We start from the raw sequence: 57,671 nt of genomic DNA on the forward strand, positions 1-57,671 counted from the left end.
ACCGTTAACCAGCTCTGTGTGATCGAACGCTTCTTGATCTCACGCTTTCGTTCATCATCATTTTTACCGAATGGATAGTCATGTTTGCCAGTTAGAAATCCCGCTAAGAAAATCCAGATAACAACCACTACTCCTTGAATCAATAACTGCATCTCATTCACTCCTTTTGTAGTTAAATAACTCCTCTAACGGGGTTTCAAGAACAGAAGCCAATTCAAACGCAAGATGGAGCGTCGGATCATACTTATTGTTCTCGATCGCATTGATCGTTTGACGTGAAACGGCACAAGCAGTTGCGAGATCTTTCTGTGATAGCTTCCGTTTCTGGCGGAGCACTTTAATATTGTTTTCCACATTCATCACCCCACACATATGTCAAATACTCTTTACACTTTTACTGTAATATACTCCCAACATAATGTCAAAACCTTTTGACATAAAAAATTCGACAGGTACCTGGTACCTGTCGAATTAACATTCATAAAGAATCGACCCCACAAAAAAAGGAACTCCTTCTAAAATCAAGAAGTTCCTTTTATATATAAGATCATACATTTTTAAAAGAGTAATAGACTCACACCTGTTGCAAGAATCACAACGCCTGCAATCGAAAAGAACAAGCCTGAACGGTTTTCTCCTTTAATCCGATTCGATAAGCCAGCTAGCATATTCAGCGCACCGAAAATAATCAAGCTTCCAAGCAGCAGACTCTCCTGTTCAGGGTACATTAGGTACATCACCGGTAGGAAGAGAATGGAGGTAGCAAGAACCACCTGTACAATACTTAATGAAACTAATAGTTTGGACTGTGCTTCAGTACTCATATCATTCCCTCTTTCCTCGCTGTTTTTCTATTGTAAGTATAGCAGGAGTCTCGGGAAATAAGTTTGACAGTGTTGTGACGTTTGATTCTGTTTCACCCAAACAGTAAAATAATGTATACTAGCATGTGACTAGTTACACATTGGAGGGATCGCTCTGTTTACCGCAAAAATCTATTGTGACGTTTGTAAAAAGAAGATTGAGTACTTAGAAGACTACTTTTTCCAAGGTAACTTACAAGATGGGCTTGGGATGACGCACCTTAAGAAATACTTCAAAGAAAGCGGCAAGATTTACTGCCGTAGTTGTTTGAAAGAGTCACTTACGAACTAAACCGAGCGTCCTAAGCGGACTTTCGGTTTTTTTAATGCGCTCCGGAAAGGATGAGGAGGGCGCTCGGGGGCGGATATCGGCGAAATTATGATTATATCAGCGATTCTCCCCCTTTTATCAGCGAAAAATCAATTTTATCAGCGATACTCAAAATATATCGGCGAAACCGGACAACCCCACCCCCCCACTTCCCATCATTCATCCGCAACACAAAAAAGAACCATGAGCACTCCCCATGATTCCTACTTCCCTATCGATACACCGTTCCATGTCCATGATGATAACCATAGCCCGGATAGTAGCCGCTATGACCGTGATGATAGCCGTATCCAGGAGCATATCCACCTTGACCATGATGGTAGCCGTAACCCGGTGCATACGTGCCTTGCCCATGGTGATAACCATAGCCAGGTACATACGTGCCGTGTCCGTGATGGTATCCAACCCCTGGAATATAGCCACTATGACCGGTATGATACACAGGTCTTCCATACGCGTTATACAACAAAAGCCCCCCTCTGTTATTCCTACACAATAGTCTATGTGTCGGGAGGGTGGGGCGTTTGGGCGTATGACTAGACTCTAGATGCGACAGTTGCTCGCAGGTTTTGTAACGTTGATGTATAAGGAGCCGTCATGACGCCTTTTTCCGTGATGATGCCTGCGATCAGCTCATTCGGCGTGATATCGAATGATGGATAAAGCGCGTTCGTTCCTTCTGGCGCGATCGGTCGATTTTGAAATGAAGTGACTTCAGATGGATCGCGAAACTCGACTTCAATCTCACGACCAGCTTCTACATCATGATCGATCGTATGACTCGACGTCGCTGTATAAAAAGGGACACCGTTCGCTTTTGCAGCGAGCGCGTGCATATACGTTCCAACTTTGTTCGCTAAGTCACCGTTCCCTGCGACCCGGTCTGACCCAACGACGACCTTCTGCACCTTTCCTCGACTCATCAAGTAGCCAGACATATTGTCTGTGATGAGGGTGTGGGGGATGCCGAATTTCTTCAGCTCATATGCGGTGATTCTCGCTCCTTGTAAATAAGGGCGCGTTTCACATGTATACACATGAATACTCTTCCCTTGTTCATGAGCTTTTCGAATGACGGACAATGCTCGTCCACCATAGCCTGAGCCTGCTAGTGCACCTGAATGACAGTGCGTCAGAATCGCGTCGCCATCCTCGATCATCTCAGCACCATTGCGGCCGAGCTCATGTTCAAAAGCCAGCTGTCTTTCAAGAATCTCAACGGTTTTCTGTTCAATTCGTTCGATGAGCTCTTCCCCGCTCCCGGTTGCGACAGAAAGCATTTCATCAACCGTTTTCATCAAGTTGACAGCTGTCGGACGCGTTTGCTTTAACAGTCTTCCTGCCTTCAGCACATACGCAAGGTCGCCTTTTGACTGTAACGCCGCAAGATAGATTCCCCACGCCCCGCACGTTCCGATCGCACCAGAACCACGAATGGTCATATTCTTGATCGCTAAAGCGAGATCGTTCACGTCCGTTGTCGAGTGGATATATGATTCGAACGGAAGCTTCTTCTGATCGATAAAGTGAAGCTTTTCATCCTCGAACCAAATGGGTAGCAGAAGTTCTTGTTCCTGAAATGATCGCACTAATTCTTCTATACGTTTCAAAACGCTCACCCTTTACTAGGAATTTGTGACGGCTGTAGGCATACTGGCTTTCAACTGTTCAACAATGAACGATTGCTTCGCGGTATCTTCAACAAGCGTTGCGATGTTATACGCTTTTTCGAGTGAATCTCCAACGGCACAGATTCCGTGCTCCTCCATCAAACATGCTTTGATCGTGGGATATGTTTGGAAAACTCGCGTGACGTTCTCAGCGAGATCCAATGAACCGGATGGAGCCGTCCCTGCTACAGGTACATGTTCGAGAATTTTCCTTGCCGTTACTGTAGGCAATGGAAGCTCTCTTCCCAAGCAGGCGTAACCGATCGAGTAGTTCGGATGACAGTGAACGACAGCATTGACATCGGGTCGCGCTTGATAGATACCGAGGTGAAACCGAAACTCTTTCGAAGGCGTGCCGAATCCTTCGATCACCTCGCCGTCCATCGAAAGCAATAGCGCATCTTCTGCAGTAACTTCTCCAAGACTAACACCAGACCGCTTGATCAAGATGGCATCTCGCTCTGGTACGCGTACACTGATATTTCCACCTGTAGCCTGCGTTAATCCTCTTCCATAGACTTTATGAGAAATATAAGCAAGTTCCTTTTTCAACAGCATTTCATTCATGTGGTAGCCCCTCTCACTGGAAATTGTAGTTGGATATAACCTGCTCGAAATAGGGTCTCAATCGACCTGCCCGCTCTAACGGTTCACGACACCGATTCATCATTGCGTCGCGTCGTTCACTTACGACTCTCAGAACATTCTCTTCATCGATCGTTAGAAGCGTTCCTTCTTTCACTGTCCACTTTCCATTGACCATGACCGACTTAACGGATCGACCGTTTTCCTGATGAACAAGCTGTGACACCGGATCGTTAAGTGGGGACAGCATACTTGTCTTTCCATCTAGTAACACGAGATCGGCTAGATCGTTTTCTACGATTCTCCCAAGCTCGTTTTCTTTTCCTAAAACGGTAGCACCTGACGTCGTCCCCATCCGAAACACATCTTCCGCATCGAGCCAGGAGCGATAGTCCTGACCCACCCGCTGAATCAACGTGGTCAACCGCATCGCTTCGAATAGATTCTGATTCGTCCCGCAGTTCGAACCATCCGTTCCAATCGCGACGTGACCTCCCTGTTTACTAAACGAAGGAATCGGTGCAACGCCACTTCCAAGCAAGAGATTACTAGCTGGATTATGAACAATGGCTACACCACGACTTCGTAAAAGCGCAATTTCTGAAGAATTCAACCACACCGCGTGGGCGACAGATAGGTTTTCGTCGATCAGCCCGGCACGATCGAGATGCCCAACCACCCCACCTTCAAACGCGAGATCTCCCTGCAATCGCTGCACCTTCGTTTCTAACAGATGCGTATGAACGCGAAGTCCCTCCATCTCACTGAGTTCTTTACACACATCGAGCATCTCAGATGAACAACGCTGCGGTGCATTTGGACCAAGCTGAATTTCGATTCTCCCATCGCGCTTATGATAAGGTGATAGAAGTGAGCGATAAAAGCTCTTCATCTCGGCTGGAGAGGCACCTTTTGACTTGCTCCTGAGTGAATCTGGCAAATACAATTCAAAGAATTCCTCATCCGGAACATCATGCATCATCGGCGCGAACGCGACCCTCATCCCTGATTCTTCATATGCTGAGAGAGCCGCTTCCGATTTCCCGATATGAGGAAAATGGTCAACACAGCTCGTGACACCAGCCTTCATCATTTCGATACACCCTACTAATGCAGAAAGGTACACATCTTCCTCTTCAAGCGCGTGTCCGTACGCTACTGTATAGAGTGTCCACAGCTCAAGTGGGAGATTGTTCACCGTTCCTTTTAATACATTTGTGTAGGAGTGGTAATGACTATTCACCATTCCTGGAATGAGGATATCGCTTTCAGCATCGATGACCTCATCAGCTAGATGTGTCAATTCTTCTAGCAAACGCGTTTCATGCTCTGTGATCACATGCGTGATCCGATCTCCTTCGATGAACACGGACCCTTTTTGGTTTCCGAACGAAGGATGGTTCGAGACGATGAACGGCTGTTTGATAAGTGTTTTATGAGGCATCGATTACGAATTCGCGACCGTAGCACGCTCGTACGCTTCAGGACATGAACAGCTTTCTCTTTCACCTGCAGCTTTGATCGCTTCTAGCATCAATTCTTTCACTTTCTCACGCTTGCTTTCACTAACCGCTTTGTGCGCTTTTAACGATGGTTTTGTCTCGGTGACGCCTGGTGCCATGTTTGTCGCGAGTGTCACGACCGCATAACAGATGCCTAGCTCTCGTGCGAGCGATGCTTCTGTCGCATTCGTCATCCCAACAACGTCCATGCCCCATGCCCCGTAGAGCTGAACTTCTGCTTTCGTCTCATACCTTGGACCATCCACACAGATGAGCTTCGTGTCTTCGCGAAGGGGCTCATCGATCGCAACGGCTGATTTCCGGTACGCACTCTGTAGCTCTGGACAGAACGGCTCTGTAATATCGACGGAGAACTTGCCGTATGTTTTCGGACGCGTTGTGAAATCAACAAACTGATTGAGAAGCGATAAGCTTCCGACGCCAATATCAGGATTGATCGCACCGACTGCTGAGAATGCAAGAACGCGCTCGATTCCTAACTCTTTTAATGCCAGCATATTCGCACGGTAGTTCACGAACGGCGCAAGCGTATCATGATGCTTCCCATGTCTCGGTAGAAAGGTCACTTCTTTTCCTTCATACACCGATTGGAAAACCGTCACATCGCCATACTCCGTACTTACCGTTTTCTCTTGCATGCCATCGAGTAGATTATAAAATCCAGTTCCACCAATAATCCCGATCTTCATCTACGAAAAACCTCCTTATAATTAATGCGCCGCTAACCGTGCGTTTTGATATGGCACGGTACAAGCACAATCCTGATTTCGTTCAAGGTCACTTATCGTTTGCAACACAAGATCCTTCATCTTCCCTTTGTTCTCTTCTGCCACTTTTCGGTGCGCTTCAAGATTCGGAGGCTTCTCAGCAAATCCAGTCGCCATATCAGTCGAAAGGGTAATAACAGAAAAGCAAAGGCCGAGCTCACGTGCGAGCGCCGCTTCGGTCGTATTCGTCATGCCGACAACATCCATGCCCCACGAACGGAAAAGCTGCAGTTCATGACGCGTTTCATAGATCGGTCCATCTACTCCGACAAGCGTAACGTCTTCATGCAAGGTTAACCCGAGCATTCTCGCAGCACCCTGGACTGAAGCCTTCATCTCATGACAGAATGGCTCCGTCATATCGGCTGAAAATTCGCCGTACGTTTGCTGCCTTCTTTTCGTCATATCGACAAATTGATCGAGCAGAGAAACCGCTCCAACCTGAATGTCAGGGTTAACCGACCCGACAGCTGAAACAGCCAGAACCCGCTCGACACCCACCATTTTCAATGCGATCATATTCGCTCGATAGTTCACGTCAGGTGCTAATACACCGTGCGTTGTCCCATGTCGTGGAAGAAAATAAACTTCTTTATCACCATGCTCCCCTTTGAACAGGGTCACATCTCCATAAGGAGTTGCCATCACGATGTCTTCTAGCGTACCGAACAAGTCATAAAAACCTGTTCCTCCGATTAATCCAACCTTCACTCGATCTTCCCCCTTAATTCGTCAATTTTTCCATCAAAAAGGTTAATCCGTAAGCACCAAGCCATACCCCAAAGATCGCGACCACACCTGCGAGAACAGGTGGGGCAGGGATCGGAAGACGAATCACTTTGAAAATGATCCCAATCAACACGCCGGCTAAAAGAGCTAGTAGAATTTCCTTCATCTAGAGCTCGCTCCTGACACGGATTCCTTTTTCTCCTCTTGCGCCTTAATGTCCTGAACAGGAAGCATGAAATCAAAGTCGCATCCTTCATCAGCTTGCAGCACGCTACGACGATATAGAAGCGGATAGCCACGGTTGTAATTTTCAAACACAGGTGGCGTCCAGCGACTCTTTCTTTCCGCAAGCTCTTCTTCCGAAACGAGCAACTCTAGCTTTCTTGTATCAACATCAAGTTCGATCCAATCGCCATCCTGGATTAAACCGATCGGTCCTCCAACAGCAGCTTCAGGCGCAACGTGCAAGAGAACGGTACCGAACGCCGTGCCACTCATCCGACAATCCGATAAGCGCACCATATCTCGAACGCCCTGCTTCAGGAGTTTGTCCGGAATCGGAATCATACCCGCTTCTGGCATTCCTGGAGCTCCGACAGGTCCTGCGTTTTGGAGCACGAGTACGCTTTCAGGCGTCACATCAAGATCTGGGTCGTTGATGCGCTCAGCCATATCGTCAAGCGACGTGAAGACAACCGCTTTTCCTTTATGCTTCAGAAGTTCCTCCGTTGCAGCTTTCGGCTTGATGATCGCACCATTCGGCGCTAGATTCCCCTTCAATACCGCAATGCCACCTTCTTTATGTAGTGGATCATCGAGCGGGCGGATAATGTCACGGTACACCTCGTCGATCTCAACATCCGCTAAGTTCTCACCAAGCGTCTTTCCAGTACCCGTTAGCTCATCGAGATGAAGGATCGGCGCAAGCTCTTTCAACACGGCAGAAATGCCGCCTGCGTAGTAAAGGTCCTGCATCTGATACTTTCCAGCCGGTCTCATGTTCGCAAGGAACGGCGTCGTTCTGCTGTGCGCTTCGAAATCAGCAAGCGTTATTGTGATGCCAAGACGTCTTGCGATCGCAATCAAGTGGATGACCGCGTTCGTTGACCCGCCAACAGCCATCAGCGTTTTGATCGCATTATGGAACGACTCCTTCGTCATGATGTCAGATGGTTTGATTCCCGCTTTCACAAGACGAACGATCGCACGACCTGTTTCCTGGGCGAGACGCATCCGCTCGTTTTCAGTTGCTGGTGTTGCAGCTCCTCCAGGAAGCATCATACCCATCGCTTCCGCACACGCTGCGATCGTACTCGCAGAGCCCATCACCATACAGTGACCTGCTGTTGGTGCAAGACGCTCATTGATCTCGCCGATTTCTTCTTCATCGACCGTGCCTGCTTTGTATTCCTGCCAGAAGAAACGGCAATCAGAGCATGCTCCGAGCGTTCTTCCTTTGTAGTGACCGTTGTTCATCGGTCCACCCGTAAAGAGAAGCGCAGGTTTGTCAGCACTCGCAGCTCCCATCAGCTGAGCTGGAGCCATCTTGTCACAACCACCGATCATAACGGTTCCGTCGATCGGTTGCGCTGTGATCATCTCCTCTGTATCCATCGCAACGAGATTACGGTACAGCATCGTCGTCGGACTCGTGAACATCTCACCGACTGAGATTGTCGGAAACTCGAGCGGCGTACCACCTTCCATGATGACACCACGTTTGATCGCTTCCACCATCGGCTTCACATGACTATGACAGCGGTTGATCTCACTGAACGTATTACAAATCCCGATCACCGGCTTGTTATAATCTTCCTTGTCATGTCCAAGATGACGACTGAACGCCATTCTGATAAATTCACTAAATCCTGCATCTCCGTAAGAAGTTTGTGACTTCGTCAATTGTCTCCACCTGCGCTTTCTTTGAAATAGTTCAACTCTCCGTCCTTTGTAAAAGGGATCGGTTCTGGGTCTGATACAATATCTATTTGCTCTCCTGCTTCCTCAATCACATTCTGTGAAAGGTACAGCGTTTCAAGATCGAGCGTGTTTTCAATGATGGCAACACGTAACGATGATGGATCGTCAACTGCCAAACTATCGATCGCGGTCTTCACAAGCTCTTGATCCGTATCGAGCACCATCGGAATCATCGCTCGCTGAACGTACGTACTCGTCAAACAGTTCAAATACGTTTTCTGCCGATCGACCTTTTGAAACAATCGCTCTGTTGTCAGATCTGCTAGTCCAATTCCTGTCGCATTTCCGTGTGAGGATTCATCGAGATCAAGAACACCGATCCGTTTAAACGAAGGCGTCTCTGGCTCGGGTACCCCAAAAATCTTAGTTCTCCCGAGAACGTTTGTATCCATCCCGGTTCCGCTGAAGTTCTTCCCCATCGTTTTCACAACCAACACATCTAAGTGATCGACCGGAATCATCGGGAAGTACTCTCTCGAACGAAGCAATAACTCCCGCTCACGCTCAAGCATCGATTCTGGCCGGATTACTTCAAGATGCGCGGTTTCATCGTAGCTGTTCTCGACGATGGCGATTCCAGCTAGGATCTTACCGGTATCAAGCATGCCGCTTCCGACTTCTTGAACTGTCTTCGACATGTTCGGTGGTCCCTGCCGGTGCAGCTGATTCGCACCCTTTGCTTTTCCAAGACCAACCGTGATCATTTTCAATAACCCGCTCTCATTCGGACCGCGGAATGCGGTATGTAACTTCACTCTGTTCATCACGATGATGCCATCAGATTCCCATGCTGACTCATCACAATAAAGGGTGAATCCACTTTCTGTCGTTCCTACCTCGACAACTGTTGAAGAAGTGCGGACGGGACACCCGATCGCCTCCTCTGTAAATCCGAGGCTTTCGAGCACATCCATCTGCCCTTCAGGCGTCCCACCGCCATGACTACCCATCGCACCGATGATAAAAGGTTCTGCGTTCTGACCTTTCAAATAATCGACGACCGTTTTGACAATGCTGACGCGATTGGAAATCCCACGACTCCCTACAGTAATCGCGATTCGATCCCCGCTCTGAACAGCTGGGAGCTGACTCTTAAGCTCCTCTGTCAGATGTTGCGCGATGTTTTCGATTTTCTCTGAAGGAAAACGCTGTTTCACCTTCACCATCTGTGGATATCTCATCATGAATTCTCCTTTTTACAGCTTGTCTGAAAGGGCGACTGACACGTACTTCATCTCAAGATATTCTTTGATTCCTTCATGGCCACCCTCTTTGCCAAGTCCGGACTCCTTAATTCCGCCAAACGGTGCTTCTGCTGTACCTGGGAACACATCGTTGATCCCGATGATGCCGTAATCGAGCTTCTCCATCACCTTGATCGCTCTATTCAAGCTGTTTGTGAAAAGGAATGAAGCGAGACCATAGTCGGTATCATTCGCTGCTGCTACCGCATCTTCATCGCGATCGAATGTCTGGATCGGAACGACTGGTCCGAACGTTTCTTCTGACATGATCTTCATGTCGTTCGTTACGTTCGATAGAATGGTAGGTTCAAAGAAATACCCGCCTGGACCTTCCCACTGCTTTCCACCAGTCAGAAGCATCGCACCTTTCGATAACGCGTCTTCCACTTGGTCTTTCACTTTATCGAGGCCACTGTTATCGATGAGTGGTCCTACATCGACCGATTCATCGGCACCGTTTCCTACATGAAGCTCGCGTACTTTCTTCTCGAGCTTCTCTACGAACACATCGCGTACGCTCGAATGCACGTAGAGTCTGTTCGTACAGATACACGTTTGACCGCAGTTTCGATATTTACTCGCGATCGCTTGATCGACAGCGAGATCGAGATCAGCATCTTCGAACACGATGAGCGGTGCGTGACCACCGAGCTCAAGCGCAAGCTTTTTCACCGTTTGAGCGCTATTTTCCATCAGAAGCTTTCCAACTTCAGTCGATCCCGTGAACGTGACGAGTCTTACTGCTGAACTATCCATGATCTCTTTTCCGATCTCAGCTGCATCACCAACAACGATGTTTAATACACCCTTCGGCAAGCCAACTTCTTCAAAGATCTTCACGATTTCGATCGCAGTTAGAGGCGTTTGTTCAGCCGGTTTGAGAACGACCGTACACCCAGCAGCTAGCGCTGGACCGACCTTTCTTGTGATCATACCCGCTGGGAAGTTCCAAGGTGTGATCGCTGCTACAACACCGATCGCTTTTGGGACGACCCAGAGACGTTTGTTTTTCTTTGAAGATGGGATCATCTCACCATACACACGGTTCGCTTCTTCTGCGTACCAGAGGAGGAAGCTTGCCGCGAATTCGATCTCTCCGCGTGCTTCCTTCAGTGGTTTCCCCTGCTCTTCAGTAAGAATAGCCGCTAGCTTTTCTTTTCGTTCGAGCATAAGGTGGTACGCTTTATAAAGGTAAGTCGATCGTTCCCTGGCCGTTAACTCGGCCCAGGGTTCGAACGCTTCTTGTGCGGACGCGATTGCAAGCTTTGCTTCCTTCGTTCCGCCTGATGGAATCTCTGTAATCTTCTCTCTTGTCGCAGGGTTGAACACTTCGAGCTTTGAATCTGATGTCACCCATTCACCGTTGATGAACATTCCTTTTGCTGTATCGACTTCGATCATAATGTGAGTCCTCCTTAACCTTTTACTGTTGTACCTTCTGTCATTGATGGGAACCAGTAGTTCTTTTTGCGATCCTTCTTCAATTGATCCCATTCAGCTAAAATTTGAACAGCTAGATTCGCAACGCGGATACTCTTCTCAACACCACCGTACGAGAATTCATCACGAATTCGATTCGCAACTACCGTACAAACCGATCCAGCGCGTAAGCCGTATAGTCCAGCAAGCGTGAAGATCGTCGCTGCTTCCATTTCAAAGTTCATAACACCAGCTTTGTTCAGATCCTGTAGTTTATCTTTGAAGAACGATTGCTCATACCCGTTCAAACCAGTTCGTCCTTGTCCGCAATACCAAGATGCCGTTGAACACGAAACACCTACGTGGTATGTATAACCAAGTCGTTCAGCAGCTTCTACTAGCGCTGACGTCGCTTCATAATGAGCGCTTGCAGGGTAGCGATCGTCCACATAGAACTGGCTCGTTCCATCGTGTCGAACTGCTCCTGAAGAAATGATGATATCGCCTGGATCGATGTGTTCCTGTATCGCTGCTGTTGTACCAACTCGTAAGAACGTATCGCCACCTAATGCTGCTAGTTCTTCGAATGCACTTGCCGTCGATCCACCACCAGCTCCTGTTGAACAAGCTGTGATGCCGACTTCGCCGACTTTTCCACTGAACGTACGGTGCTCACGATAGTTTGCGATCTTACGAGATTCTGTCCACTCATCACCGATCATGTCCACACGATCAGGGTCACCTGGTAGCAACACGTACTTCTCAACGTCGCCTTCTTTACAACGGATGTGATATTGTAGGCCTTCGTCCATTACCGGTTTCGATGCGTTTGATTTCCAATTCGTCATTTGTAAACCACCTCATTCATATTTTTTACTACGATAGAACTGTTTTCAGAGAACTCAAGGACAGGGGCTAAATCTGAAAGGTTTTCAACTGAACATAGTTTGATATCTTCTTTGCATCCGATTCGTCTCATCGTTTCACCACTACCAGAATCCTCGAATGCTTCGACTGTGCCTGGGTACCTTTCTAAAAGATGACTACTAATCTTTCCGGAATCCTTCACAAGTGGGACGCGATTCAACGTTTCAGCTGCTCGCTTTCCATACTCTAGTAAGATCCCCGCTGTGTAAGCATCATCGAGTGCTGCGATCTGGCCGTTCTCACGACCAGCACAGACGATGATGACTCCCACTCCAAGCTCGTCAGCCATCTGGACCGCTTTATCCATCACCGCTTTTGCATTTCGCAGTGAACCGACGAGCACATGCTGGTTGCCAGAATTCCAAAGCGTGAATCCGGCAAGCGTGCCATTCGTTGTTTTTAGAATGACGCGCTTATCCTTCAAGTCCATCGAATTGATCGAGATAAGCGATGGACTGAACTGTGCATGCTCGGACACATTGCCGTATAAATCTTCTGCACAGACAAGCGTGTTCTGATCGACGCCAACTTCATTTACTGTTCGCTTTTCATCATCGGTCAACATGATCTCTGAACATCCCTGGTCAAGCATGGTTACCATCGCCGTCGTTGCTCTTAGCACATCGACGAGAACACACACTTGAGGAACATCTTCCTTCACTTCTTTCGGCATATAAGCAACTTCAAACTTCATTTCTTCCATCCATAGCTTCCCCCCTTCATAGTAGTTTCATGGATAGTAAGGTAACAGTGAGTGCACACCAGGCAACGCCGAATGTGATTCCTTGTGCGTTGTATTTGATCGTCCGGATATACGTCCGATCCTGGTAAGCGCCGTACCCTTTCGCTTCCATCGTGTTTGCAGTCGTCCGAACTCGTCGAATCGCTCCCATCAGAAGGGGTAGCGTAAATCGCTTCAAGTTCTCCGCTTTGTTCTTCAATCCTTTTTGCTTTCCTACGCCTCGAATCGTTTGTGCTGCTTCGATGACTTTCGCTTCTTGTTCAAGCGTTGGAACGAATCGTAGTGCAACGAAGATCGAATAGGCATAGCGATAAGGGACCTTCATCTTTTGTGTTAACGAGATGACGATATCCCTCGGATCGCTCGTTGCCACGAAAACGAGTGATGTTGTGAAAATGGTTAGAATTCGAATCGTGATCGCTAGTGCGAAATCAAGCGACTCGGAATAAATCGCGATGGGCCCCAGGTTATAAAGCAGTGTTTCACCTGGAACGAGGATCACCTGTAAGACGAAGAATCCAATACTGAACAACAGCATGATCCATATCCCTCGAAACACAAATCCAAGACTTAATTTCGCAAAGAATAATGCGACTGTGAGAATCGCTGCGAACAGCAGAAGCTGTGGAATGGCAGTTTCATAGATGAATACGAGAATCGAGATACATACCATCCACACAAGTTTTGTCACAGGATCAAGAGAGTGCATGAACGACTTCTTCTCATAGAATTGGAATGCTAAGCTCATAGGACTTGTTTCACCCTCTCTTCTGTTAATAGGAAGTCTTCGATCGTGATCACCGCTTCATCTCTCAAAGATGGAACTAAGCGCTTAGCGAGAAGCGAAATCGGTGGTTCGATCAACGACGCCTTCGTCAACACATCTTCATTCATGAAGAGTCGTTTCACATCTCCGTCATAGATCAGTTCACCCTGGTGCATAACGAGCGCTGAATCAGCCCACTTACAAACGAGGCGAATGTCATGCGTAATCATGATGACCGTCTTGCCTTGCTTCTGGAGATCTTTACAAAGTTCTAATAGCTTTGTCGCACTCGCATAATCTTGTCCAGTAGTCGGTTCATCAAGAATGACGATATCCTGACCTAGAATAAGGGACGCGATAACACTAAGTCGTCTCTTTTCACCGCCACTCAGCATGAACGGGTGTTTATCTTTCTGATCCAAAAGGTTAACGTCCATGAGCGCTCGTACACCTTGCTCTTTAATATCATCAGGCAGTTCATCATCGCTCTCAATGCCGTGTTTTACCTTCAAGCTATAGATCGCTTCCTCAAACACGTTGTCAGCCACGAATTGATGTTCAGGATTCTGGAACACGTAGCCGATATCATCCGTCATCGACAGAAGGTCACGCTTGAACGTATCGTTTCCTTTCAAGAAAACCTTGCCTTTCGGCGGGCGGATGATGCCCATCAAATGCTTCACAAGCGTTGTCTTACCGGAACCATTCGTCCCGAGTATCGTTACAAAGTCTCCTTTTTTGATGGAGAAGTTTACATCCTTTAAAGCTTGGGTACCGTTAGGGTAATGGTAATTGAGCCCTTTCACCTTGAGAGCTTCGGGCTGCAATTGCGGAACATCATTTGAAGGGACGATTGGAGCTTCAGACCTCCATCTTCCTTCAAGTTCTTGAGCAGCATCATCAACAGAAATCGGGAAGCGATCGAACGTCATTCCTCTCTCTTTCAGTTGAATCGCGAGCTCTGAAATCTCTGGTACCCATACGCCCATGTCCGTCAGCAAATCGATCGACGTTTCCAACACTTCTTGCGGCGTACCGGATTGAATGATTGTCCCATCTTCCATCACGACAACACGATCAACGAGGTGCATGATGTCATCGATTTTGTTTTCTACAACGATGATTGTATGACCGAACTCCTTATGCAGGACTTGAAGAAGGTCGAAGATATCTTTTGTCGCCTGCGGATCAAGGTTTGCCGTCGCATTATCAAGCACTAAGATCTGTGGCTCCATCGCAAGCACGGAAGCGATACCGACCTTTTGCTTTTGCCCACCCGATAATTCAAAGACCTTTCGATTCTCAAAGCCAGTCATCCCAACCTTATCGAGGCAATCTTGAATTCGCCCTCGGATCTCAACAGGATCGACTTTCAAGTTCTCAGGAGCAAATGCGACTTCATCTTCTACGTAAATATTACAAAGCTGAGCGTCGGGATCCTGGAACACAAGACCCATACTTGTTGATAAATCTTTCAGATCAAGTTCGAGAACATTCTTCTGATCCACATTGATCTCGCCACCGATTCGCCCTTCCATCACGTTCGGGATGATCCCGTTGAACGTCTGACAGAGGGTACTCTTTCCGCAACCACTCGGTCCTACGATCAAGACGAACTCACCTTCATTAATTTCAAGAGAACAATCCTTTAAGACCGGCTCCGTCTCATCTTCATAAATGTAAGTAACGTCTTTAAGCTGAATGATGGGTTTCATTCACATCCACTCCCTTCTTCTTCTGCTGTTTATGAATACCGAATCCTTTCAAGATGTCTGTACGCACTAGCAGGTCACCGATCATCTTACTCAACCACCCAGAGAGAAGCAGTCCACTGAAGCAACGTACGACGAAAGCGATAATCAAGATCGACATTCCCCACTTGTAATAACCGAACCAGAAGGCTGCGATGATGAACCAAAGCGGTACAGCGAGCAGGCCAGCAACACCAGTACTAATCCAGTCCCAACGCTTGTAACGGAAAAGCATGAACCCTAGCTCGACACCGAGGCCATCCGTCATTGCTGCTGTCATGGAAATCAGTCCGTTTGGATTTCCGGAGATGATTTGAACCACTCCAGCAAGCGTTAATGTGAAGAACGCTGCCCCGGGCTTCCGAATGATATAAGCTGCAAGAACTCCAGAGATACTATAAAGGCCTAACGTGACAGATGTAAGAATCGGTCCACCAAGTGCAGTAAGAAGCTGATTTAACATTGCGAGATACGTCATGGCTACACCATTCACGATTGCGAGGATCGCCATCAATACGATATCGACCGTTGTAAGCCCTTTCATTTTCCGGCTATTTGAAACAGCTTGTACGACTTTACTCATTTCATTTTCCTCCTTTTTAGTAAACGTGACTTGCTGACCTGACATCGACGGACTATGTAACCCTCCTTTATCCTCTTTTTCGAATGGCGTTGAATTCGAAGTTGTCGCTTAAATAGTAACTGTCGGAATATAAGACAGGTTGTCCAATATTGGAATAGTGCGTTTGCTTCAGAAGGAGAAGTGCACTTTGTTCTTTCAACTCAAGCTTGGATGCGATTTTCTCGTCACTGATAACGGCTTTGATGGAACACACTGAGAAGGAGACGCTCAGGTCATAATTCTCTAAGAAGTCGAGAAGAGATTCGTAATAACTCTCCTGGTATTCATTCTCCATCCCGATTCGGTATGGCACATAATCTTCTACATAGACAACAGGATCATTGTTCGCCGTTCGTACACGTTCGATGTAGAAGATGTTCTCTTCCTCATCATGTAGCGAAAGCGTCTTCTTCATGTCTTGTGATACGCGTTGAACGGAAGATAGGACGTTGACCGTTCCAGGATTGTATCCGTGCGCTTTGATGATGTTCGTCGAGCTCTCAAGCGTCGAAATGTTTGTTTTCAAGCTGTTCTTCGATCCGATCACGAAGGTTCCGACCCCTTGTCTTGAGAATAAGAATCCTTCTTGCTCTAACGTTCGTATCGCTTCACGAATTGTATTTCGACTAACTCCCAACTCTTTGGATAACTTTTGCTCGGAAGGGATCTTGTCCATCGGTTCTAAATTGTCATTGATCAAATCAAAAATCATGTCTCTGGCCTGAAGATACAATGACCGGGTTGCCAATTTCATCAAAATCACCACTTTTTGTAAATTGGAACAACCTCCTACGTCGGTCGTCCTACAAGTATTATACTCACAATTTTCTCACTATTACAACACGAACTTTCAAATTTGTCTGATTTTTTTAAATATAATAATAATTAATTCCAGTTACCTGACAGATGTTGATAAAATATGGAAATAGAAACTCCTGCAATCCTTGTCACGACTAGGTTTAGCAACTCACGCCATCTTTCGCAGCTTATAAAAAAAAAGAATGACGCCCAAAACGAGCGTCATTCTTCAATATATGGAATCGTTAACGGTCCCAGCGGCAGCACCGCGACCGTCAAATCGTCTCCCTTTGTCTTCTTTAATTCCTCTAACGTCCCTTCGATGCTCGTCATCGGTTTCAGCATCGCGCCAGCAACTTCTTCATCACGAAGCATGGAATACACATGAACGTCCGCCCACGTCTGGATGACCGCTTGCTTCTGTACCTGCCACTGATCGAACATCTTGAATTCCGGATTATTGATCATCTCAAGTAATTCCTCAGGACTATTGGCCATCTCAAAAATTTTCGCAAAATTCCCGTGACCTGGAAGACCATCCGAACATTCTGAAGCGACGAGAATCGCGCCACCCTTTTTCACGATCTTGTGCGCCGCACTCATCCCTTTTACCGCCTGATACAAGTTTTGATCGAGTGGATAGCCTGAATTCGATGTGATCACAACATCAAACCGTTCATCACATTTCACCATCGCATGCTCCTTCGCATACGCACAGCCCCGGTCGTGCGCTTCGTATAGTTCACCAGCGAACACTTCCGTGATTTCTTTCTCTTTGTTCAAGGTCACGTTCAACATGAAATCTGCTTTACACATCGAGTTGATTTCTCTTGTCATATCTTGCACAGGATTATTCACCATGTTTCCCCACGTCGCAAGCGGATCACCGATCATCCTTGCGTTATGAAACGTCATGATCGTTTCGATGCCAGCGATCCCAGGCATAATTCCCTTTGGACCTCCTGAGAATCCTGCGAAGAAATGCGGTTCGATAAAGCCTGTTACAATCTTGAAGTCAGCCTCTACATACTCTTTGTTCAAATACACATCGCAGCCAAACTGACTTTCACCAAGGTTCACGAGCGTCTCCTTGTCGTGACACTGGTTGTTCACGATGCGGATGTTATCGACCACCCACTCACCAAGCATCCTTACAAATTCTTCACGCGTCTGGTCGCGGTGCGTCCCTGTTCCATTGATGATCACGAAGTTTTCGTGTGGGACATGACTGAGCTCTTCGATCAAGAGTGGTACAAGAAGATGATTCGGCGTTGGTCTCGTGATATCACTGATCACGATCGCAACCGTATCGGACGCCTTCACCATCTCTTTCAGAGGCGGTGTGCCGATCGGGTTGTCGAGCGCTTCTTTGATACCACGCTTTTCGTCCTCCAATGGCTGGAGGTTTTTCGGTTCGATTACGAATGCATCGTCGGGTAGTTCAATGGACAGGTTTTCTTTTCCGTATAGTAAGGTTGTTTCCATCATATCTCCCTCGCTTTTTGATTGTTACTTAAGAGACCGCTACCACACGCTATACATATAATACACACCGAACAGCACGCTGATTAAGCCAGTGAAGCGCGTAAGGTTGTAGTGGATGCTTTTACGATTGCTCAAAAGAAACGGAATCGCAATGACCGTTGTGAAAAACAGCATCCCAACGACCGTTCCTAATCCAAACACCGCAATATATAGTGCGCCTTCTAAGATCCCATCGACCGCTGACATTGTGAGGAGAACCAATGCGCCACTCCCCGCTAATCCGTGGATGCTACCGATCACGGCTGACTTGAGAAACGGACGCTTCTCACGCTCGCCATTCTTCTCACGTCTAGAAGTAAGGATACTCATACACCCTAAATAAATAAGCATCACCCCGACGATCAGCTCCATCCAGAGCGACCAGCCTTCAGGGATCGTGCCTTTCAATGCGATGACCATCATCCCGACAACAAAAAGCGTTGCGGTATGGCCAATTCCCCAGTAAACCCCTGCTAACGAAGAACGCCACCATTTCTTCGTATCACTCGCGACGGTCGATACCGCGATCACATGATCAGGCTCGATCGAGTGCTTGATACCGAGTATGAGTCCAACGAGTAACACCGATGTTAAGCTACTGACCATTTTTTTCTTCCTCTCTAATTTTCTCCCACACTAGTCGATACACTTCCTTGATTGGGAGGTGATATTCCTCCGCAATCGCTCTGCACTCTTCATATTCTGGGGCATTCTCTACAACGACTCCTTGATGAATACCCTGTTTCACCGTGACAGAGCCAAGAGCTGTTTCAACTTGATAAAACGCCCTCTCTAGACGATGAACCGAAATCGGATAATACCTAAGACCGAGCGTCGTCGTTTCCTGAAAAAGAAGCGACTTTACCTCGTCTAATTTCGCACTCTCACATAGTAGTTGAAGCATCACCCCAGGGCGATTTTTCTTCATGTAGATCGGTGTATAGAAAACATCGTTCGCACCAAGATCGAATAACGCTTCCATCACGTAACCAAGCCACTCCCCAGGCATATCATCCAGGTTTACTTCTACCTTGATCATGCTACTGTCGATATGTTCTTCATGATGTGGAAAACGCTGTGACATCACCTCGCCCCCTTCCTCTTATGAGCCACCTATTACCGCACGTAGCACATTCGGATGATCTGGGAAATCCTTCGTCCCCGCTCCATAGCCAACAGCCATGATTGTCATAGACGGCATCAGCCCAAACTCGTACACGAGCGCAGCTAGAATGCCAGCACCTGTAGGCGTCGTGATCTCCCCTTTGATGTCGGTCTTCTCAATGGGTATCCCTTTTAAGACTTCTAGCGTTGCAGGTGCTGGAACTGGATAAACACCATGCGCGATTCGAATGCGCCCATTCCCAACCGGAACAGGGGATGCCACCACGCGTGAGATATCGAGCGAATCGAGCAGAATGCTTGTCCCGACAATATCCACGATCGAATCGACTGCACCGACTTCGTGAAAATGCACCTTCTCAAACGGCATATTATGAATCTTCGCTTCCGCTTTCCCGATCATTTCAAAAATCGAAAGCGCCATCGCCGTCACATTTTCATTAAACTCAGCTTTCTTGATCAATTCAACGATGTCAGAGTAATGCCGATGATGATGGCCCTCCTGCTCAGTTAAAATCACATCAAACTTCGTTGCAGAAACACCCTTTTTCACAACTTTATTGCATTCAAGCTTGTATTCAGAATCGATCGCTAGTTTCTTAATCTCACGTTCAAGCAGACGAGGATCTGCGCCAAGATCCACGAGCGCACCAATCGACATATCGCCACTAATGCCTGAAAAACAATCTAAATATAACGTTCTCATCCTCTTTCACCCTCTATCTTCGTATCCCGATGGTTTTTATGTATTAACGTCGCATAATAGCCTGCACCAAATCCATTGTCGATGTTCATCACACTGATACCAGGTGAGCAAGCGTTCAGCATTGAAAGGAGCGAAGAAAGACCTTGGAAGTTTGCTCCGTATCCCACGCTCGTCGGAACCGCAACGATCGGATTGCTGATCAGTCCACCAACAACGCTTGTAAGCGCACCTTCCATCCCTGCAACCGTAATCGCTACTGTTGCTTGTTCGATTTCCTCAAGATGATGAAACAACCGATGAATTCCAGCTACGCCCACATCGTACATCCGCTTCACAGAAGCACCGAACGCTTCAGCCGTCACAGCCGCTTCCTCTGCAACAGGAAGATCTGACGTTCCTGCACACAATACAGCGATATAGCCTTTATAAAGAAGAACCGGTTCGTCTGGATGTCTCCAAAATAACGTGCGCGCCGCTTCATTGTATTCAAGATCAGGTACTTCCTGCATGATCGCAGCCGCTTTTTCTTCTGTCACCCTTGTCGCCAATACGCGATTCGTGTTCTTTTTGAGTGATCGAATAATATCGATCATATGTGGGACCGTTTTCCCCTCCCCAAATACCACTTCAGGAAACCCCGTTCGATCCTCTCTCTGATGATCCACCTTCGCAAAACCGATATCTTCAAACGACGACAAGAGCATCTTTGCTTCATCGACTTCCAAACTTCCATCTTTCACTCTCTTCAACACATCATCAAGGCTTCTTTCACTCATGCTGTACCCCTCGCTTCCTTATTCGGTCGAACTACCTGCTAACACTTTGTTCATACTGCCACTCTTGTAGCCTTCAAGGTCGATCGTCACGTATTGATAGCCGAACGCCTGTAAGTTCTTAGAAATACTACGGTGATTGTCCAACACGAGCTGCATATCGTTTGGCTCCACTTCGATCCTTGCCATATCGCCATGAGTCCGAACCCGAACCTGTCGAACACCTAGACTCTTCAAATAAAACTCTGATCGATCAACCTTCGTTAACTTCTCCTGCGTAATTTCTTCTCCGTACGCAATGCGAGAAGACAAACACGCGAACGATGGCTTCTCCCACGTCGGAAGGTTCAGCTCCTTCGAAAGCGTACGAATCTCATCTTTGTATAAGTTCGCTTCCTGAAGAGGTCCCCGAACATCATTCTCCTTCGCAGCTCGCACGCCTGGACGATGCTCACTCATGTCATCTGCGATCAGTCCATAAACAACATTCTCAAACCCCTTCTCCCTCATAATTGGAAGAACTTCTTCGAAAAGGCCATTCTTACAGAAGTAGCACCGATTCTCATCATTCTGCGTATACCCAGGAATCGCAAGCTCCGATGTCTCGATCACCTGATGATGAGCCCCGATCAACAAAGCTAGCTCCTTTGCCTCTTCTAACTCGCTACTCGGATACGTCTCAGAATCAGCCGTCACCGCAAGAACATTCTCTTTTCCTAGCACATCAACAGCTACTTTCAATAGAAACGTACTATCAACACCACCAGAGAACGCAATCACAACGCTCCCCATCTCTTTAAGGATTTCTCTCAATCTCTCATACTTCTCATTTAGCACCATTTCTCACCTCACGTCCTCTATCGTTACCTTATAACCCAAAACTGAAATCGTTTACAAATGTGAAGCGAAGAATGATGAACAATAGATTCATCCTACACATTTTCGTTGAAAGATTTTGAATTTTGTAATAGGTTAATTGTAAAACACTTCTTCCATAAAGTAAAAGGCGGGGTTAGAAAGAATTCTGTAAGAGGTTCGCTGACATTCACTAAACGTCAGATTGATCTAACAAAGTCGATTGAGAGATTTATCATTATTCTGTAGGATTCTTCCATAACCAAACTTCATGTTAAAATAAACCTAGAATAGCGGTTTTTCTGATGCCTATTAAGAACATAAAATGATGAAAAAGGAGCTGTTAACGATGAGTGAAAAAGGCTGTATCAAATGCGGAAGCACAGACGCTGGGAAGAAAGAATTGGCGATGACCGGAGCAGGACTGGCCAAATTTCTTGATGTACAAAACAATAAGTTTCTAGTCGTTTTCTGCAAAAACTGTGGTTACTCTGAATTCTATTCAAAAGACGCCTCGAAAGCTGGAAACATTTTAGACTTTTTCTTTGGTGGTTAATCAATCACCTAAATTTTGATTACTAGCGTGCCTCACCTAAAGCTCTCTATCAACGAACATAACGACTTGTGAGGTGATCTCTCTGATCAATTTCTTTAAACGCTACATCAGTGAAAACAATGTCGGAAGATTACATATCATCTATGAAGTCACACTTGCTTCCCTAGTGGTCTATTCCATCATCGTCGATACGAACTACAGCTTAGACTGGTTCGTCTGGGGAATCTTCGTGATCGACTACTTTACACGGCTTTTCGTAAGCGACAATAAAGGAGCCTTCATCAAAAGCAATGTACTCGAATTAATCGCGATCATCCCACTCGGCGAGATCTTCCAGTCCGCACGTTTGATCAGGCTCTTTCGTGTTCTCCGCTTACTAGCGATCATCAAGAAACGAAAGTCGTCCTTAAATGAAGTATTCAGTCGATTAAACGTAGACAGATACATCATCCTTCTCATCGCATCGATGTTCATCGCCTCCTTGCCGATGGTCTGGTTAGAACCAGAATTCGAGCACTACGGCGACGCCCTATGGTGGGTCATCGTGACGACTACGACTGTAGGGTATGGTGACCTCTACCCTATCACTGGAATCGGTCGAATCATCGCGATCTTCTACATGCTTGTCGGGATCTCATTGATCGGTATCGTAACAGGGACCGTCGCTTCGATGATTACGAAGCGTAAGAAAGTGCTGCCAGCGGAACTTGAGTATGTACAGCATAAGATTGATGAGTATCCTAAGCTTACCGATGAAGATTATGAAGAGATCGTGAGACACATTAGGAAAATGAAGAAAGGATAGCGCAGCGAGCGCTATCTTTTTTTAGGTGCCTGGTACCTGTCGAATTTTCTTTCCGCAATGTGCATAAGAATATGTGTTTAATAAAGGTTCGAATAGGTTTATGTATAAAATAAGCCACATCTTTAACCGTAAAGGATCAGATTGTGGCGTTTTTATTAAGACATTATTCCTTTCTATGTCAACGTTTTGTTTAGTTGATACAAGTAAGGTTCTCTATCATTTTTAAATATTATGTAACTCTATTTTATCTAACTCTTTTTTTCTTTTCGATTTAACTGATTCTCTACCGTTTATCCAAATACTAAACAAAAAGACTAAACCTACAACCACAGCTAACACTTCTGAAAAGGAATTTACTTTTTCGGAAGTATTGATAAAGGTCCATCCAAAGTAGATTACATAAGCAATAGGAATAATAATTCCCCAATAGGCATTTGCTCTTCTGGATAAATAGAATTGACCCAAGATAATCAAAATTGCAATCGTCCATCCTAATATCATAAATTCCCATTCCTCTCGTTTTTATATTTATCAATTATAATTTTTGCTACATCTAAACTGATTTGTTCGTCAATTACTAAGTTTTTAATCATATTAATGAACTCTACATCTTCCTTAGTGCTATTAAGCTCAATCTTCTTTATTAGCTTGTCTAGCTTTGATCTAACTGTAGGATAAGATACTCCATAAACCTTAGCAACTTCTTTCAAGGAACCAGAGTTCAAGGTGAACTTCCTAATAAATTCAACTGATTCTTTATCTAAAGCAAGAATCCACTCAGGTACTTCTTCTCTTTTCAAAACCATCCCCCCTTCATCAATAATGTTAAAACATTTATTAATAATGTTCAACTATTATTTAAATAAATTAACAAATATCTTCAATAGTAAAAAAACAAGGCACTCATAAATCAACTATACCTCTGAAACACTATCATTCAATTATCACTTAAATCTTGTCGAAGCGAATCCTAATAGGTGATGCTTTTACATCATAGAAAACTTCCTACCTTTTTAGGTACACAAAATCACCAATAGTGTTATACTATAAATTAATTAGTACATCACATTAAGCGAACATTAATGATTAGTGTGTTATATTGTTGAATTTTAAGCTATTTTGTCGCTACATAGCGCTTAATTTTAGTAGAGAAGGAGTTTGATTGTGACGAATAAAGAGACGGTCTATGTCGTATCAGATTCAGTCGGAGAAACAGCTGAAATCCTAGTAAAAGCTGTGGCAACACAGTTTTTCGGGCAGGAAGTCGATATTAAGCACTTTTCTTACGTTGAGGACAAACAGGATATTAACAATGTTGTTACTGTTGCGAAGTACAATCATTCCATCATTGCGTACACCATCGTTTTGGAAGACTTAAAACACTATCTAGACGAAAGCGCTCAAGCGGAAGATGTGATTGCGGTCGATTTAATGCAGCCTCTCTTAGACGCATTCACTCAGAAGTTTAATATGCAGCCTCAGCGTCAACCAGGGCAAATGCGGAAGCTCGATGAGAACTATTTTAAACGGGTGGAAGCGATTGAGTTTGCGGTGAAATACGATGATGGGCAGGAAGTCTGGGGATTAAAGAATGCAGACATCGTTCTCGTTGGGGTATCGAGAACATCCAAAACCCCTCTCTCGATGTATTTGGCCAACAAGCAGTATAAGGTCGCGAACATCCCGCTCATCCCAGAAGTCCCACCTCCAGAAGAACTGTTTAACGTACCGAGGAAAAAATGCATCGGGCTCATGATTTCACCTGAGAAACTATACGAAATTCGAAAAGAACGATTGAAGAGTCTTGGGCTAACGAACTCAGCTAATTATGCGTCACTCGAACGAATTTTTGATGAAATGACCAGTGCTGAAAACATTATGAAACGAATCGGATGTCCTGTGATCGATGTTTCAAATAAAGCGATTGAAGAGACAGCTGATATTATTTTATCCATCATTCAAAAAAGGGAGAGCTTAATCTAATGGACAACAAATTTGTATTCCTATTTGATCATTCGAAAAACGGCGGCAAGGAACTACTTGGTGGTAAAGGAGCGAATCTAGCAGAAATGACGCGCATCGGGTTGCCCGTGCCGTACGGTTTCACGATTTCGACCGATGCCTGTAAAGACTATTACGATGCTGGAAAAGCCCTTTCGCCTGAAGTCAAAGCTCAAGTATTAGAAGCCCTAACGAAACTTGAAAACAAAACGGACAAACAATTTGGAAATCCAAATAACCCGCTTCTTGTATCAGTACGATCAGGAGCTGTTCATTCCATGCCAGGCATGATGGACACTGTTCTTAACCTTGGAATGAACGATGATACTGTAAAAGGGATGGCTGAACTAACGAACAACCCTCGTTTCGCCTATGATTCCTACCGTAGATTTATTCAAATGTTCAGCAGTGTTGTGTTAGATGTCGCTCACTACCACTTTGAACACCATTTAGAAGACTACAGGGAAAGTAAAGGCTACACATCTGATACAGAGCTATCAGCCGACGATTGGAAAGTCGTCATCGAAGAATACAAATCCATCGTGCGTAAAGAAGCGAAACAACCCTTCCCACAGGATCCAAAGGAACAGCTTTTCTTTACGATCGATGCCGTATTTGATTCATGGAACAATCAGCGTGCCATTCTGTATCGCCGCCTGAACGATATACCGGGTCATCTTGGAACGGCTGTGAATATTCAAAGCATGGTATTCGGTAATATGGGAGAAGATTCGGGTACAGGAGTCGCCTTCACACGCAACCCATCAACTGGTGAGTCGAAGCTTTACGGAGAATACTTAATCAACGCACAAGGCGAGGACGTTGTTGCAGGAATCCGTACGCCTCAACCAATTTCCACGCTAAAAGATGAGATGCCTGATGTGTTTCAACAATTTGTCGAGACGTGTAATCTATTAGAAAACCATTACAAAGATATGCAGGATATCGAGTTCACGGTGGAAAATGGGAAACTGTTTATCCTCCAAACACGCACAGGGAAACGAACGGCTCAGGCAGCGATTCGAATCGCGGTTGAGATGGTAAAAGAAAAGATTATGGATGAGCGAACGGCCCTCCTCCGTGTCGATCCTGATCAGCTTAGTCAACTTCTGCATCACAGACTCGACCCTGACCATAAGAGCAGCGTGTTAACGTCTGGTTTGCCTGCTTCCCCAGGCGCAGCAACAGGAACCGTCGTCTTTGATGCGGATGAAGCCGAGGTACGCGCAAAGAATAGAGAAAAAGTCATCCTCGTTCGTCCTGAAACAACACCTGATGACATTCACGGCATCGTGGCTTCCGAGGCAACCGTTACGAGCCGAGGTGGCATGACGAGCCACGCAGCCGTTGTCGCCAGAGGCATGGGAAAAGCCTGTATTTGTGGGTGTGATTCATTGAAGATTAACCTAGAGGCAAAACAATTCATGGTAGGAGCAACAACGGTTCATGAAGGTGATACCATTACGATCGATGGTTCAACTGGTCACATCTTCCTCGGTGACATTCCGATGATCGAACCTGAGCTATCCGATGATTTCCTTATGCTGCTTCGCTGGGCAGATGAAGAAGCAACGATGCACGTAAGAGCCAATGCAGATAATCCAGTCGATGCAAAGAAAGCACTGGACTTCGGTGCAAAAGGAATCGGCCTTTGCCGTACAGAGCACATGTTTATGGATGCGTCGCGCATTCCTACAGTAAGAAATATGATTCTTTCAGAAACGATTGAAGAACGTAAGGATGCGCTTGAGAAACTTCTTCCTATGCAGCAAGAGGATTTCGAGGGAATCTTTGAAACGATGCAGGGTCATCCCATCACAGTACGGTTACTAGATCCACCACTACACGAGTTTTTACCAGACAAAGATGAGCTTCTCGTTGCGGTGACAAAGCTTCAACTAACCGATCCAGACTCAACCGAGCTACAAGAGAAACAAAATCTGCTAAGAAAAGTAAAAGTATTAGAAGAATCAAATCCGATGCTCGGACACCGTGGCTGTCGTTTAGGAATGATTCATCCTGAAATCTATGAAATGCAAATCATCGCGATATTCAATGCGATGTCGAACGTAATGAAAAAAGGAATCAGCGTGAAGCCTGAAATCATGATTCCACTCGTCAGTCATGTAAACGAACTAAAAGAGATGCGTCAACTCGTGCTCAACATTGGAAATAAGCTGCAGGAGGAAACAGGTCAAGAATTCGACTACCTTGTTGGAACGATGATCGAAACCCCTCGTGCTGCCCTAACAGCTGACCAAGTTGCAGAAGAAGCAGACTTCTTCTCTTTTGGAACGAACGATCTCACGCAAACAACGTATGGTTTCAGTCGCGATGACGCCGAAGGCAAGTTCCTCCAACACTATGTGGACAACGACATCCTACCGAAGAATCCATTCGTCTCATTGGATCAAGAAGGTGTTGGTAAACTAGTCGAAAGTGGCGTGAAGCTCGGCAGACAAACAAAACCAACCTTGAAAACAGGGATCTGTGGAGAGCATGGCGGCGAGAAAGAATCGATCGCTTTCTGCTTCAAGCTTGGACTGGATTATGTAAGCTGCTCACCTTTCCGCGTCCCATCTGCGAGACTTGCAGCTGCACAGGCTACCATCCGTCATGAGGAAAGTAATCGAAAAGAACATCAGTATAATTAAAAAAACAAAGATTAACTTAGAACATACGAAGGGAGCTCTAGAATTTAGAGCTCCCTTCTTTTTGATTCATACTATCGTTCTTGACGTAGAAACAAGGTGTGAATCTACAGAACCGGAATTGAAAAGATTAAGAAGGATAGCCCTGTGGACTATCCTTCTTTGGCTTGGTACCTGGCACTTATCTAATTTCAAGGACGCTCTAACACTGAAACGAGCATGCGGTGAATGACTTTATGATCACGCACATCGTGCAGGCGATACTCGTTACCAGGGAGCGAATACCACTCTTCTGCACCTACATATGTAATGGCAAGGGTAACATGTCCTTCTCCATCACACGACGTGCGCAGCTCAAGTTCTCCGCTAATCACACCGACTTCTTCAGTCATCACACCATGCGTTGCAGTGAAGATTGACGACTTCTGATCCATAAGCGAAACTCCCTTCTGAACATCGTAGGTACTTAACTATAAGATGATCAACTAATCTACTTAGTAGCTACACGTATTAACCATGCTTTGAAGAGCAGACTTCTCTGACGACTGAAGAGTTAAATCATACACATACTTCGTATTGATCCACCATTTTGCATACCCGCAATGTGCAGCGTAGCGCGTTGGCTTCCATGTAGACGGATCTTGGTCACCCTTTGAGCGGTTGCTGCTTGCTGTCACTTCAATAAGGTGAGGACCACTAAGGTCGTTTGCAAAATCTTCACGCTTCTGTGTACTCCAACTGCTTGCCCCTGAACGCCACGCCTCTGCCATCGGAACCATGTGATCGATATCGAGGTCAGACGGATCATACACCGTCACACCTTCAAAGTAGCTATACCACTTACCGGACGTAACAGGACAATCTCCGCTGTAGTAATCTGCATCACGTTGTAACACCAGCTGCCGAGTATCACACCCGTTCCCTTGCCCAATCCAGTGTGGAAATTTATCGCGCGAATAGCCTGACATCGAGCCTTCGGACTGCACAGTGAGTGAATTCAACTGAGACTGAGCTTCAGACTTAGACGGTGTACCTGGAGGAAATGCATGAGCTGACGGCAGACCAAATTGAAACCCAGCAAACAACAGAACCAATGTAACAACAATCATAAACGACTTCTTAAGCATGGTAGAGCCTCCTGTTTTTTGATTTTTATGTACTACTATCCCAGTTCACTTTTCAGGTGAAGGAGATCGTAATCGTTTCGTATCATGCAAAAAATGAGACAGAATATGACGAGTAACCTTTTAAATATTTTCCTCTATGTATAGTTGGTTCTTCTTTCCATTGTTGATGCGCGACTTAAATCTAGCACACCTTTCTATCATTGTTCTATACTCCCACGACAAAAAATAAAAGTTGGTTCATATGTGCTAGTCGCCGTCCCTTTATTTTCAAGTAGAATTTCCCTACAAATTTTACAAGTTTAATAAAAAGAGTGACCTTTGTATGACATCAAAACAGCGAAGGAAAAGATTCGCGGCTTTGTGGTTGCGGTTCTTTTTGCTTTGTACGACAGGTGCCTGGCACTTGGTCAATAACGAAAAAAGGAGCTCTTACTAGAAACTAGTAAAAGCCCTTTTATCTACGGAGCTTCGACTTGTTCATCCGCTCCCCCACCTCTTCATCTAACTCTTCATACGTTAATCCCGTTACGTCTATGAAACTACTCTCAAAATCACCCGATTCACCCGTCGCTTCAATGATCTCGTTTATCACGCCTTCACCCTTCTCTTCTATCAAATGCGAAACGGCGTAGTAGCTCTGCCTGTATACGTCTGTCATTTTGCGGAGTCTCGCATCCCGCCACTGTTCGTGAGTCCGGAGCTCATCAAATGCAACAAGACTGAAGTTCCAGGGCTCTACATTTGTCCCTTCGTTTGCTATATACTCTGCTAGCCCTTCTTGAAACCATAAGGGATAGGAATTAAGCCCATATCCAGTCACTTCTACTTTTCTGTCTAATGCATAATGCGAGTATTCGTGAAGAACTGACCTTTCAAAGAAATAAAGGGGTCCTTCCTTCTCCTTTAAGATTTCCTCTTTATTATCGACTCGTACTCCTATAAGTAATGCGAAAGTATGATAAAACCCACTCACATTTTCTAGATCGCTCATTTTATCAAATTCTTCTTTGTCACTAAACAGTATGAGGTCGACATTTCTTTCCTTAATTTCACCTAATAGCTGCTCATTTAAAGATTTCGCTTTATCAAGCGTTTCCTTCATTACTGGGAACAAATCTAGATCTTTTTCATCCACATAAACCGTCACATTACCATACGTCATGCTTTCTTTCGTGCTCTTTGCTTCCTTCTCTGACTCTCCCTCGAAGTTAAACGTTAAGACCGTTTGTACAGCCTGAGAATAAGAAACAGGCTCATCTGCTTTATATTCTAGAAAATGATCTAAAAGGATAACCGCTGCGAAGACCAGCAACAGAAAGAGTGATAGGATGCTTGAGACAGCGATGGCCGTTAGTTTGATTGTTCTCCTCATGTGACCCTCCTTCTCTTTATCTATTATTCTTCTATATTACCATTAATTGCAAAAGGGTAAGAGTCGTGTTCCTAAATAGGAACTCTTTCTCCCTCAAAATAAAAAAGCTTCCTGTTGCGGTGGAAGTCCACAACAGGAAGCTTTTCTTTTATAAGGCGAACGCGATTAGACCGCTAGCCCTTACTTCGCATACGTTTCTTTAATCGTCGGTACAGACAATGCTCCGATCACAAGCAATACACCTGAGATCAAAATCATGAACGGCATCGATGATCCGATCAATGGGAATAGAACGAAGCTTAACAGTGACGCGATGATCTGCGGCAAGCAGATGCTTCCGTTAAATAGTCCAAGATATGTCCCCATATTGTTTCCCTTCAACGCGTTCGTTAAGATCGTGAACGGGAACGTCATCATCGCTGCCCACGCAATTCCGATCAACGTGAATGAAAGAACTAACGCCCACTGGCTGTGAATGAAGAAAACAGATCCGAATCCAATACCACCTAGCAACAAGCTAAGCGCATATAATGGCTTCCTCTTGTCGTTTGGCATACGTGACAGTACGAGTGACCAAATCACAGCACCGATCGATTGAACCGCTGTCATAATTCCAAACCAGTTTCCTGCATCTTGATAAGCGACGCTAGACGGATCACTCGTGTTCCATACGTTCAGCGCAATCGCTCCTGTTCCATATGTCCACAAATACTGAAAGCCCATCCAGCAGAACAGTTGAACGAGCGTTACCGTCCAGAACACTTTTGGGGCGCTTCCAAGTAATTTAAATAGATTCACCTTTTCCTTCGTCGACTCTTTCGTAATCCCATGATACAACGCAAACTCATCTGGATTGTACTCTCTCACTTTAATGACTGTGATCAGACTACAAACGATTAATACGACAGCACCTGCATAAAACGAAATCACAACTGATTGTGGCACAACGCCTTTTGGTGCACTATTCGAGACACCGAGAAGGGTCAAAGCAAATGGAAAAATACTTGCTAACACTGCCCCACTGTTCGATAGGAAACTTTGAATCGAATACGCAAAGCCTTTTTGTTCCTTGTTGACCATGTCACCAACCATCATCTTAAACGGCTGCATCGCCATGTTGGACGAGAGGTCCATAAACAGAATCGCAATCGCACCAAACGTCATCGCCGTTACGGCGCTGAACCCGAAACTACCAGAGTTCGGCAACAGACACATGACGATTACCGCAACAACCGCTCCAACTAGTAAATAAGGAATGCGACGACCGAGCCTTGGCATCCAGGTTCGATCTGAGAAGTATCCGACTAACGGTTGGACGATTAACCCTGCCAAAGGTGGTAAGATAAAGAAGATTCCTAAATTATGAGGATCTGCCCCGATCGTCTGGAAGATCCGTCCCATGTTGGCACTTTGCAGTGAAAATGCCATCTGTACTCCTAGAAACCCGAAACTGATCAACCAGATCGTCGTGATCGGGAGGAATGGTAATTCCTTTTGATAGCGTTGCTCATTGGTTTGTTCTACTGTTTCTTCTAGCATGATTCCCTCCTGTACGTGCACGAACAGCTGCGAAAACAAAATGTGTTTATCTAATAACTTGTGCAATCGCTTGCATTACAATCAAAAAAATAAGCCTTGTTCCACATGATTCGACCGACTGTGTGCAATTACTCTATCATTTACCTTCACTGGAAAATTATACTTTCACAGTATATACCAAAGCACAGCAGTTAAGCAACCGTTTGCACAAAATTGAATGGTAGGATTACTCTAAAGAAGGATAGCCCGATGGACGATCTTAGAGTAAACTAGAAAACTGCTTCTCATAGCTCTACTTCTTCATCATCCCCCATTACCTGCTATATACGAACTAATATGAAATACAAAACCTACTTCTTCTTCTTCACAAAACTCCTAAACGCCAGAAAGAGAACAAAGCCAACCGCAATCCAAGAAGCAGTATCCAAAGTACCCCACCTTTAATTCGTTGATTTACCTTGTATACGATTGAAACGATAATTCGTTTCACATCTTCCACCATCGGCTTTAAGATTCCTTCGCTTTTCTACTAATAATGAAATAGAACTTCCTTAAACACACACCTGATCCACACCAAAGAAAACGAATGTGAGCACGAGACTTCTATAAATCTTTTAGGTAGAATAGAGAATAACAACCTAAGTCACATACATGTATTCATAAAAGAAACGCTACTGAAATGGGGGATTATCATTGCAATATGAGGTTGATACACCAGAAGAATATTTTGAAGCGCTGGAAGATGATTGGAGAAAAGACAAGCTGCTGAAGATTAGACAGTTCATACTACAGAACGGCCCTGAACTTAACGAAGGTATCCAATACAAAATGCTTTGTTACGGAGATGAGTCATTCAACTTATTTCACTTAAACGCACAAAAATCTTATGTCAGTGTGTACGTAGGCAATGTAGAAAAAATCGAAAATGCCAAACATCTCCTTAACGGGTTGGACTATGGCAAGGGATGTGTACGCATCAAAAAATCTGTGAAATTAGAGGACAGTGGTATTGAAGATTTTTTGAAGAAAACAATTGAAACATGGAAAGCTGGCAAAGACACATCTTGTTAATATGGTGAACATTAAAAAGGTTCCTACTCACAAAATCCGATGAGCCCTGAATGGCACGATGCCTAAAGGCTCATCTTTTTGGTTATCTTTCAAACACCATCTAGCTCCTACTCATTCTCCATCACAACCTCATCCAACACCATTCCATCTACCCACTCCGAAATCGTAAGCGGCAGCTTCTTTTTGTACTCTGGATCGTTTGAATGATAACGAGTCACATGGTCGTCCGTCACAGCAGCATAGACATAATGCTCGTTGATCATAATGATTCCACCATTTGAAGCGGCGATTCCTCTCACAAAGCCTGTTAATACTTTTGTATCAAGCCCATCGTTATCCTCCACTTCCGAATAAATATTGAAATTACTTAAGTAAAGCTCATAGTCATTCCCTACAACTTCTCTAAAAAGATGATCTTCTGTTTCAGAGAGAACGCCTTGCTCGATGAGATCTGTCTCGATCTTTACATCCCCTCGCTCATACTCCCCGTTGAAGAAGGTTCCTACCCCACCCCAACTCATACAGTCATCATTTTGTTCAATCGTGATGATATCCTCTGAAAAATGAAACGTAAGCTCACAATCACTTTCAGACGGTTTGAATGTAGCACTGTCACCTGAGATCGTCGCCTCCCCCTCCATATCCCCAACATTCGCTCCTGCGATGACATTCAACGAGAATCGAAAACGCTCTTCTGTCACTTCTATTATCTTGAGATGCCCTGTGTAATGGAGAATATTTCGAGTCCATTTACCTGTTAAGTCACTTGGCTTCTCTTCAGCAGCTGGTTCTAATGTTTCCTCCGCTTCCTTTTCCACTCGCTCATTTTCCTCGACCTCAGACACAACAGGTACTGATTCACCATATAAAAACTGATCAACCGCAAATCCTCCCACTCCAACTAGTACAACAATAAGCAAAACAACGAGCGTTTTTTTCAACGACCACTTCCTCCTTCCACCATAGCTCTATTAAAGCTATGTACCTCACCAACGAAAATGCAGGTCTCATGGATTCCAAGGATAAAATAGTTCTTTATACCTTTCACCTCCATTACCTGTTTTACAAGTACCAGCAGGTTTTGTAAGATGAAAGCTACTTCAATCGCAAAAAAAGATGGTCCGGCATAATGCCAGACCACCTAGTTCCTATTCCCTAATGTATGAATTACTTTCTCCCTAAACGCACGATCTTCCACCATCGCCTTCAAAAAATCATGAAAGACATTCCGAATCCACAACAACTCGTACCGCTTCTCATCTTGAACGAACACCGAAAGCGCGACTGAGTCTTCAGCATCACGTTGGTACATGGCTGACGTAAGCGTAAACGCCGTGGATCCTCCCTTAAACCACCGTCGCTTCCCGCTCTCGATTTCTCCTCCTAGGATGCGGTCAATTAATTCCTTGTCATCGATCGATAAATCATTCGATTCCCCTACTCGCATCATGAAGGTTGCGTATTGCTCTGTTGTAGAAGAAGGCAGTTTATCCATCAGAACGCGTTGAATGGTCAAATCGCTGATGGTCGATAATTCATTAAGATAAGGTGCTGCCTTTTCGTTCAACACGTTATGTAACATCGTATTGGCTAAGTTTTCAAATTCATGCTGCTCCATCTCTTTCATTGCCTGGGCAATCTGCCCTTTCTTCCATCCATGCTCAACCTTTAAATATGCAGGAATCAACATCGCCGAACTGATCGCATAGATCGGTGAATGAGGATTGAGATCGTACTTCGTAAGCGTGTGATTGATACGCTCCGCACCTAATTTATGAAAAAGAAAGTCAGTACACGCATTCGAGCTGAACTGCATCATCCCCTGTGCGATTTGGAAGAGGGTAACCTCATCTCCAATTCTATGCTCTTTCTTCCATTTTGGATGAGCTCCTCCATCCGTATTCTCCAAATAGAGGACGTCAAGGTCCTCTACCTTAACCTTCTCATCAAGCATCACTTTCTTTTCTCTTACCGCTTCAACGAAGGTGATTAGGTAGATCAACTTAACGGTGCTCGCTAGCGGCATTTCTTTCTTCTCATTGAAGGTGAGGAGCTTATTCTTGTTTTCTAGTAACGTTACTGAGCAATAATCTCTGTACTCCTCGATATAGGTGAGGAAGTCTTCTTTCGTTTTGGATGCGTTTTTCTTTTTTACGAAAAGTAGCATAATGATAGGGGTAATGATCAAGAGGATCAGCACCCCTACAATAAGTGTGAATAGTAGTTTCATAATAAACTCCTTTTTATCTTTGAACACAAATCAGAATGATATTAGCTTAACGGTGGATTAGAAACGACTCCACTCCCTTAAAGGCTCCGTGCGTTTCACGTAGAGTGGATGTCTCGGTGCTCCGCTTTTAGTTGTTCCGAGGCACCATAACCGAGCATCTACTTGATGTGCTAACCGAATAAAGTGGTCTACTCGTTTCTTCCTTGCATTCACTCCCCAAGCACAAATGATTTTTTTGTGTTCTAGTAATAGGTTCAATAAGTACTGATCATTTTCAATCCCAATCGGATCATCGTGAGCCCATAACTCTTTTGGCTTTGTCGCTCGCAGTGCATATAAATTAGCAACTTTTATTCCAGCATACCCCCAATCTCTACCAAACCTTCTACACCGTCTAATAGTTGGGTCATCTTTTTCTGCATCTGCGGTTGAAGGATTTAACATAATGAATAGCGCTGGTCCGAATTGAGGCTGTTCTACTTCAGAAGGTCGTTCAAGAACATATCGATAACTTCCACACGAACTTATAATTGCTCCCACTTTTAAGCCCTCCCTATTAGAATGTACGCAACCTCTTCCATTCAATGCACCTTTCCTATTCCCCTCTTTTTCTCTTTGAGTGGCACCCCCTCTCTCAGTACTTGAATTTACGTTTCACTATGGATCCTTTTCTCAGCCACACTGTTTGGTACCCAACCCAACACCCACCATTTTACAACCACTATAAATATAGTAATTTACCATTTATATGAAAACCCCTTTGCTCTTCTATGAAAAGTCACGGGAAACAGTGATAAATAAAAAAGCCTAGTATGGAAATCTTCCATACTAGGCTTCAATTCAGAATCCATTAGCAGGATGCTAATGTGACCCTTAAAGTAGTTTTTTAAATTGAGCAACAACTTTTTCAACTGTGAACCCATATTCTTCGATAATTCTGTCTCCCGGTGCGGATGCGCCAAATTGATCAATCGCTAGCACGGACCCGTTGTCACCAACATAGTGACTCCACCCTAATGAAGCCCCCATCTCAATACCAAGACGTGCCTGCACATGCTTTGGAATAACGCTTTCTTTATATTCTTTTGATTGCGTTTCAAAACGGTCCCAGGACGGCATACTCACAACGGAAACATGAATGGACTCTTGTGCCAACACTTTTTGAGCCTCAACCGCTAATGCAACTTCAGATCCAGACGCTAGTAAAAGACCAGCGATTTCACCTTTCCCTTCAGAAATCACATATGCACCTCTTTTCACGCCTTCATAAGCCTTTTCCTTAGCAGCAAGCGTAGGTAAGCCCTGTCTCGTAAGAATGAGCGCTGTTGGCTGATGCTTACTTTCTACAGCTAGCTTCCATGCTGCGGTAGTTTCATTTCCATCCGCTGGTCTAATTGTACAAAGTCCCGGCAATGCACGTAATGACGCTAACTGTTCGATAGGTTCATGAGTCGGCCCATCTTCACCGACTGCAATGCTATCATGCGTAAATACATACGTAACAGGCAGCTTCATTAAAGCTGATAGACGGATCGCTGGACGGAGATAGTCTGAGAATACAAAAAATGTAGCTCCGAATACTTTTACTCCTCCGTGTAAAGCCATCCCATTGAGCGCTGCCCCCATACCGAATTCACGAACGCCAAACCAGATGTTTCGTCCACGATAATTCGCATGAGTAAAATCAGGTTCTTCTTTAATAAGTGTCTTATTAGATGAAGCTAAGTCTGCCGAACCCCCAAAAAGCTGAGGAGTCTGTTTCGCAATCGCATTCAATGCTTCACCACTCGATGCGCGCGTAGCCACCGTATCTTCACCGACTTTATAGGAAGGAACAGCAGCATCCCACCCCTCTGGAAGCTCACCATTCATAGCGGTCCTTAATTCGTTTGCAAGCTCTGGATAAGCTTTTTCATAGTTAGAAAAGACTTCATTCCAAGACTTTTCCTTTGCTTCCTGGGATTTTTTCAACTCTGCAAAAAATGAGCGCACTTCTTCCGGGATATAAAACTCTTCCTCATACGTCCATTTGTAATGTTCTTTTACTAATTGAACTTCATCTTTCCCAAGTGGCGCACCATGTGATGATGAACTTCCGCTTTTGTTGGGAGAACCATATCCGATTACTGTTTTCACTTCAATTAACGTCGGTTGTTTCGTATTCGCTTCTGTAATCGCATTCTCGATCGCTTCTAAATCATTTCCATCTTCCACTCGGATGACCTGCCAATTATAAGCCTTGAAGCGTTCTTCTACACTTTCACTAAATGACCGATCAAGGTCGCCATCAAGGGAAATGTCGTTTGAGTCGTACATTACAATCAGTTTGCCTAACTTAAGATGACCTGCCAATGAAGCTGCTTCAGCTGAAACACCTTCCATCAAATCACCGTCTCCGCAAATGCTGTAGGTATAGTGATCGATCAAATTAAACGCTTCACGATTATATGTTGCTGAGAGGTGTTCTTCTGCCATCGCCATTCCGACTGCCATCGCAATCCCTTGTCCTAATGGTCCTGTTGTTGCATCAACACCCGGTGTGTGACCATATTCAGGGTGTCCAGGCGTCTTGCTGCCCCACTGGCGGAATTCTTTCAAGTCATTCATTGAAACGTCATAGCCAGTTAAATGCAGCAAGCTATAGAGAAGCATAGAACCATGGCCAGCAGACAATACAAAGCGATCACGATTAAACCAATTCGGGTTACTAGGATTATAATTCATAAACTTTGTCCAGAGGGTATACGCCATTGGTGCGGCACCCATCGGCATTCCAGGGTGTCCTGATCCTGCATGTTCAATTGCATCGATCGACAGAGTTCTAATCGTATGAATGGATAGCTGGTCAATCGTTACGGGTGATTCGATCATCTTCATTCCTCCTAATAGTCTTTGTTTTATGTGATTATCTAGTAAACTGCTAAAGTCTTTTAACTAGTGATCGGTATCACTACAACAAACTTACATTTCGCTTGTAATAAATTGCATGTTCATCTCATTCTTGAAGGATGAAACGAGTGAATGTGTCTCCAATTTTCCATTCTCTTTTTTCTCTACACCTTTTAACAAATGACCATTTGTGATACCTGTTCCAACAAAAAAGCAATTATCCGTTTTGACGAGATCATCCAGTCTTAGTGCTTTTTCTGGATTTGTAATCCCCATTTTTATACAACGATCCAGCTCTCCTTGATTTTGAGGAACGAGCCTCGCTTGAAAATCTCCGCCAAGGCATTTTAACGCAACCGCTGCTATAACCCCTTCAGGTGCTCCACCAGTCCCAACTAAAAGGTCGACGTTCTGCTGGTCGATTGCTGTTGAGATAGCACCAGTTATATCTACGTCGGAGAATAACTTTACTCGGGCTCCTGACTCGAATACTTGTTTCATTAAGTATTCATGGCGAGGTCGATCCTGGATCATGACTGTTAGATCTCTCATATCTTTTCCTAATGCCCTTGCGACTGCTACCATATTTTCTGTTAATGGAGCATTGAGATCGATACAGCCTTTTGCTTTCGGACCTACCGCAATTTTTTCCATATACATATCAGGAGCATGAAGTAAGCTGTCTTTTTCTGCTGCAGCAATAACAACTAATGAATGATCCTGACCGGTTGCCATCAATGTTGTCCCTTCAACGGGATCGACTGCTATATCAATTCCAGGACCATATCCCGTACCTACGTCTTCCCCGATATACAACATCGGTGCTTCATCCATTTCCCCTTCACCAATTACAATTTTGGCGTTCATCGGAATCGTTTTTAATTGATTCCGCATTGCTTCCGTTGCGGCTCTGTCGGATTCGATTTTATTTCCTCTCCCGATCCACGGATAGCAAGCTACGGCAGCTTTCTGTGTCACGAGAAGAAATTCATCTGTTAAGAGCTGAATCGCATTCACCTTTTGGTTATTCATAATAGCCATCAAAATCCCTCCAGATTTTCAGATTAGATGTCACTCTATTTCAATGAATCAAAACACCCACACTGTTCATTTCGGTTAAAAACTTGATGAGAGGCTGTAGTGGAAATCTAACTTTCGATTACTTTCATTTTATTATATTTCATATAATAAATCTACGCTTTCCTTTTATTTATTTTCATTTATTTTTATTTATTCACATTCGTTCGTTGAAAAAAATAAAAAAAGCTCTCAGTTGGAATCGTACCAACATGAAAGCTTTTTATCTCTATCGTTTTCTAATTAGAATAAAGTTACATATATTTAATATTGAACTCTTTCAATTTCTCAACATCCTCATTAGGAATATCATCATCTGTAATAATCATGTGTATGTCATGGAGAGCTGCGAATGAGGCAATAGACTTCTTGTTAAACTTCGTATGATCAAGGAGCGCAACAACACGATTTGACGCATTCACCATCATTTTCTTCAACTCGACTTCATACATGTTAAAATCCGTAAGGCCATTTTCGAAGTCAAAGCCGCTAGCACTAGTAAACATCGTATCGATATTAATCTTGTTTAACAGATCTCCGGAGATTGTACTTTCTAACGCACTGGAACCCGCTCTTAGGACGCCTCCGATTACAATGACGATAAAGTCTGGATTATCACGAAGTTCTAATGCCGTATATATGCCATTCGTTACGATTGTTAAGCGCTTTGGCAAATGTTTAATTTTTCTCGCCAGCTCAAGTCCAGTCGAACTCGCATCAATTAAGATGCACTGATTTTCCTCAATTAATTGCTCTGCCTTCGTACTGATGTAATGCTTTTCAGCTTTGTTAACTTTCTCTCTGACTGAGAAGTTAACCTTGTTATCCTCTAGATCACTTAATACAGCCCCACCGTGAGTCCGCTTTAAGAAACCGCCTTTTTCCATATCCTTTAAATCGTTTCTTAGAGTAGCCTCAGATACCTCTAATTCTTTCGACAATTCCTTAACCGTTATTCTTTGCTGGTTTCCTAGCAGCTTAAGAATCTTATTCCGTCTTTCTTCCATAAACATCTTCACCGTAGTACCACCTTCTTAACATTATCATTACTTCATAGTACCACAATGTAATCTGTTTATGAAAGTAAATAAAAACAAACGAAAGCAGTTCCGAAAACCCTTCACTTAGTTCCTTAAGAATCGATCATGCACTCTCCTTAATGAACGACGTTTAAAAGCACCGTTATAGTAAAGACACTTACTACAGTAGATACCAGGGTGATACTTGAAACCAAATTTGGTTCTGTCTTATATTGCAATGCGAATAATACCATTGTTGCAGCGGAAGGCATTGCACTGGCAACAATTAGGACCTTTCTCAACAAAGGGTCTACGTCCATGATAAATACGGTGATCACATAAGCAACAATTGGTGAAAGAATCATGCGCGTTGTAATTCCATATGAAATTTCAGACCATTGAAACTCCTTAAGCTTAAGGTTAGCTAGCTGCATACCTAACACGACCATAACAAGTGGGATTGCAGCATCCCCTACTAGCGCAATAACAGAGAGTAAGTTTTCACCTATCGTGATATTGCTTAGGTTTAATACTAAAGCAGCGAATAAAGCATATGTCGGTGGCATTTCAAATACTGATTTAATCGCCGCCAAGATTCCCTCTTTTCCTTTCGCAGCATAGTAAACTCCAAAAAAGTTCATAATGATTTGTTGGAGAACCATAAAGATAACCGCTAAGGCAAACGCTTCTTCTCCAAATGCAAAAAGGATGATCGGAGTACCATAATTTCCAGCGTTCATAAAAGCTGTTGATAAAATCAACCCATTCTCCATGGAGGCTGTGTGATTTTTGATACGAGAATAAACTTTATTAATAAGCACGAGTGTTGCTAATAAAATGAATGAAAAAATAACCATCTGAACATACGTTTTATCCAAGTTTGCTTTATAAATCGTATTAAAAACCAAACAGGGAATTAAAACATATAAGGCAACCGTGGAGATGGAGGTGATATCTAACCTTTTCCATTTTTGAATGCCATATCCGAACCCAAATATAAGTAAAACCGGCAGCATAACACTAATAAAGATCTGCATATCCTACTCCTTTTCGCAAAAAAGCTTTAAAAAAGCAATGTACAGCAGAAAACGAAGCTGTACATTGCTCGAAATAATTAATGGCCATTATGCCTGTTGTGTTTGGAGCATCTTCTTTAACACGTTATCTAACTCTTCCTTCTCAAATACATCTTTCCAATCCGATCTGAAAATCTTTTCCTTACCATAATCAATCGCAATTTGACATGCATCTGAGAATGGGTTTGTTCCTCGGAAGGCTACTGCTAAGCCAATTTGGATATGTCCTAAGAGGAATGATCTTGCGGCGGGCTCTGGGATCCCCATTTTCACTACTTCATCTAGCGTTTCTTTTAAGATAACAGCTGTTGTACATGCTACTACTTCTGCAGCTGTCGGCTCTAGAATCGCCATTTGTTCAACTGTAATACGATGACATGTTTCAACAGGCGCATACATATCGATTGCAACCTGCTCACCAATACTGTACTTCTCTTCTTCTCCATGGAATAATGCAGCCACGATATCTTGTTTTGCTGCAATGCCACCGAATGCATCTTCATGCTCTTCCCTAGTGAATTTTTCTACAAATACAGAAGGGTGGCATGGGTGTGCAACTACATAAGTGATCTCGTTCTTCAATTCTAATTCATTTGCGTACGCAGCAGCAGGATCTAGTGTTAGAAGAACTGCACCGTTTTTCATCATCGGAACAACGTCTCGAGAGATTCTTCCTAACAACACATCAGGAACTGCAAGAATAACGACATCACTTTGCTTCACTGCTTCTGCTGTATCTGTGACCTCAAATCCTCGTTCCTGAATTGACTGAATTCCATTGTCGGATTTTTCACAGAACAACAAGTTGTATTCTTTATGTTTTGTAAGGTTATTTGTGACTCTTGTTCCCATCTTTCCGCCTGCACCAATTACTGAAACTGTTAAACTCACTATCTATTCCTCCTCACATAGTCCATGCTTGTTTCAATCCACTCTTTTTCGACTTGAATCGTCTTTTCAATTGTTTCCTCGAAATTAACCCATAGTTCAATAATCGTATTAAATTCTTTCTTGCTCTTATTTAAAACAGTACGATACATATAGTTGAAATCTAATAAACCCTTTCCCAACGGCGCACCGCTATAATAGAAACCAACCCATCCCTGATTACGTGTAAAAGCAAAATCCTTCACGTGAAGGTTAACTACATATGAAGCGGTTTTATCAATGACGTCTTTTGGAAGTTCTAACGAAGCGACGGTGTTTGCTGGATCTAAACATATTCCTACGTATGGTTGATCAATTCGTTTAATCAAATCAACCAATTGATCTGTTTTGATTTGTTCATACGTTTCAAGCCCAAGTGTCACCCCTGCTTGTTGAAAGTCTTCTAACACTTCTTCAATCCACTGAACAGCTTGATCAAGATTAGCAGGTGTGAAATCCTTACTGAAATACATTGACCGCAGCATTGGAACATTTAATTTTTTGGCAAGAGCAAGGTACCTTTTCAATATTGCCGGATGAATGCCTCGCGTCCCAAGCTCGAGCTCGAGGCCGAGCGACCTTGCATAGGAAGCAATGTCAGCTAACTCTTCATCATTCATTTCTTCGATCGCTGGATAATCACAGATTTGAAAAACATCGCCGCCATACTTCTTTGTTTCGTTCATCATTTCTTTTAAAGACAACTTCTTATTAGCTAACTCTGACCATTGCCAGAAAAAAGCATAAGTACTTAATCCGATTTTCATGAAACTCTCCTCTTCTATTCACAGGCTCGCAACGTCATTTCTTATAGAAACAGCATGGTTAGCTGAGGAATAAAGCTGATCAATAATAAGTCAATAATCAGAACCACAAAGAACCAAATTAATGCTTTCGCGAGCTTTTCCAACTTAACATTTGCAATTTGAGCTGCGATAAATAAGTTAACCCCTACTGGCGGTGTACACATACCTAGCGCAAGGTTCACGACCATGATAATTCCAAAGTGGACTGGGTCAATTCCCATGCTAATCGCAACTGGTGTTAGGATTGGAGCTAAGATAATAATAGAAGCGCTCGTTTCCATAAACATTCCAACGATAATCAACAACAGGTTAATTAATAGAAGGAATACGATTGGATTACTACTGAGTTCTACGAAGAAATCGGTGACTTGCGCTGGAATTCCTTCTCGACTAAGAATCAATCCAAACAAACCTGCAAACGCAATAATGCTCATCACGATTGATGTTGTAATAGCCGCTTCACTTAATGCCTTCATCAGCACTTTAGGCGTAATTTTTCGATAAACAAAAACGCCGATAATAAAAGCGTAAACAACAGCCACCGCAGCAGCTTCCGTTGGAGTAAAGATGCCTCCATAAATTCCGCCAAGTATGATCACAGGCATCAACAGGGCTAGCACAGCACTCTTGAACCCGTCCCATCTTTCTTTAAATGTTGCTTTCTCGTCACTAGGATAACCTCTGCGTACGGCAATAAAGTAAACGAGTATTAGTAAACTAACAGCTATTAAGACCCCCGGTAATATACCGGCTATAAATAAATCGCCAATTGATGTTCCAGTCGCAACACCAAAAACGATTAAAGGAACACTTGGTGGAATAATGACACCCAGTTCGCCTGAAACGGCAGAAATGGATCCGGCAAAGTTACGATCGTAGCCCTTTTTGATCATCGCTGGAATCAGGATTCCACCGATTGCAGCTGTTGTTGCTGCACTCGAACCTGAGATCGCTGAGAAAAACATGGCTGTTACAACAGCGACCATCCCAAGACCGCCTTTAAAATGCCCCGTTAAGGTATTAGCAAACCTTATTAATCTCTCAGAAATGCCTCCGACCTCCATTAATTTACCGGCTAGAACAAAGAATGGCACAGCCATTAACGGAAAGGAGTCAATTGAAGTAAACGCTCTCTGAACCAAGATTAATAGTGGAATATCCCCTGTCCACCATACAGCAGCAGCCGAAGCTAATCCTAACGCAATCGCAATCGGAACGCCGAGTAGGAAAAATACTAGGAGTGAACCAAATAACAAACTAGCCATTTCGATTCCCCCCTTTGAACAATTCGATTACAACGACGACTGCATTTAGTGCCATTAACAATGCACCTATTGGAATTGATGCATATGGAATGGACATCGGGATTTGCATGGCAGGTGAATTCTGGATTTGTACTTTATCGATCATCTCCATCCCTACAAAAATTAGCACGACAGAGAAAACAATACAGATGAGATTCACGATGATTTTCAGCCACTTTGATAATGCCTGTGGAATAAATTCATGGATTACTTCAACCGAAATCAACCCTTGATGTCGTAACGCAACAGCTGCACCTAGAAATACCGCATAAATCGATAAATATCTAGCTAGCTCTTCAGACCATGATAATGAGGTACTCAAGACAAATCTCGAAAAAACCTGTGCAATAATGACGGCTGCCATGACCCCTGTCAATAATCCGATAATGATTAAGATGACTTTATTAATCTGGTCCATTATTTTAACGAAAGATAGCATACATCACCTTCTTACTAAAGGGTAGAAAAGCTCTACCCTTTCATTGATAGCCAAGACCATTAGTTACTTTCAACAATCTGGTTGTATAAGTCTTCTACATCTTTCTTGTGTTTGTCCACTACTGGTTGAACAGCTTCCTTAAATGGTGCCTTATCTACTTCGTTAAACTTCATTCCAGCCTCTTTAAGTTCCTCGATATATTTCTCTTCGTTTTTATCACCAACCGTATAATTTTCTTCTTGTGCTGCTTTCGCTGCATCAAGTAGAATCTGCTGGTCTTCTTCAGATAGTCCATTCCAAATACCTTGATTGATCATCATGGCTGTTGGAGAATAAACGTGCCCAGTAAGAGATACATAATCTTGTACTTCATTAAGTTTTGAAGAATAAATGATAGAAGTAGGGTTTTCCTGTCCATCGATCACACCCTGTTGAAGGGATGTAAACACTTCTCCCCATGCCATTGGCGTTGCATCTGCTCCAAGTTTATTAAACGCTTCTTGGTGAGATTTCACTTCCATCGTTCTGATCTTTAGCCCTTCTAAATCCTCAGGTGTTTCAATCGGATGTTGACTGTTCGTAATATGGCGGAAACCATTTTCTCCCCATGTAAGAAGCTTAAAGTTTTGATCACTTAATTTATCGGCCAATTCTTCACCAACGGGGCCATTCATCACACTACGAGCATGCTCTTTATCTTCGAAAATAAATGGTAAATCGACTACCGATACTTCAGGAACAAAGTTGGCGATGACTCCAGTTGAAGTCCAAACACCTTCTAGCGTACCGATGTTAACTGCCTCAACCATCTCTCGTTCTCCGCCCATCTCACTGTTAAAGTGCAGATGCACCTCTACATTGTCCGTATTGGCTTCGACTTCGTCTTTGAATTTATTTAAAGCAGCCGCGAAAACAGAGTCTTCCGTTTGTGTTGTTCCCATATTAATCGTGGTCGCATCACCACTTCCGGATCCTGATCCACCTTCTTCAGAAGACGCATCGTTTGCTCCTCCTCCGCATGCAGCCAATACCATTAAACTGAAAACTATTAAAACCATTAATTTAAAAGATTTAATCATCCGTCTACCCCCTGTAAATTAGAATTCGCCCAAAAGACCGAAAATTAAAATTTTAATGCTTGCGAATAACACTGATTAACTGTGAAAGACGCTCACAATAGTGAATGACACGTTTTGAGAATTTTTTCAAAAGAAATCATGTCCCATGCTGCTCGTCCAATAAATAAACCGTTTACATTTTTGTCTTCAAAATACGAAAGGTAATTGTCTAGATTCACACTGCCGCCATATAAAATCGGTACTTGGCTCCCTGTTTCCTCAAACAAATCAACTAAGATCTTACGGATTTCACCGTGGATATAGGAAACATAAGCGGAATCTGCAGGGATGCCATTTTCCCCTATTGCCCAAACTGGTTCATATGCTAAGAGGATATGTGGTAGATGCTCTTTGTTTAGACCTTTTAGAGTCAGCTTGATTTGTTTAGACAAGGTTTCTACTGAGATGTTATTTTCTTTCTCGTCTAACTTTTCGCCAATACAGATAAGCGGTTTCATGTTTGCATTTAGCGCAGCATGGACTTTCTTATTAATCGCTTTATCCGTTTCATTAAAATACGCTCTTCGTTCAGAATGACCGAGCTCAATGATGTCCATGCCGATCTCTTGCAGCATCAATGGTGAAACCTCACCCGTATAAGCTCCTCGTTCCTCCCAGTGCATATTTTGTGCACCGATTTTGATTGTTGAATCTTCAATTTCACTCTTAATCGGAATGAGTGATGGATGAGAAGGAATGATAAACAATTCTATTTTCGAATGATCCAGCTGCTCGCTGACCTTCTTCAATTCCCTCGTGTATAACAGTCCTTCTTCTAAGGTTTTGGTCATTTTCCAGTTCGTGCCGATGTAGAATTTCTTCATACTACTGCATACTCCTGAATCCATTCGTGCATCGCGTTAAAAATGATCCAAACTGAAGTAGCGCCAGCGTCTTGATGCCCAATCGCTCGTTCGCCAAGAGATTTAGCTCTCCCAAGTCTACCAAGGTAGCCTTTCGTAGCTTCGACTCCTTCTTTCGCGCCTTCAGCAGCATTCGCAAGACCTTCTAAGAGTGTGTGATTTGCATTTGCACTATCTCGTAATCTCTCTACTGCAGGAGTAAGACCATCAACCATTGTTTTATCCCCAAGCTGTGCTTTCCCGCGTTTTTTAATGGCTTCTAACGACGTTTCAAATGCATCTGCAAGATTCTCAATCGTTAATTCTGTAACATCTTGGTACTTATTAAATCCACTTAGAAACATCGTCCCGAAAATAACGCCAGAGGCGCCACCCATCGTCATAATCATCGCTTTTCCGGTCTCTGTAAAGACTTGATTCACCGTCTGAAATTCCTGGTTATTCAATTCATTGATTGCCGCTTTGAAGCCAATCTCCATCCCTATTCCATGATCGCCGTCGCCAATCGCACTATCGATTTCAGTTAAAAATGGTTTGCTATCAATAATTTGCTGTCCAATGTATTTAAGCATGTCGACCGTTTCGTTTACGGTTAAATAATTTTCCATTCTTGCTCCCCTTTCATAGTCAATTTGAACTTATTTCTTCATATAGTAAGGGGAATACGCAGGCTGATCATAATACTCTTTCAATTCATCATCTAAGAGTAAGAGAGAAATCGATACTCCTCCCATTTCCTGTGAGGTACAATAGCTGTTCACATCATTATGATGAATCTTAATTCCCTTTTGTTTTAACACTTCATTCACTCGACGATTCACAATCATCAGTTCTAATTGGGTAGTAGCCCCTAGCCCATTAACTAACACACAAACTTCGCCGCCTTCTTGATAATGGAAATCGTTGAATAAAGATTCTAGCATACGATCTGTTAACTCATCCGCTTTCATCATTTTGGTTCGTTCAATCCCAGGCTCACCATGAATTCCCATACCGAATTCGATCTCATCATCAGCCAAATGAAACGTTGGTTTTTCAAGGCCTGGAATCATCCCTGGACTTAACGCGACACCAATTGAACGGGTGTTGTCCGCAGCCTTTTGCGTCACTCTCGCTACCTCATCAAGAGACAAGCCTTGATCTGCTGCGGCTCCAGCAACCTTGATGACGAACACATCTCCCGCAATTCCGCGACGATCTTCATACCTTTCTAATGGAGCAGATGCTACATCATCCCGAACCAAAACCGATTTGCATGTGATTCCTTCCATTTCAGCTAATTCACTAGCCATATCGAAATTCAAAATGTCACCTGCATAATTTCCGTAAACGTGTAAAACACCCTTACCGGAATCAATTGCTTTCGTCACTTCTAGCACATTGTATGGAGGCGGAGCTGCAAACACATTCCCCACTGCAGCCCCATCAGCAAGACCTTCTCCAACGAAGCCTAGAAAAAGTGGTTCATGTCCACTTCCCCCGCCAATTAGAATGCCAACCTTCTCCTTCTTTTCCTTCAAGACGATGCCGTTTGTCGTTTCTAGCTTCTTGTACATCTCACCGTGAGCATTCATAAATCCTTCAAGCATTTCCTGTATGAGGTTTTCATTATTATTGATAATCTTCTTCAAGCTACTTTCCCCCTAACAACCTGGCATTAGCACTCATGAAACTTCAAAGATCCATTACCTTATAGCTTCGCGTTGTGAATTTCATTTTCTTTATCAATAATTTGCTGAACCTTATGACTCGACTTAAATTGAACATCCAAATAAGCACGGACAATTTTCTTCCCAGCTTCTGGACCAATCACTTGAGAACCCATCGTTAGAATTTGAGCATTGTTACTCAGCTGCGCTCGTTCTGCTGAATACACGTCATGACAAGTTGCTGCGCGAATACCTGGTATTTTATTCGCAGCGATTGCGACACCAAGACCCGTACCGCAAATAATAATGCCACGGTCTACTTCGCCATTGTTGATCGCAGTCCCAACTTCAAATGCGACTGCTGGATAATCGACTGCATCACAACTATGACAACCAAAATCAACCACCTCAACTTCAAGGGTATTTTCAAGATATTTCTTAATTTCTTCCTTGAATTCAAAACCATTATGGTCAGCACCTAATCCAACTTTCATCATTCGTACCCCTCCATTACCTAGTAAAATTTAACGATGGAACCCTAAATTCTAAAAAAAAAGAACACCACTTATTGTAGACATTCAAAAATGTAAGGGTTATCATAATATTAGTATACAACTGGCATGCCACTTTTGGCAATAGGTAATTTTATAATTTTCACACAATACAATCAGATGACGCTTGCCAGCACATCTTACATTAGGAGGGCTTTATTAGTCGTTGATACCGTTTCTAGAAACATGTTTAGGATTAAAGCAAAACATGAGAATACTTCTATAAAAGAGGTAGTTAAGTGTTAAGATGAAGATATCTTAACGTAATAGCAGTCATAAAATCTATACGCGCAGTTTCAAAAGGAGAGATTGACTTGAGCCAATTAACATTAAAGGAAAGAGCCTATCAGGAAGTACGAAGGCTGATTATAACAGGGGAAATAAAACCCGGTGATTTCTTATCCGAACGTTCCTTGGTGGAAAGGTTGGAAATGAGCCGCACTCCAATTCGTTCAGCATTGGACCGGTTGGAGATTGAGGGGTTTATTAGACAAGCGCCTAAACAAGGAGTAGTTGTACAGGAAATATCAATAAACAGAGCATTTGATATATATGAATTACGTATTGCCATTGAATCTCATGTCGTCAATAAACTATCGCAGCAATCGATTCAGGACGATGAAGAGAAACGAATTGAAGAAATTCTAAAACAGCAAAAAGCATTAATCGATAACGAGATTTATAATAACGCTTCATTTCTTGCATTCCTCTCCCTCGATTTTGAATTCCATAACGAATTAATCAAAATCGTCGATAACAAAGAATTCATTCAAATTATGGATCAAATACAGGACAAACTACTATTGATCGCAAGTAACGTGTTCCGAAAACAAGAAAATCGCATGCTTGTTTCCTACGAAGATCACTTAAGAATCTTTGAACATATCAAGAGTGGACAACATACAGAAGCCGTTGAGGAAATGGTCAAGCACTTAGAGTATGGGAAGCAGATTTTGATGGCATAGTTAAATTCTTTTCACAAACAAAAGGAGCATCCATTATCCCAATAATGAATGCTCCTTTTAACAAATTATCATTACCCTGAATCATGAGAACCGTCCCCTCGATTCCATAGCTTTTTTCTCAAAGTGCTCCCGCAATCGATACTCACATATTTCCTTTGTCCAGTTGTATAAATAGTTATTTTCTTCTTCATTAGCAACTTCAACATTAAATTGAAATACATTATCTTCGAATGAAACTAACCCCTTGGAACTACTACTCCACTTAGTCATCGGCATAGTTGCAATCAAATTACTTACTTTCTTTTCATCATATACCCATAGTTTTTTCGTTGTTTTATCTGAGAAATCTTTTAATTTTCGGTAGTCCACCTCAGTAAGGTAGTGGTGAAAATATGGCGCAACTTCGGTTGGTGTAACAGAATCTAACCAATGTTCTAACCCTCTACTTAACATATACTTAAGAACAACCATCTTATAACTCTTGGTCATATTGGTTCGCTCAACCTCTGTAATCCACTTACTTTGCTTATTAAATACTTCCTTTTCTTCCTCGTCCAGTTCGTTTGCCCAGTTTAGAAACCCTATATATGACTTGAATTCCTGTTTATATCCTTTACTATCTTCAGAACCTTTCCGGTGAAGCTCTGTATAACTTGGACGCCCCCCAAGTTCTAGCTTTACATTATAATAAGCATCATACAATTTCTCTTTACGTGGCTGCCTTTTGCGATTAAGCTCCTTCAGTAGATCTATAACTTTCAAATCCAAGTTTAACTCGCAATTAGCTGGGACAACAGGTTCAACATTATTTGTTTTAGTACCTTTAGCCGGGACCGTATCAAACAAAGAGAGTTTAATATCAGCATTACGATAGTTTCCAATCAGATCGATAATATTACAATAAGATTTACCTTCAAATAGCCTCAGCCCTCTACCTACCTGCTGGGTAAAGACGGTCAATGATTCAGTTGGCCTTGCGAACAGCAGCGTATCTACAGGAGGAATATCTACACCTTCATTAAATAGATCTACCGTAAAGATGATGTCTATATCACCAGAAGATAAACTATGAATCGCTTCTGCTCTATTGTAATCCGATTTGGAATGTAAGCTAATAGCTTTATAGCCATTCTTGTTGAAATAATTAGCTAGAAACACGGCTTGTCTGATTGAGGAGCAAAATCCAATCGACCTTGTTTGCTTATGTTGCAGCCATGCTTCCAGGATTTTTTGGGCTAGCTCTTCCTTAAGTTGTACTTGTAACAACTCTTCTTTATCGTATTTATTCCCCAACCACGTAATACTTGAATAGTCTGTCTCATCATAAACACCATAGAAACGAAATGGAGTCAGCCAGTCTTGCTCAATAGCTTCAATAAAATGCATCTGGTAAGCAACATTTCCATTACACAGCGCATAGACGTCCTTATTATCCATCCTGTCAGGGGTTGCGGTTATTCCTAATAAAAACTTAGGATTAAAGTAGTCTATTATCCCTTGATAAGAAGGTGCAGCTGCATGGTGAAATTCATCCACCACAATAAGATCAAATTCATCAGGAGAAAAGCGATGTAAATTCTTTTCCTGTCCGATAGTGAAAACAGAAGCAAACATCATATCAGCCATTTCTTTTTCCTTGCCATTGTAAATACCTGTGGAACGATTGGGAATAACATGATGAAATGACCGCTTCGCTTGGTACAAAATCTCTTCTCTATGTGCAATAAAAAGAACCCTTTTAAACGAGCGAGCAAAAAAAGCAGCTAGATATGTCTTCCCTATTCCAGTTGGTAGTACCACCATTGCACTTGTATAATCTTCTTCAAGAGTTGATTCTAGCGCTTCGAGAGCTTCTCTTTGGGCTGGTCTAGGTGTTAACTTAGTTTGTGGTTTCACTTCATATAACTCATTGCGTTCTTTTATCGTATCTTGCTCAGAGGGAACACCTATTGTCATATCAACTTCTTCTAAATCAGTCCAAGTTTGATGCAGTTCAGGATGTTTTAAATGGTATTGTTCGTACCTATTATAATATGACTTTAAAGTTTCATCATTTAAAGGAATGGTGTTTTCATGATAGAAGGTATGTAGAAATTGATCTTCTGCTTCTTCATATGTCGATGGTGCACTACTCTCAGGAACATAGAGATTCCACTCCACACCACCAGTAAGTGCTGATTTTGATAGATTTGATGAACCTACAAAGAAAGCTCCATCCCCTTTCTCCCGTCCGAACAGATAAGCTTTTGGATGAAAAGATCGGCCATTACTTTGGAACAAGCGGACTTCAATTCCGTCAAGTTCTAGTAACAAGCTTAATGCTTTCGGCTGCGTAACATAAAGGTAATCACCAGCACAAAATTTAACACTTGCTCCTCTATTAAGGGCTTCTTTTAAATAGGGATATAGTAATTCAACACCTGAACGCATTACAAATGAGGTCAATATATAAATAGAGTCAGAGCTATCTATCTCTGGTACAAGGTAGTCGTACAGTCTTTCAGATACTAGTTGAATCTTACTCATCTTCAACATCAATCAAGTAAATTTTTTCTTCGAATCCTCCGCGTTTAGCTTTCTTTTCTTTCCTTACCATTTCTAGTTCTTCAATTGAAGAATGGTGGATTGTAGTTAAAGAATGAATAATTTCTAACATATCCGCTAGTTCTTCAATAGATTCATTGTCTTTTGTTGCTTGTAAGTATTCTTCCAGTTCTTCTTTGAGCTTTGTTTGGAGTTCTTCTTTGTATTCTGCATTGTTAAGAGTCTTAATATTGAATTCTTTCCCTGTGGCTTTAATAATTTGTGGGATATTATCTCTAATAAGTTTGTTATATATCGGCACTATTAAGCTCCCCTTTGTAATATGAAATTTCTTTATGTAAATTGTAAAGAATCTCTATTTCATTTCTCTCTAACCAAATATTATGTGCTATCTTGTTTCTTATTTGGGATATAGATTTTAATTTACTAACAATTAATAATGGCAACCTAGAGTATAAGCATTTATACATGTTTATATATGAGATCAGTTCGTGATAATATAAGTCATAAATCTTTTTTTTGTTATTGAGTTATCAATTAATTTCAGAGAATGAAGTCGCCAATTATAACCATATTCTTTTTCCATTTGGTAAATAATAAAATCTCTAAGAAAATTCTCAATTTCAAATAAGTAACCATAGCTGTCTTTCATATCTTCTAACCCTACGTTATTCATATTATTATAGAACCTCATTTAAAATTTTCTTAAGATATTGTTTCTGTGCCAAGATAAATATTTTTGCTGACCTTCTAAGACTGAAATACCCATATTCGAATTAACATTTGATATATTAGCATCATTTATACTTATTTCATTTGAGATAATTACTTTTCCATTATCCTCAAATGAAATGTATCCTTTATCAAATAAAGAATCGTGATTTGGACAAAGTAATAATCCGTTCAACACATCTAATTTTTGGTATGAACTTGAATACCTCCAAGGTATGATATGACTAGCTATTAATAACTCTTTTTTAGAAAGATTACACAGTTAACAGGAATTTCTCTCTTCAAGTAAATATTTCTTAAATTTACTCTGACCTATTCTTACTTTAATTAAGGACTCTTTTTCAGTTACATCTATATTAGATAAATCTGTTATTCTATTATTGTAAATTTCCAAATCATCAATTAATGATATTGGTTTTACAATAAAAATACCATCTTTTGTCTCACTATGTATAAGCCCTAAACCTAAACACCTATTAATTCCTTTTCCTACTCTATGAAATATTCCAATAGGGATTTTATTTTCTAAGTTGTACCTTGCAGCATTTATATCACTTTTAGCTCTATTATCCTTGAGACGACTAGGAGGAAGCATATTAATTACACTAAATAACCCTTGATTATTATTTATCCATCCTATTTGCGTTCCATAATTTTCCGAATTCTCAGTTGCTTGATATGAAAGAATATATTCTTTACCTTTAGGTTTATAGAAACCCCTAATTAAATCATGAAGTATATGTTCTGCAGGAACAAATTCATCTGGTTCAACCCTCTTACCTGAGCCTCTCTCTCCTTTTATATCTTTTTGACCTTTAATTAATCTCCCCTTTAAATAATCAAATTTCATAAGTATTCCTAAGTGAATTTCATCATTAGGTAAATTGTAATTATCAAACATTAATACCAGACTCCTATTTTTAAGTAATGGTATATATTTAAATTTTAACCATTATTTTACTATATTAGGAGTTTAATTGTCATATAATAAATTAACTTTTCAAAAAACCCGCTATTTAGCGGGTTTTACATTTCTTCTATAAAATATTACTCAGCTGTTTAGAATTTTGTTCTTTAAATTGGACCCAGCACGCTTCTTGTTTTGCCCACTGAGTTACATTTCGGTCACCTGCTGATTCTCTTAGGTAATTTAAGGTATTCTCAGCTATAATACAAATTGGTTCATCCCATTTATCGGTCAACGTTTGATTTTCCCACACTGTTAACAAGTCTATTTTTTCTCCATATAGATGATTGAGTATTGATACAGTGTAATATACTACATTTGCTCGGTACCCTCTTATATTCATTTCTTCAACAATAGACTTAACACGTAAATTTATAATGCTTTTTGCTATAAGCTTCTTGTAGGATTCACTAGTCATTTCTTCTAAAGTTATGATATTGTTATTTTCATCTCTTTCATGCTTCCAGTATTGTCTGTTTGCTTCCATAAATCGCTTGAAAGCCATTTCCCCGCCTTTACTAGAGATGTGTGGATACCCTTCCCACGACATAAAGTATTTTGCTAAATCAACTTTTGTAAGTACAAACTCTTTGGGATATTGTTTCTTAAACTCACTTTGCTCTCTGCCTCGCTTGCGTCGGCTTATATCAACCATATATTGACCTCTAGCACGTTCAAAATACCATTTACTCTCAGATTTCCGACCATCTTTCGTTGGTATCCATATATCTCTTGAATACTTTTCAATTTCAGACATAAACCGAGTATTGGATAATAAGTCTGATTTATTTATCTTATTTTGCGTATTAGCATACTCGGAAATCTTAGCTACCATCTCATCCTCTAATAAATGCCTGTCCTTTTCTTTGTCAGCTTCTACTTGTAGGATAGTTAATTTTGCTTGTATATAAACATCACTTAAATCTATCCCATTTTTATAAGCTTGATGAATTGATGCAGTTGTCTGACCGCCATTAACAATTTGCCAGCCTGTTAATCCTTTGATTTGATACAAGTTTACGTTATCTTTTATTTTTGTTATTTCCGCAGAGCGGGCCACACTAGAAATACCATTATTGTATGCCACAAACATCTGTCTTTGATCGGGGTCTTTTAGAGTGTCTCTAATTCCCTTATTGGTTCCCCCTCTAGCTTGTAAAAATGATCTAACATTCCGCTCAACAAGTTTTGGACCCCATTGATCATATGCTTTAGCTAAAAATTCTGCTGGTATAAATCCTATATAACAGTCAAAATTATCTTTTACAGCATCTTGTTTAGGGTCTGGTACAAACATCATTTCAAAGGTTTCTCCAAGCTCTTCTTCAAAATCAATGTAGATAGATTGTATTCCTTGCTCGGAGGTTACTAGTTGTTGAATCCGATCTATATCCCATACTTGTACATTCACTGACTCATACCCTGGTATTGAGAGATCTATTGGTTTGTTAGATTCATAATACAAGTTAGTGAGTACGAATATATTTATATCGTCCACAACATGCTGCTCAGATAAAATAATTTTCCCTAGTTCCCTAACTGGCATTGATCTATCGATAGTTTCTACAATTGACTTCGCATTAGTTACGAACCTCTTTGCCATATTCGCAAATTCCAGTATTGATGTCATTGTTATAGATTTCAAAGTATCTTCATCTTGGTCAAAATCGTAGTTTACTACATACAAATCTAAGCTTTTTTGGTCATCATCATAAGAATATGCATTAACCTTAATCTTTTTTGAAGAATCAATATAAGCCGGAATAAAAGACTCTGGATCATCCTGTCTATCCATATACTCAATCATTTTCTCTAATAAAGGTAACTCATAACTTCCCATCTTAATTGCTTTTGTTTCCACTTCTTCTAGGAATTCACTCAAGAATCCCTTTTTTTGTCTTGCTTCTATCATATTAGACGCCCTTTCTTAATACACAGTATAAGCTTGTTCTATACTTCTCTCAAACTCAATACAATGAGTTAGGTCGATACTATAACTCACATGAGAAATACCTTTAGGAAGTTTTTCTGAGCAAATTCTAGGAAAACGATTATTAGCTTCATATAGCTCTACTTTATCAACGAAAAAATAGTTTTCATTATATTCTTCTTCCCTGAAGCCTAAGTCAATCAGCATGTCATTGAATAGAAGAAGCAGCCTATCAGATTGGGAACCAATTTGTCTCCTGACATCCTCGACTAATTCTTGAAGTGACATACCATGTGTCTTGCTTCTTTCTAAGAAACATACATATAAGTACAATGTAGAAACTGCATCAGAGAGCTTTAGCTGTTTTTCATTTGATATCTTGACAGTCTTTGTCAGCTTATCAACAGCAGTTTTAATTTCAACTCCACACTTTGAATTTTTAAAATCTATTCGGTCAGAAGTTGGGCCCTCCCATTGTTCAACAATTAAAGGCGGAATTTCCTTATTTGCTTCCATCCAGTGCTTTATATACCATAATTCACCAAACAATCCTCTCTGTTGTTCGTCAGAAAGGCGTCGATACCCACCCTTCTGAAAGAAATGACTCCATCGATCTAAAACTTTATAAATAGTTGTAAAAAGGGAATCCCTATTCTCTTCAACTAATATATGGTCTATTAAATTCTGCAGCACAACTTCAAATATTTCCTCACTGTGACCTTCTTCCTGCCTAATTATTAAGAAATATCTATCTTTTATTACACTGATTCTTTCAAAATACTCGACCAATAAACTTAAACCTTTCCATTTTGGCAGCCCATTAATCTTACTTTGTTCCCAAACATTTACTCCAAGATCAATATATAACAATCTGTTATTATTTAATCCATCTAAACCAGCAAACATTATTGGATCTCTTGTATTAATTACTTGCATTTTGTATGCTTGATCATCGACAATGTTTCGCTGGTCTAAAAGCATTCTTTCAAATATATGCTTAATATTTATTTCTTTTTCCATCATATTCACCCTATTGTTTTATTGGTCTCATATACCTTTGATTCATCTATATCTGTATTTGGAAACGAAATAGCAAACCCGATGGGAACTAAGCTGCTATTAAAAGAAGTGTTAGACTTATCAAATATATCTACTTTAGGATGTAACGGATATATAAGGAGAATAGCATTTTCTTTATCTCTTAACCTTCTAATATTCTCTTTTCCTTTCACACCCTTTTTTAATTGAGGGTCTATATCTATGAACTCTTGACCAGCTGCTACTATTGCCCTTATGTCAACGGTGTGATTATAATTACTAGCTTCTGTTTTCATCCCCCTAAGAACCGCTGACTGTAAAGAAAGCCCACCAACATTTACTGGGAATTTACCATATCTAATCAAATCTTTATCACGTGGAACACCTTCGACAAGGGCAACAGTCCAATTAAGTAACTCTTTATTGTCATTAGCCAGTTTAATGTAATTCGTAATCTTACTCACATCTACTTTGGACTCAGAACCACTAGTTTGATAACCCGATAGATATTCTATGATATCTTGTGGCTTAATATTTTTAGCCAAGTGATATATTGTCTTACCTGAACCTTCTCTTTTTATCTCCATTCTTTCGCTTATCTTCTTTATAAACTGATTTGTCTTCTCCATGTTGTTCATGACCGTCTGACTTCTTATGTCAAACATCCTGGTTTGCTGTAATGTCCCTCCATACATAATATTTGTGATGGAAGCATTTCTCATTTTAAG

58 protein-coding genes and 1 pseudogene (2 of these 59 cut by a window edge) are annotated in these 57,671 nt (G+C 42.4%); 6 read left to right on the plus strand and 53 right to left on the minus strand.

All coding sequences use genetic code 11. The annotated features are described in order from the left end of the window. From SJY16_RS14690 to larE, 24 genes and pseudogenes are all read right to left on the minus strand, one after another. Positions 1 to 152 carry the beginning of a hypothetical protein gene (locus SJY16_RS14690; RefSeq protein ID WP_377890301.1) on the minus strand. It extends 160 nt beyond the left edge of the window, so the window shows 152 of its 312 coding nt (coding positions 1–152); the start codon lies at positions 150 to 152; its stop codon lies off the left edge, out of view. Between the two features lies 1 nt (position 153). Then, positions 154 to 354, minus strand: coding sequence for a helix-turn-helix transcriptional regulator (locus SJY16_RS14695; protein WP_377890303.1), 201 nt, complete (start codon positions 352 to 354; stop codon positions 154 to 156). Positions 355 to 557: 203 nt separating this feature from the next. Continuing rightward, on the minus strand, positions 558 to 824 hold the full coding sequence (locus SJY16_RS14700) for a hypothetical protein (RefSeq protein ID WP_377890304.1): 267 nt from the start codon (positions 822 to 824) through the stop codon (positions 558 to 560). Between the two features lie 581 nt (positions 825 to 1,405). Then, positions 1,406 to 1,660 (minus strand): hypothetical protein, encoded by a 255-nt coding sequence (locus SJY16_RS14705; RefSeq protein ID WP_377890306.1) that lies wholly within the window; start codon positions 1,658 to 1,660, stop codon positions 1,406 to 1,408. Positions 1,661 to 1,730: 70 nt separating this feature from the next. Next, positions 1,731 to 2,804, minus strand: coding sequence for an S-methyl-5-thioribose-1-phosphate isomerase (gene mtnA, locus SJY16_RS14710; RefSeq protein ID WP_377890308.1), 1,074 nt, complete (start codon positions 2,802 to 2,804; stop codon positions 1,731 to 1,733). A gap of 15 nt (positions 2,805 to 2,819) precedes the next feature. Continuing rightward, positions 2,820 to 3,431, minus strand: a complete 612-nt coding sequence (locus SJY16_RS14715) for a class II aldolase/adducin family protein (protein ID WP_377890309.1) — start codon at positions 3,429 to 3,431, stop codon at positions 2,820 to 2,822. Between the two features lie 13 nt (positions 3,432 to 3,444). Beyond that, positions 3,445 to 4,893 (minus strand): amidohydrolase family protein, encoded by a 1,449-nt coding sequence (locus tag SJY16_RS14720; protein WP_377890311.1) that lies wholly within the window; start codon positions 4,891 to 4,893, stop codon positions 3,445 to 3,447. 3 nt (positions 4,894 to 4,896) lie between these two features. Further along, on the minus strand, positions 4,897 to 5,661 hold the full coding sequence (locus SJY16_RS14725) for an MTAP family purine nucleoside phosphorylase (RefSeq protein ID WP_377890313.1): 765 nt from the start codon (positions 5,659 to 5,661) through the stop codon (positions 4,897 to 4,899). A 21-nt stretch (positions 5,662 to 5,682) separates the two neighbouring features. Next, a complete protein-coding gene (locus SJY16_RS14730) occupies positions 5,683 to 6,450 on the minus strand; it encodes an MTAP family purine nucleoside phosphorylase (RefSeq protein ID WP_377890314.1) in 768 nt (255 codons plus the stop codon). 13 nt (positions 6,451 to 6,463) lie between these two features. Continuing rightward, positions 6,464 to 6,634, minus strand: a complete 171-nt coding sequence (locus tag SJY16_RS14735; protein WP_224880583.1) for a XapX domain-containing protein — start codon at positions 6,632 to 6,634, stop codon at positions 6,464 to 6,466. Beyond that, positions 6,631 to 8,370, minus strand: coding sequence for a dihydroxy-acid dehydratase (locus SJY16_RS14740; protein ID WP_377890316.1), 1,740 nt, complete (start codon positions 8,368 to 8,370; stop codon positions 6,631 to 6,633). The genes SJY16_RS14735 and SJY16_RS14740 overlap by 4 nt, the downstream gene beginning before the upstream one ends. Further along, a complete protein-coding gene (locus tag SJY16_RS14745; RefSeq protein ID WP_377890318.1) occupies positions 8,367 to 9,632 on the minus strand; it encodes a nickel pincer cofactor-dependent isomerase, group 22 in 1,266 nt (421 codons plus the stop codon). The genes SJY16_RS14740 and SJY16_RS14745 overlap by 4 nt, the downstream gene beginning before the upstream one ends. A 12-nt stretch (positions 9,633 to 9,644) precedes the next feature. Then, positions 9,645 to 11,093, minus strand: a complete 1,449-nt coding sequence (locus SJY16_RS14750; RefSeq protein ID WP_377890320.1) for an NAD-dependent succinate-semialdehyde dehydrogenase — start codon at positions 11,091 to 11,093, stop codon at positions 9,645 to 9,647. A gap of 14 nt (positions 11,094 to 11,107) precedes the next feature. After that, on the minus strand, positions 11,108 to 11,959 hold the full coding sequence (locus SJY16_RS14755; RefSeq protein WP_377890322.1) for a nucleoside phosphorylase: 852 nt from the start codon (positions 11,957 to 11,959) through the stop codon (positions 11,108 to 11,110). Further along, positions 11,956 to 12,741 (minus strand): 2-phosphosulfolactate phosphatase, encoded by a 786-nt coding sequence (locus SJY16_RS14760; RefSeq protein WP_377890324.1) that lies wholly within the window; start codon positions 12,739 to 12,741, stop codon positions 11,956 to 11,958. Before SJY16_RS14760 ends, SJY16_RS14755 begins: the two co-directional genes overlap by 4 nt. Before the next feature lie 16 nt (positions 12,742 to 12,757). After that, on the minus strand, positions 12,758 to 13,528 hold the full coding sequence (locus tag SJY16_RS14765; protein WP_377890325.1) for an energy-coupling factor transporter transmembrane component T family protein: 771 nt from the start codon (positions 13,526 to 13,528) through the stop codon (positions 12,758 to 12,760). Next, positions 13,525 to 15,261 carry an ABC transporter ATP-binding protein gene (locus SJY16_RS14770; protein WP_377890327.1) on the minus strand — a complete coding sequence of 579 codons (1,737 nt, stop codon included), beginning with the start codon at positions 15,259 to 15,261 and terminating at the stop codon, positions 13,525 to 13,527. Before SJY16_RS14770 ends, SJY16_RS14765 begins: the two co-directional genes overlap by 4 nt. Further along, positions 15,239 to 15,880, minus strand: coding sequence for an ECF transporter S component (locus SJY16_RS14775; RefSeq protein WP_377890329.1), 642 nt, complete (start codon positions 15,878 to 15,880; stop codon positions 15,239 to 15,241). The genes SJY16_RS14770 and SJY16_RS14775 overlap by 23 nt, the downstream gene beginning before the upstream one ends. 67 nt (positions 15,881 to 15,947) lie before the next feature. Further along, the gene (locus SJY16_RS14780; protein WP_377890331.1) at positions 15,948 to 16,673 is read right to left on the minus strand and encodes a GntR family transcriptional regulator; all 726 of its coding nucleotides are present in this window, start codon (positions 16,671 to 16,673) and stop codon (positions 15,948 to 15,950) included. 266 nt (positions 16,674 to 16,939) lie between these two features. Further along, on the minus strand, positions 16,940 to 18,202 hold the full coding sequence (larA, locus tag SJY16_RS14785) for a nickel-dependent lactate racemase (protein WP_377892269.1): 1,263 nt from the start codon (positions 18,200 to 18,202) through the stop codon (positions 16,940 to 16,942). A gap of 39 nt (positions 18,203 to 18,241) precedes the next feature. Next, positions 18,242 to 18,847, minus strand: coding sequence for an urease accessory protein UreH domain-containing protein (locus SJY16_RS14790; RefSeq protein WP_377890333.1), 606 nt, complete (start codon positions 18,845 to 18,847; stop codon positions 18,242 to 18,244). Continuing rightward, positions 18,837 to 20,069: pseudogene (gene larC, locus SJY16_RS14795) on the minus strand (nickel pincer cofactor biosynthesis protein LarC). Before larC ends, SJY16_RS14790 begins: the two are co-directional and overlap by 11 nt. Then, positions 20,066 to 20,845 carry a nickel pincer cofactor biosynthesis protein LarB gene (larB, locus tag SJY16_RS14800; protein WP_377890335.1) on the minus strand — a complete coding sequence of 260 codons (780 nt, stop codon included), beginning with the start codon at positions 20,843 to 20,845 and terminating at the stop codon, positions 20,066 to 20,068. The pseudogene larC and the gene larB overlap by 4 nt, the downstream one beginning before the upstream one ends. An 18-nt stretch (positions 20,846 to 20,863) precedes the next feature. Then, the gene (gene larE / locus SJY16_RS14805; protein ID WP_377890337.1) at positions 20,864 to 21,682 is read right to left on the minus strand and encodes an ATP-dependent sacrificial sulfur transferase LarE; all 819 of its coding nucleotides are present in this window, start codon (positions 21,680 to 21,682) and stop codon (positions 20,864 to 20,866) included. Positions 21,683 to 22,046: 364 nt separating this feature from the next. On the opposite strand from larE, the gene SJY16_RS14810 reads away from it, so the two are divergent. Together SJY16_RS14810 and SJY16_RS14815 are read left to right on the plus strand one after the other, a co-directional pair. After that, the gene (locus tag SJY16_RS14810) at positions 22,047 to 22,253 is read left to right on the plus strand and encodes a zinc ribbon domain-containing protein (protein WP_377890338.1); all 207 of its coding nucleotides are present in this window, start codon (positions 22,047 to 22,049) and stop codon (positions 22,251 to 22,253) included. 73 nt (positions 22,254 to 22,326) lie between these two features. After that, positions 22,327 to 23,058 carry a potassium channel family protein gene (locus tag SJY16_RS14815; RefSeq protein ID WP_377890340.1) on the plus strand — a complete coding sequence of 244 codons (732 nt, stop codon included), beginning with the start codon at positions 22,327 to 22,329 and terminating at the stop codon, positions 23,056 to 23,058. 222 nt (positions 23,059 to 23,280) lie between these two features. Here the strand turns inward: SJY16_RS14815 and SJY16_RS14820 are convergent, their stop codons facing one another. Both SJY16_RS14820 and SJY16_RS14825 read right to left on the minus strand, forming a co-directional pair. Beyond that, positions 23,281 to 23,559: a hypothetical protein gene (locus SJY16_RS14820; RefSeq protein ID WP_377890342.1), complete on the minus strand. Its 279-nt coding sequence runs from the start codon at positions 23,557 to 23,559 to the stop codon at positions 23,281 to 23,283. After that, positions 23,556 to 23,858: a DUF2089 family protein gene (locus tag SJY16_RS14825; protein ID WP_377890344.1), complete on the minus strand. Its 303-nt coding sequence runs from the start codon at positions 23,856 to 23,858 to the stop codon at positions 23,556 to 23,558. The genes SJY16_RS14820 and SJY16_RS14825 overlap by 4 nt, the downstream gene beginning before the upstream one ends. A 364-nt stretch (positions 23,859 to 24,222) precedes the next feature. Here SJY16_RS14825 and SJY16_RS14830 point away from each other — a divergent pair, with 364 nt between their 5' ends. Then, positions 24,223 to 25,041 (plus strand): pyruvate, water dikinase regulatory protein, encoded by an 819-nt coding sequence (locus tag SJY16_RS14830; RefSeq protein ID WP_377890345.1) that lies wholly within the window; start codon positions 24,223 to 24,225, stop codon positions 25,039 to 25,041. Continuing rightward, positions 25,041 to 27,713 carry a pyruvate, phosphate dikinase gene (gene ppdK / locus SJY16_RS14835; RefSeq protein ID WP_377890347.1) on the plus strand — a complete coding sequence of 891 codons (2,673 nt, stop codon included), beginning with the start codon at positions 25,041 to 25,043 and terminating at the stop codon, positions 27,711 to 27,713. The genes SJY16_RS14830 and ppdK overlap by 1 nt, the downstream gene beginning before the upstream one ends. Before the next feature lie 188 nt (positions 27,714 to 27,901). Here ppdK and SJY16_RS14840 read toward each other — a convergent pair whose 3' ends face one another. The 4 genes from SJY16_RS14840 to SJY16_RS14855 all read right to left on the minus strand — a co-directional run bounded on the left by SJY16_RS14840 (position 27,902) and on the right by SJY16_RS14855 (position 31,748). Next, the gene (locus SJY16_RS14840) at positions 27,902 to 28,144 is read right to left on the minus strand and encodes a hypothetical protein (RefSeq protein WP_377890349.1); all 243 of its coding nucleotides are present in this window, start codon (positions 28,142 to 28,144) and stop codon (positions 27,902 to 27,904) included. Between the two features lie 60 nt (positions 28,145 to 28,204). Continuing rightward, a complete protein-coding gene (locus tag SJY16_RS14845) occupies positions 28,205 to 28,837 on the minus strand; it encodes a GmrSD restriction endonuclease domain-containing protein (protein WP_377890351.1) in 633 nt (210 codons plus the stop codon). A gap of 454 nt (positions 28,838 to 29,291) precedes the next feature. Continuing rightward, positions 29,292 to 30,209: a collagenase gene (locus SJY16_RS14850; protein ID WP_377890352.1), complete on the minus strand. Its 918-nt coding sequence runs from the start codon at positions 30,207 to 30,209 to the stop codon at positions 29,292 to 29,294. 180 nt (positions 30,210 to 30,389) lie between these two features. After that, entirely contained in the window at positions 30,390 to 31,748 is a 1,359-nt protein-coding gene (locus SJY16_RS14855) for an SLC45 family MFS transporter (RefSeq protein ID WP_377890354.1), read from the minus strand. Between the two features lie 693 nt (positions 31,749 to 32,441). On the opposite strand from SJY16_RS14855, the gene SJY16_RS14860 reads away from it, so the two are divergent. Next, entirely contained in the window at positions 32,442 to 32,819 is a 378-nt protein-coding gene (locus tag SJY16_RS14860; protein ID WP_377890356.1) for an iron chaperone, read from the plus strand. A gap of 107 nt (positions 32,820 to 32,926) precedes the next feature. Here SJY16_RS14860 and SJY16_RS14865 read toward each other — a convergent pair whose 3' ends face one another. The 16 genes from SJY16_RS14865 to rpiB all read right to left on the minus strand — a co-directional run bounded on the left by SJY16_RS14865 (position 32,927) and on the right by rpiB (position 48,710). Next, complete coding sequence (locus tag SJY16_RS14865; RefSeq protein ID WP_377890358.1) at positions 32,927 to 33,760, minus strand: hypothetical protein; 834 nt, start codon at positions 33,758 to 33,760, stop codon at positions 32,927 to 32,929. Positions 33,761 to 33,960: 200 nt separating this feature from the next. Next, entirely contained in the window at positions 33,961 to 35,049 is a 1,089-nt protein-coding gene (locus SJY16_RS14870) for a serine hydrolase (protein ID WP_377890360.1), read from the minus strand. Positions 35,050 to 35,106: 57 nt separating this feature from the next. Next, the gene (locus SJY16_RS14875) at positions 35,107 to 35,589 is read right to left on the minus strand and encodes a DUF1643 domain-containing protein (RefSeq protein WP_377890362.1); all 483 of its coding nucleotides are present in this window, start codon (positions 35,587 to 35,589) and stop codon (positions 35,107 to 35,109) included. A 333-nt stretch (positions 35,590 to 35,922) separates the two neighbouring features. Next, positions 35,923 to 37,920 carry a transketolase gene (gene tkt, locus SJY16_RS14880; protein WP_377890363.1) on the minus strand — a complete coding sequence of 666 codons (1,998 nt, stop codon included), beginning with the start codon at positions 37,918 to 37,920 and terminating at the stop codon, positions 35,923 to 35,925. Between the two features lie 90 nt (positions 37,921 to 38,010). After that, on the minus strand, positions 38,011 to 38,979 hold the full coding sequence (gene glpX / locus SJY16_RS14885; RefSeq protein WP_377890365.1) for a class II fructose-bisphosphatase: 969 nt from the start codon (positions 38,977 to 38,979) through the stop codon (positions 38,011 to 38,013). Positions 38,980 to 39,269: 290 nt separating this feature from the next. Then, the gene (locus tag SJY16_RS14890; protein WP_377892271.1) at positions 39,270 to 40,028 is read right to left on the minus strand and encodes a DeoR/GlpR family DNA-binding transcription regulator; all 759 of its coding nucleotides are present in this window, start codon (positions 40,026 to 40,028) and stop codon (positions 39,270 to 39,272) included. Between the two features lie 143 nt (positions 40,029 to 40,171). Further along, complete coding sequence (locus SJY16_RS14895; RefSeq protein ID WP_377890367.1) at positions 40,172 to 41,071, minus strand: AEC family transporter; 900 nt, start codon at positions 41,069 to 41,071, stop codon at positions 40,172 to 40,174. Positions 41,072 to 41,158: 87 nt separating this feature from the next. Then, on the minus strand, positions 41,159 to 42,001 hold the full coding sequence (locus tag SJY16_RS14900) for a phosphogluconate dehydrogenase C-terminal domain-containing protein (protein ID WP_377890369.1): 843 nt from the start codon (positions 41,999 to 42,001) through the stop codon (positions 41,159 to 41,161). After that, entirely contained in the window at positions 42,001 to 42,804 is an 804-nt protein-coding gene (locus SJY16_RS14905) for a sugar phosphate isomerase/epimerase family protein (protein WP_377890370.1), read from the minus strand. Before SJY16_RS14905 ends, SJY16_RS14900 begins: the two co-directional genes overlap by 1 nt. 41 nt (positions 42,805 to 42,845) lie before the next feature. Beyond that, positions 42,846 to 44,108 carry a TRAP transporter large permease gene (locus tag SJY16_RS14910; protein ID WP_377890371.1) on the minus strand — a complete coding sequence of 421 codons (1,263 nt, stop codon included), beginning with the start codon at positions 44,106 to 44,108 and terminating at the stop codon, positions 42,846 to 42,848. Next, a complete protein-coding gene (locus tag SJY16_RS14915) occupies positions 44,101 to 44,586 on the minus strand; it encodes a TRAP transporter small permease (protein ID WP_377890373.1) in 486 nt (161 codons plus the stop codon). Before SJY16_RS14915 ends, SJY16_RS14910 begins: the two co-directional genes overlap by 8 nt. A gap of 59 nt (positions 44,587 to 44,645) precedes the next feature. After that, positions 44,646 to 45,665, minus strand: coding sequence for a TRAP transporter substrate-binding protein (locus SJY16_RS14920; protein ID WP_377890375.1), 1,020 nt, complete (start codon positions 45,663 to 45,665; stop codon positions 44,646 to 44,648). 92 nt (positions 45,666 to 45,757) lie between these two features. Beyond that, a complete protein-coding gene (locus tag SJY16_RS14925; protein ID WP_377890377.1) occupies positions 45,758 to 46,528 on the minus strand; it encodes a triose-phosphate isomerase in 771 nt (256 codons plus the stop codon). Beyond that, a complete protein-coding gene (dhaL, locus tag SJY16_RS14930; RefSeq protein ID WP_377890379.1) occupies positions 46,525 to 47,175 on the minus strand; it encodes a dihydroxyacetone kinase subunit DhaL in 651 nt (216 codons plus the stop codon). Before dhaL ends, SJY16_RS14925 begins: the two co-directional genes overlap by 4 nt. Before the next feature lie 30 nt (positions 47,176 to 47,205). Next, complete coding sequence (locus SJY16_RS14935) at positions 47,206 to 48,198, minus strand: dihydroxyacetone kinase subunit DhaK (protein WP_377890380.1); 993 nt, start codon at positions 48,196 to 48,198, stop codon at positions 47,206 to 47,208. A 59-nt stretch (positions 48,199 to 48,257) separates the two neighbouring features. Further along, complete coding sequence (gene rpiB / locus SJY16_RS14940; RefSeq protein WP_377892274.1) at positions 48,258 to 48,710, minus strand: ribose 5-phosphate isomerase B; 453 nt, start codon at positions 48,708 to 48,710, stop codon at positions 48,258 to 48,260. Positions 48,711 to 49,081: 371 nt separating this feature from the next. Here rpiB and SJY16_RS14945 point away from each other — a divergent pair, with 371 nt between their 5' ends. Further along, positions 49,082 to 49,732, plus strand: a complete 651-nt coding sequence (locus SJY16_RS14945) for a GntR family transcriptional regulator (RefSeq protein ID WP_377890382.1) — start codon at positions 49,082 to 49,084, stop codon at positions 49,730 to 49,732. 81 nt (positions 49,733 to 49,813) lie between these two features. On the opposite strand, the gene SJY16_RS14950 is transcribed toward SJY16_RS14945, so the two are convergent. The 7 genes from SJY16_RS14950 to SJY16_RS14980 all read right to left on the minus strand — a co-directional run. Beyond that, positions 49,814 to 52,258, minus strand: a complete 2,445-nt coding sequence (locus tag SJY16_RS14950; RefSeq protein WP_377890384.1) for a DEAD/DEAH box helicase family protein — start codon at positions 52,256 to 52,258, stop codon at positions 49,814 to 49,816. Then, a complete protein-coding gene (locus SJY16_RS14955) occupies positions 52,251 to 52,577 on the minus strand; it encodes a phosphoribosyl-ATP pyrophosphohydrolase (RefSeq protein WP_377890385.1) in 327 nt (108 codons plus the stop codon). Before SJY16_RS14955 ends, SJY16_RS14950 begins: the two co-directional genes overlap by 8 nt. A 393-nt stretch (positions 52,578 to 52,970) precedes the next feature. Continuing rightward, positions 52,971 to 53,270, minus strand: a complete 300-nt coding sequence (locus SJY16_RS14960) for an HNH endonuclease (RefSeq protein ID WP_377892277.1) — start codon at positions 53,268 to 53,270, stop codon at positions 52,971 to 52,973. Further along, a complete protein-coding gene (locus SJY16_RS14965) occupies positions 53,271 to 53,909 on the minus strand; it encodes a hypothetical protein (protein WP_377890387.1) in 639 nt (212 codons plus the stop codon). Between the two features lie 136 nt (positions 53,910 to 54,045). Then, entirely contained in the window at positions 54,046 to 55,887 is a 1,842-nt protein-coding gene (locus SJY16_RS14970) for an AIPR family protein (RefSeq protein WP_377890388.1), read from the minus strand. 15 nt (positions 55,888 to 55,902) lie between these two features. Beyond that, positions 55,903 to 56,928 carry a PD-(D/E)XK motif protein gene (locus SJY16_RS14975; RefSeq protein ID WP_377890390.1) on the minus strand — a complete coding sequence of 342 codons (1,026 nt, stop codon included), beginning with the start codon at positions 56,926 to 56,928 and terminating at the stop codon, positions 55,903 to 55,905. Between the two features lie 2 nt (positions 56,929 to 56,930). Next, a protein-coding gene (locus SJY16_RS14980) for a Z1 domain-containing protein (protein WP_377890392.1) crosses the window boundary here: on the minus strand, positions 56,931 to 57,671 show its 3' end. The gene runs 1,920 nt beyond the window's last position; 741 of the gene's 2,661 nt are visible here — the last part of the coding sequence; its start codon lies off the right edge, out of view; it ends in the stop codon at positions 56,931 to 56,933.

This window comes from Alkalihalobacillus sp. R86527, from assembly GCF_042466185.1.
Classification (GTDB): domain Bacteria; phylum Bacillota; class Bacilli; order Bacillales; family Guptibacillaceae; genus Guptibacillus.

Bases quoted from the DNA above. Each gene is read 5' to 3' on its own strand.
- SJY16_RS14700 (WP_377890304.1), bottom strand. From the start codon at position 824: ATGAGTACTGAAGCACAGTCCAAACTATTAGTTTCATTAAGTATTGTA.
- SJY16_RS14715 (WP_377890309.1), bottom strand. From the start codon at position 3,431: ATGAATGAAATGCTGTTGAAAAAGGAACTTGCTTATATTTCTCATAAA.
- SJY16_RS14720 (WP_377890311.1), bottom strand. From the start codon at position 4,893: ATGCCTCATAAAACACTTATCAAACAGCCGTTCATCGTCTCGAACCAT.
- SJY16_RS14725 (WP_377890313.1), bottom strand. From the start codon at position 5,661: ATGAAGATCGGGATTATTGGTGGAACTGGATTTTATAATCTACTCGAT.
- SJY16_RS14735 (WP_224880583.1), bottom strand. From the start codon at position 6,634: ATGAAGGAAATTCTACTAGCTCTTTTAGCCGGCGTGTTGATTGGGATC.
- SJY16_RS14745 (WP_377890318.1), bottom strand. From the start codon at position 9,632: ATGATGAGATATCCACAGATGGTGAAGGTGAAACAGCGTTTTCCTTCA.
- SJY16_RS14750 (WP_377890320.1), bottom strand. From the start codon at position 11,093: ATGATCGAAGTCGATACAGCAAAAGGAATGTTCATCAACGGTGAATGG.
- SJY16_RS14755 (WP_377890322.1), bottom strand. From the start codon at position 11,959: ATGACGAATTGGAAATCAAACGCATCGAAACCGGTAATGGACGAAGGC.
- SJY16_RS14760 (WP_377890324.1), bottom strand. From the start codon at position 12,741: ATGGAAGAAATGAAGTTTGAAGTTGCTTATATGCCGAAAGAAGTGAAG.
- SJY16_RS14765 (WP_377890325.1), bottom strand. From the start codon at position 13,528: ATGAGCTTAGCATTCCAATTCTATGAGAAGAAGTCGTTCATGCACTCT.
- SJY16_RS14770 (WP_377890327.1), bottom strand. From the start codon at position 15,261: ATGAAACCCATCATTCAGCTTAAAGACGTTACTTACATTTATGAAGAT.
- SJY16_RS14775 (WP_377890329.1), bottom strand. From the start codon at position 15,880: ATGAGTAAAGTCGTACAAGCTGTTTCAAATAGCCGGAAAATGAAAGGG.
- SJY16_RS14780 (WP_377890331.1), bottom strand. From the start codon at position 16,673: ATGAAATTGGCAACCCGGTCATTGTATCTTCAGGCCAGAGACATGATT.
- larA (WP_377892269.1), bottom strand. From the start codon at position 18,202: ATGGAAACAACCTTACTATACGGAAAAGAAAACCTGTCCATTGAACTA.
- SJY16_RS14790 (WP_377890333.1), bottom strand. From the start codon at position 18,847: ATGGTCAGTAGCTTAACATCGGTGTTACTCGTTGGACTCATACTCGGT.
- larB (WP_377890335.1), bottom strand. From the start codon at position 20,845: ATGAGTGAAAGAAGCCTTGATGATGTGTTGAAGAGAGTGAAAGATGGA.
- larE (WP_377890337.1), bottom strand. From the start codon at position 21,682: ATGGTGCTAAATGAGAAGTATGAGAGATTGAGAGAAATCCTTAAAGAG.
- SJY16_RS14810 (WP_377890338.1), top strand. From the start codon at position 22,047: ATGAGTGAAAAAGGCTGTATCAAATGCGGAAGCACAGACGCTGGGAAG.
- SJY16_RS14820 (WP_377890342.1), bottom strand. From the start codon at position 23,559: ATGATATTAGGATGGACGATTGCAATTTTGATTATCTTGGGTCAATTC.
- ppdK (WP_377890347.1), top strand. From the start codon at position 25,041: ATGGACAACAAATTTGTATTCCTATTTGATCATTCGAAAAACGGCGGC.
- SJY16_RS14840 (WP_377890349.1), bottom strand. From the start codon at position 28,144: ATGGATCAGAAGTCGTCAATCTTCACTGCAACGCATGGTGTGATGACT.
- SJY16_RS14845 (WP_377890351.1), bottom strand. From the start codon at position 28,837: ATGCTTAAGAAGTCGTTTATGATTGTTGTTACATTGGTTCTGTTGTTT.
- SJY16_RS14850 (WP_377890352.1), bottom strand. From the start codon at position 30,209: ATGAGGAGAACAATCAAACTAACGGCCATCGCTGTCTCAAGCATCCTA.
- SJY16_RS14855 (WP_377890354.1), bottom strand. From the start codon at position 31,748: ATGCTAGAAGAAACAGTAGAACAAACCAATGAGCAACGCTATCAAAAG.
- SJY16_RS14870 (WP_377890360.1), bottom strand. From the start codon at position 35,049: ATGAAACTACTATTCACACTTATTGTAGGGGTGCTGATCCTCTTGATC.
- tkt (WP_377890363.1), bottom strand. From the start codon at position 37,920: ATGATCGAATCACCCGTAACGATTGACCAGCTATCCATTCATACGATT.
- glpX (WP_377890365.1), bottom strand. From the start codon at position 38,979: ATGGCTATTATGAATAACCAAAAGGTGAATGCGATTCAGCTCTTAACA.
- SJY16_RS14890 (WP_377892271.1), bottom strand. From the start codon at position 40,028: ATGTTTATGGAAGAAAGACGGAATAAGATTCTTAAGCTGCTAGGAAAC.
- SJY16_RS14895 (WP_377890367.1), bottom strand. From the start codon at position 41,071: ATGCAGATCTTTATTAGTGTTATGCTGCCGGTTTTACTTATATTTGGG.
- SJY16_RS14905 (WP_377890370.1), bottom strand. From the start codon at position 42,804: ATGAAAATCGGATTAAGTACTTATGCTTTTTTCTGGCAATGGTCAGAG.
- SJY16_RS14910 (WP_377890371.1), bottom strand. From the start codon at position 44,108: ATGGCTAGTTTGTTATTTGGTTCACTCCTAGTATTTTTCCTACTCGGC.
- SJY16_RS14915 (WP_377890373.1), bottom strand. From the start codon at position 44,586: ATGCTATCTTTCGTTAAAATAATGGACCAGATTAATAAAGTCATCTTA.
- SJY16_RS14920 (WP_377890375.1), bottom strand. From the start codon at position 45,665: ATGATTAAATCTTTTAAATTAATGGTTTTAATAGTTTTCAGTTTAATG.
- SJY16_RS14925 (WP_377890377.1), bottom strand. From the start codon at position 46,528: ATGAAGAAATTCTACATCGGCACGAACTGGAAAATGACCAAAACCTTA.
- dhaL (WP_377890379.1), bottom strand. From the start codon at position 47,175: ATGGAAAATTATTTAACCGTAAACGAAACGGTCGACATGCTTAAATAC.
- rpiB (WP_377892274.1), bottom strand. From the start codon at position 48,710: ATGAAAGTTGGATTAGGTGCTGACCATAATGGTTTTGAATTCAAGGAA.
- SJY16_RS14950 (WP_377890384.1), bottom strand. From the start codon at position 52,258: ATGAGTAAGATTCAACTAGTATCTGAAAGACTGTACGACTACCTTGTA.
- SJY16_RS14965 (WP_377890387.1), bottom strand. From the start codon at position 53,909: ATGTTTGATAATTACAATTTACCTAATGATGAAATTCACTTAGGAATA.
- SJY16_RS14970 (WP_377890388.1), bottom strand. From the start codon at position 55,887: ATGATAGAAGCAAGACAAAAAAAGGGATTCTTGAGTGAATTCCTAGAA.
- SJY16_RS14975 (WP_377890390.1), bottom strand. From the start codon at position 56,928: ATGATGGAAAAAGAAATAAATATTAAGCATATATTTGAAAGAATGCTT.